Origin of the sequence: Lyngbya sp. PCC 8106 (assembly GCF_000169095.1) — a bacterium.
GTDB lineage: Bacteria > Cyanobacteriota > Cyanobacteriia > Cyanobacteriales > Microcoleaceae > Capilliphycus.
In genome coordinates, this window is the sequence record NZ_AAVU01000031.1 from 1 (window position 1) to 57,671 (window position 57,671).

General features: G+C 39.8%; 44 protein-coding genes, 1 tRNA gene and 2 pseudogenes. 29 read left to right on the forward strand and 18 right to left on the reverse strand.

What is annotated here, in order from left to right:
• The 5 genes and pseudogenes from L8106_RS33795 to cobW form a co-directional block, all read left to right on the forward strand.
• Positions 1 to 83 (forward strand): annotated as a pseudogene (locus L8106_RS33795) (YbaB/EbfC family nucleoid-associated protein); the annotation flags it as partial.
• 24 nt (positions 84 to 107) lie between these two features.
• A complete protein-coding gene (locus L8106_RS19130) occupies positions 108 to 596 on the forward strand; it encodes a low molecular weight protein-tyrosine-phosphatase (RefSeq protein WP_009786058.1) in 489 nt (162 codons plus the stop codon).
• Positions 597 to 709: 113 nt separating this feature from the next.
• Complete coding sequence (gene corA / locus L8106_RS19135; protein ID WP_009786059.1) at positions 710 to 1,924, forward strand: magnesium/cobalt transporter CorA; 1,215 nt, start codon at positions 710 to 712, stop codon at positions 1,922 to 1,924.
• Between the two features lie 186 nt (positions 1,925 to 2,110).
• A complete protein-coding gene (locus L8106_RS19140) occupies positions 2,111 to 3,841 on the forward strand; it encodes a DUF3352 domain-containing protein (protein WP_083798447.1) in 1,731 nt (576 codons plus the stop codon).
• A 134-nt stretch (positions 3,842 to 3,975) separates the two neighbouring features.
• Positions 3,976 to 5,010, forward strand: coding sequence for a cobalamin biosynthesis protein CobW (gene cobW / locus L8106_RS19145; protein ID WP_009786061.1), 1,035 nt, complete (start codon positions 3,976 to 3,978; stop codon positions 5,008 to 5,010).
• Between the two features lie 40 nt (positions 5,011 to 5,050).
• Here the strand turns inward: cobW and L8106_RS19150 are convergent, their stop codons facing one another.
• From L8106_RS19150 to L8106_RS19160, 3 genes are all read right to left on the reverse strand, one after another.
• Positions 5,051 to 5,359, reverse strand: a complete 309-nt coding sequence (locus tag L8106_RS19150; RefSeq protein ID WP_009786062.1) for a hypothetical protein — start codon at positions 5,357 to 5,359, stop codon at positions 5,051 to 5,053.
• A gap of 110 nt (positions 5,360 to 5,469) precedes the next feature.
• Positions 5,470 to 6,567: a DJ-1/PfpI/YhbO family deglycase/protease gene (locus L8106_RS19155; protein WP_009786063.1), complete on the reverse strand. Its 1,098-nt coding sequence runs from the start codon at positions 6,565 to 6,567 to the stop codon at positions 5,470 to 5,472.
• Positions 6,568 to 6,789: 222 nt separating this feature from the next.
• Positions 6,790 to 7,374 carry a general stress protein gene (locus tag L8106_RS19160; RefSeq protein ID WP_009786064.1) on the reverse strand — a complete coding sequence of 195 codons (585 nt, stop codon included), beginning with the start codon at positions 7,372 to 7,374 and terminating at the stop codon, positions 6,790 to 6,792.
• A 295-nt stretch (positions 7,375 to 7,669) separates the two neighbouring features.
• Between L8106_RS19160 and L8106_RS19165 the strand changes: the two genes are divergently transcribed.
• Positions 7,670 to 8,266 carry a DedA family protein gene (locus L8106_RS19165; RefSeq protein WP_009786065.1) on the forward strand — a complete coding sequence of 199 codons (597 nt, stop codon included), beginning with the start codon at positions 7,670 to 7,672 and terminating at the stop codon, positions 8,264 to 8,266.
• 90 nt (positions 8,267 to 8,356) lie between these two features.
• On the opposite strand, the gene L8106_RS19170 is transcribed toward L8106_RS19165, so the two are convergent.
• Positions 8,357 to 9,382, reverse strand: a complete 1,026-nt coding sequence (locus tag L8106_RS19170; protein WP_009786066.1) for a glycosyltransferase family 2 protein — start codon at positions 9,380 to 9,382, stop codon at positions 8,357 to 8,359.
• Between the two features lie 1,308 nt (positions 9,383 to 10,690).
• On the opposite strand from L8106_RS19170, the gene L8106_RS30820 reads away from it, so the two are divergent.
• The 4 genes from L8106_RS30820 to L8106_RS19190 all read left to right on the forward strand — a co-directional run bounded on the left by L8106_RS30820 (position 10,691) and on the right by L8106_RS19190 (position 15,076).
• Entirely contained in the window at positions 10,691 to 13,075 is a 2,385-nt protein-coding gene (locus L8106_RS30820; RefSeq protein ID WP_009786067.1) for a DUF1565 domain-containing protein, read from the forward strand.
• Between the two features lie 121 nt (positions 13,076 to 13,196).
• Positions 13,197 to 13,532 (forward strand): photosystem II reaction center protein Psb28, encoded by a 336-nt coding sequence (psb28, locus tag L8106_RS19180; RefSeq protein ID WP_039896737.1) that lies wholly within the window; start codon positions 13,197 to 13,199, stop codon positions 13,530 to 13,532.
• Positions 13,533 to 13,648: 116 nt separating this feature from the next.
• Positions 13,649 to 14,164, forward strand: a complete 516-nt coding sequence (locus tag L8106_RS19185) for a molybdenum cofactor biosynthesis protein B (protein ID WP_009786069.1) — start codon at positions 13,649 to 13,651, stop codon at positions 14,162 to 14,164.
• 126 nt (positions 14,165 to 14,290) lie between these two features.
• The gene (locus tag L8106_RS19190; protein WP_009786070.1) at positions 14,291 to 15,076 is read left to right on the forward strand and encodes a peroxiredoxin-like family protein; all 786 of its coding nucleotides are present in this window, start codon (positions 14,291 to 14,293) and stop codon (positions 15,074 to 15,076) included.
• 233 nt (positions 15,077 to 15,309) lie between these two features.
• Here L8106_RS19190 and L8106_RS19195 read toward each other — a convergent pair whose 3' ends face one another.
• Positions 15,310 to 15,705: an SH3 domain-containing protein gene (locus L8106_RS19195; protein ID WP_009786072.1), complete on the reverse strand. Its 396-nt coding sequence runs from the start codon at positions 15,703 to 15,705 to the stop codon at positions 15,310 to 15,312.
• Positions 15,706 to 16,167: 462 nt separating this feature from the next.
• Positions 16,168 to 16,374 (reverse strand): hypothetical protein, encoded by a 207-nt coding sequence (locus L8106_RS19200; protein WP_009786073.1) that lies wholly within the window; start codon positions 16,372 to 16,374, stop codon positions 16,168 to 16,170.
• Positions 16,375 to 16,400: 26 nt separating this feature from the next.
• Between L8106_RS19200 and L8106_RS32375 the strand changes: the two genes are divergently transcribed.
• From L8106_RS32375 to L8106_RS19210, 4 genes and pseudogenes are all read left to right on the forward strand, one after another.
• Entirely contained in the window at positions 16,401 to 16,607 is a 207-nt protein-coding gene (locus tag L8106_RS32375; RefSeq protein WP_156803747.1) for a hypothetical protein, read from the forward strand.
• Between the two features lie 274 nt (positions 16,608 to 16,881).
• Positions 16,882 to 22,608, forward strand: a complete 5,727-nt coding sequence (locus tag L8106_RS19205) for a serine/threonine protein kinase (RefSeq protein ID WP_009786074.1) — start codon at positions 16,882 to 16,884, stop codon at positions 22,606 to 22,608.
• Between the two features lie 32 nt (positions 22,609 to 22,640).
• A pseudogene (locus L8106_RS31655) lies at positions 22,641 to 22,751 on the forward strand (RNA polymerase subunit sigma); the annotation flags it as partial.
• Between the two features lie 194 nt (positions 22,752 to 22,945).
• The gene (locus L8106_RS19210) at positions 22,946 to 23,179 is read left to right on the forward strand and encodes a DUF6737 family protein (protein ID WP_009786076.1); all 234 of its coding nucleotides are present in this window, start codon (positions 22,946 to 22,948) and stop codon (positions 23,177 to 23,179) included.
• Here the strand turns inward: L8106_RS19210 and clpS are convergent.
• Entirely contained in the window at positions 23,176 to 23,469 is a 294-nt protein-coding gene (clpS, locus tag L8106_RS19215) for an ATP-dependent Clp protease adapter ClpS (RefSeq protein WP_009786077.1), read from the reverse strand. The two genes, L8106_RS19210 and clpS, sit on opposite strands and share 4 nt — an antisense overlap.
• A 363-nt stretch (positions 23,470 to 23,832) precedes the next feature.
• A tRNA-Arg gene (locus tag L8106_RS19220) sits at positions 23,833 to 23,906 on the reverse strand.
• A gap of 90 nt (positions 23,907 to 23,996) precedes the next feature.
• Here L8106_RS19220 and moaC point away from each other — a divergent pair.
• The 6 genes from moaC (at position 23,997) to L8106_RS19250 (ending at position 29,613) form a co-directional block, all read left to right on the forward strand.
• A complete protein-coding gene (gene moaC, locus L8106_RS19225; RefSeq protein ID WP_039896720.1) occupies positions 23,997 to 24,509 on the forward strand; it encodes a cyclic pyranopterin monophosphate synthase MoaC in 513 nt (170 codons plus the stop codon).
• Between the two features lie 132 nt (positions 24,510 to 24,641).
• A complete protein-coding gene (locus L8106_RS19230) occupies positions 24,642 to 24,902 on the forward strand; it encodes a 2TM domain-containing protein (protein ID WP_009786080.1) in 261 nt (86 codons plus the stop codon).
• An 84-nt stretch (positions 24,903 to 24,986) separates the two neighbouring features.
• Positions 24,987 to 25,286, forward strand: a complete 300-nt coding sequence (locus L8106_RS19235; protein WP_009786081.1) for a DUF3181 family protein — start codon at positions 24,987 to 24,989, stop codon at positions 25,284 to 25,286.
• An 83-nt stretch (positions 25,287 to 25,369) separates the two neighbouring features.
• Positions 25,370 to 26,023 carry a hypothetical protein gene (locus L8106_RS19240; protein ID WP_009786082.1) on the forward strand — a complete coding sequence of 218 codons (654 nt, stop codon included), beginning with the start codon at positions 25,370 to 25,372 and terminating at the stop codon, positions 26,021 to 26,023.
• A 75-nt stretch (positions 26,024 to 26,098) separates the two neighbouring features.
• Positions 26,099 to 26,956 carry an amino acid ABC transporter substrate-binding protein gene (locus L8106_RS19245; protein WP_009786083.1) on the forward strand — a complete coding sequence of 286 codons (858 nt, stop codon included), beginning with the start codon at positions 26,099 to 26,101 and terminating at the stop codon, positions 26,954 to 26,956.
• A 200-nt stretch (positions 26,957 to 27,156) separates the two neighbouring features.
• A complete protein-coding gene (locus L8106_RS19250; protein ID WP_369749076.1) occupies positions 27,157 to 29,613 on the forward strand; it encodes a CHAT domain-containing protein in 2,457 nt (818 codons plus the stop codon).
• A 21-nt stretch (positions 29,614 to 29,634) separates the two neighbouring features.
• Here L8106_RS19250 and L8106_RS19255 read toward each other — a convergent pair whose 3' ends face one another.
• Positions 29,635 to 29,997, reverse strand: coding sequence for a DUF2784 family protein (locus L8106_RS19255; RefSeq protein WP_039896722.1), 363 nt, complete (start codon positions 29,995 to 29,997; stop codon positions 29,635 to 29,637).
• Positions 29,998 to 30,207: 210 nt separating this feature from the next.
• Between L8106_RS19255 and L8106_RS19260 the strand changes: the two genes are divergently transcribed.
• Together L8106_RS19260 and L8106_RS32380 are read left to right on the forward strand one after the other, a co-directional pair.
• Entirely contained in the window at positions 30,208 to 31,380 is a 1,173-nt protein-coding gene (locus tag L8106_RS19260; RefSeq protein ID WP_009786086.1) for a hypothetical protein, read from the forward strand.
• 34 nt (positions 31,381 to 31,414) lie between these two features.
• Positions 31,415 to 32,428, forward strand: a complete 1,014-nt coding sequence (locus L8106_RS32380; RefSeq protein WP_009786087.1) for a hypothetical protein — start codon at positions 31,415 to 31,417, stop codon at positions 32,426 to 32,428.
• An 80-nt stretch (positions 32,429 to 32,508) separates the two neighbouring features.
• Here L8106_RS32380 and L8106_RS19270 read toward each other — a convergent pair whose 3' ends face one another.
• Positions 32,509 to 33,021 (reverse strand): hypothetical protein, encoded by a 513-nt coding sequence (locus tag L8106_RS19270; RefSeq protein WP_009786088.1) that lies wholly within the window; start codon positions 33,019 to 33,021, stop codon positions 32,509 to 32,511.
• Positions 33,022 to 33,125: 104 nt separating this feature from the next.
• Here L8106_RS19270 and L8106_RS19275 point away from each other — a divergent pair, with 104 nt between their 5' ends.
• Entirely contained in the window at positions 33,126 to 34,496 is a 1,371-nt protein-coding gene (locus L8106_RS19275; RefSeq protein ID WP_009786089.1) for a GH1 family beta-glucosidase, read from the forward strand.
• Here the strand turns inward: L8106_RS19275 and L8106_RS19280 are convergent.
• Positions 34,493 to 35,284, reverse strand: a complete 792-nt coding sequence (locus L8106_RS19280; protein ID WP_050779148.1) for a DUF362 domain-containing protein — start codon at positions 35,282 to 35,284, stop codon at positions 34,493 to 34,495. The two genes, L8106_RS19275 and L8106_RS19280, sit on opposite strands and share 4 nt — an antisense overlap.
• A gap of 313 nt (positions 35,285 to 35,597) precedes the next feature.
• On the opposite strand from L8106_RS19280, the gene L8106_RS34560 reads away from it, so the two are divergent.
• From L8106_RS34560 to L8106_RS19295, 3 genes are all read left to right on the forward strand, one after another.
• Positions 35,598 to 35,888: a DUF2949 domain-containing protein gene (locus L8106_RS34560; RefSeq protein WP_009786091.1), complete on the forward strand. Its 291-nt coding sequence runs from the start codon at positions 35,598 to 35,600 to the stop codon at positions 35,886 to 35,888.
• 357 nt (positions 35,889 to 36,245) lie between these two features.
• The gene (locus L8106_RS19290) at positions 36,246 to 39,920 is read left to right on the forward strand and encodes an NB-ARC domain-containing protein (RefSeq protein ID WP_009786092.1); all 3,675 of its coding nucleotides are present in this window, start codon (positions 36,246 to 36,248) and stop codon (positions 39,918 to 39,920) included.
• 448 nt (positions 39,921 to 40,368) lie between these two features.
• A complete protein-coding gene (locus tag L8106_RS19295; RefSeq protein WP_009786093.1) occupies positions 40,369 to 41,601 on the forward strand; it encodes a hypothetical protein in 1,233 nt (410 codons plus the stop codon).
• A gap of 346 nt (positions 41,602 to 41,947) precedes the next feature.
• On the opposite strand, the gene L8106_RS19300 is transcribed toward L8106_RS19295, so the two are convergent.
• From L8106_RS19300 to L8106_RS19315, 4 genes are all read right to left on the reverse strand, one after another.
• Entirely contained in the window at positions 41,948 to 43,543 is a 1,596-nt protein-coding gene (locus L8106_RS19300; protein ID WP_009786095.1) for an McrB family protein, read from the reverse strand.
• A gap of 78 nt (positions 43,544 to 43,621) precedes the next feature.
• Positions 43,622 to 43,945, reverse strand: coding sequence for a hypothetical protein (locus L8106_RS19305; RefSeq protein ID WP_232228529.1), 324 nt, complete (start codon positions 43,943 to 43,945; stop codon positions 43,622 to 43,624).
• A gap of 132 nt (positions 43,946 to 44,077) precedes the next feature.
• Positions 44,078 to 46,285, reverse strand: coding sequence for a GNAT family N-acetyltransferase (locus L8106_RS19310; protein ID WP_009786097.1), 2,208 nt, complete (start codon positions 46,283 to 46,285; stop codon positions 44,078 to 44,080).
• A 319-nt stretch (positions 46,286 to 46,604) separates the two neighbouring features.
• Positions 46,605 to 48,530: a GAF domain-containing hybrid sensor histidine kinase/response regulator gene (locus tag L8106_RS19315; RefSeq protein ID WP_009786098.1), complete on the reverse strand. Its 1,926-nt coding sequence runs from the start codon at positions 48,528 to 48,530 to the stop codon at positions 46,605 to 46,607.
• Between the two features lie 377 nt (positions 48,531 to 48,907).
• Between L8106_RS19315 and L8106_RS19320 the strand changes: the two genes are divergently transcribed.
• Positions 48,908 to 50,110 carry a hypothetical protein gene (locus L8106_RS19320; protein WP_009786099.1) on the forward strand — a complete coding sequence of 401 codons (1,203 nt, stop codon included), beginning with the start codon at positions 48,908 to 48,910 and terminating at the stop codon, positions 50,108 to 50,110.
• On the opposite strand, the gene sbcD is transcribed toward L8106_RS19320, so the two are convergent.
• On the reverse strand, positions 50,107 to 51,342 hold the full coding sequence (sbcD, locus tag L8106_RS19325) for an exonuclease subunit SbcD (RefSeq protein ID WP_009786100.1): 1,236 nt from the start codon (positions 51,340 to 51,342) through the stop codon (positions 50,107 to 50,109). The genes L8106_RS19320 and sbcD overlap by 4 nt on opposite strands.
• A gap of 306 nt (positions 51,343 to 51,648) precedes the next feature.
• Between sbcD and L8106_RS29815 the strand changes: the two genes are divergently transcribed.
• The gene (locus tag L8106_RS29815; protein ID WP_009786101.1) at positions 51,649 to 54,420 is read left to right on the forward strand and encodes an EAL domain-containing protein; all 2,772 of its coding nucleotides are present in this window, start codon (positions 51,649 to 51,651) and stop codon (positions 54,418 to 54,420) included.
• A gap of 15 nt (positions 54,421 to 54,435) precedes the next feature.
• On the opposite strand, the gene L8106_RS19335 is transcribed toward L8106_RS29815, so the two are convergent.
• Both L8106_RS19335 and L8106_RS19340 read right to left on the reverse strand, forming a co-directional pair.
• Positions 54,436 to 55,509 carry an extracellular solute-binding protein gene (locus L8106_RS19335; protein ID WP_009786102.1) on the reverse strand — a complete coding sequence of 358 codons (1,074 nt, stop codon included), beginning with the start codon at positions 55,507 to 55,509 and terminating at the stop codon, positions 54,436 to 54,438.
• A gap of 61 nt (positions 55,510 to 55,570) precedes the next feature.
• On the reverse strand, positions 55,571 to 56,110 hold the full coding sequence (locus L8106_RS19340; protein WP_009786103.1) for a phycobiliprotein lyase: 540 nt from the start codon (positions 56,108 to 56,110) through the stop codon (positions 55,571 to 55,573).
• Positions 56,111 to 56,999: 889 nt separating this feature from the next.
• Here L8106_RS19340 and L8106_RS19345 point away from each other — a divergent pair.
• The gene (locus L8106_RS19345; protein ID WP_009786104.1) at positions 57,000 to 57,380 is read left to right on the forward strand and encodes a hypothetical protein; all 381 of its coding nucleotides are present in this window, start codon (positions 57,000 to 57,002) and stop codon (positions 57,378 to 57,380) included.
• Positions 57,381 to 57,671 lie beyond the last annotated feature (291 nt).

Sequence of the window (57,671 nt, forward strand, 5' to 3'; positions counted from 1 at the left end):
AAGCCGCCTACGAAAATTCCACGGCAACCATGCGACAACGGATGGAAGAATTAACAGGGGGACTTAATTTGCCCGGAATGTAATTTCATCAAGGGTAGCTCAAATCAATGCCTTATCAGTTACTATTTGTCTGTCTAGGGAACATTTGCCGCTCTCCCTCGGCAGAAAATATTATGAATCACCAGATTGAACTTGCTCATCTGGGTCGTAGTATTCTCTGTGATTCAGCCGGGACTTCTAGTTATCACATCGGAAGTCCCCCCGATGCTCGTATGACAAAAGCGGCTTCATCACGAGGGATCTTGCTCAAAGGTCAAGCCCGTCAGTTTGGACGAGAGGACTTTGAGAACTTTGATTTAATTTTGGCGATGGATTACGATAACTATGAATCTATTGTTCGCCTTGATTCGGCTCGTCAATATCAAGACAAAGTGAAGCTGATGTGTGAGTTCTGTCGCCATCACAATGTTCAGGAAGTTCCCGATCCCTATTATGGTGGCCCGGAGGGGTTTAATCAGGTGATTGATATTCTACTCGATGCCTGTGAAGGCTTGCTTGAATACGTCCAGAAACAACCCCAATTTAAAGCGGTTTAGCCAAAGCTAACGAATTTTGGGGAATACTGTTTTCACTGAGTGAAAGCTGTTCTGTACGCTGTGAAAAGCCAAACTTCCGAAAATCTCAGATGAACCCGTGAGAACTCAATTCTATGTCACACAGTCTCACTCCTTCCCCAACAACGGGACATTCTCCAGAAGAGGAAGAAGACTCAAACTTCGACTATTTCTACGATGAACCCGGAACTTTACCTGGAACACTAGACCTTGAACCTGATGACCCGCCACCCGAAATCGTCTTAATCGACTATAATCTCGCCAAAACAACTCGGGTAAAACTCGCTCAACCCCAAGACTGTATTCCCTACTTGCAATCGGAAACGGTGAGTTGGCTCGATATTCAAGGACTGGGAAATACAGAAACGTGGCGACAAATGTCGCAAATTTTTCAATTTCATCCCTTGGCTTTAGAAGACGTGGTTAATATTCCCCAACGTCCGAAAGTCGTCTATTATGAAAATCCTGACCAAATTGTAATTGTCGCCTGGATGGTCTTACTCAAACCCGACTCAAAGACGCTGCATCGAGAGCAGGTGAGTTTGATTTTAGGAGACAATTACCTGATTACGGTTCAAGAAGAACCCCGATACGACTGTTTACAACCGGTACGTGATCGGATTCGCAATAATCACGGGAGCATCCGCAAGCATGGAGCCGATTATTTGGCTTATGCGATTTTAGATGCCATTATAGATGGCTTTTTTCCAGTCATTGAACATTACAGCGATCACCTCGAAGAACTCGAAGATGAAGTGCTGTTTAGACCAGGCCATCATACCCTGTGGAAAATCTATGAAGTTAAGCAAGAAATGTTGGTTTTGCGACGGGCTATTTGGTCGCAACGAGACGCTATTAATATCTTAGTTCGTGATCGTACACGCTTGATTAGCAAACGAGTTCAAGTGTATCTACGAGACTGCTATGATCACACCATTAATATTCGAGATATGCTCGAAACCAATCGTGAGCTTTCTTCCGATCTGATCAATATTTATATGTCCACAATGAGCAATAAAATGAATGAGATCATGAAAATTCTCACGGTCATTTCGACTATTTTTATTCCCCTCACGTTCATTGCTGGAGTCTATGGGATGAACTTCGATCCCGAATCCTCTCCCTGGAATATGCCGGAGTTAGATTGGTACTGGGGTTATCCCGTTTGTTTGGCTGTGATGCTCATTATCGGAGTCAGTCTATTTCTGTTCTTTAAGCGAAGGGGTTGGTTTGAAGACTTTTCTGACTTACAACAGAACCAAGAAGTTAAAGAAGGCCATAGGTGGGAGGCAGAAGGCCGAAGACGGTAATAGACCCCGATCAACGATTTCTTTCCCCAAGAAAAAATCCGTGCTACTCATAGAAGCATTAGCGAGGGTTAAGACTCTTAATCTTCAGATTAAACAAAGCTGCAATTGACATCTTGCCAAACTTCCCTTTGATATGTGATAGTTTGGGAGATTAAAGACCATTATCAAACGTCATCGTTGCTCTCCATGATGTACAAAAACAAATCATCCCTCTGGTTGACACTGGGAGCGGCTGCTCTTCTGATTGCAGGGGGAGTCGCGACCTACTACTTTGTACTTTCGAGAAAAGCCCTCGAAAACGTTCCGATTGGGGCGAATATCGTGCCGACTGATGCAATGATGGCGGTTTCGTTCTCTACCGAACCCAAACAATGGGAAAAACTACGCGAGTATGGCACCACTGAGTCCAAAGCCGCCCTCAACAAAACCATCCAAGACTGGCGCGATCGCTTATTTACCGATAGCGGTTTTAACTACCAAGAAGACATTCAACCGTGGATCGGAGATGAAGTTATGGTGGCTTGGCTGCCGCATCAAACCATTACTTCTGGAACGCTACCGAAACCAGATTCCCCCCCTTCCTCTCCCACAGAACCTGCAATGGTGATAGTTTTTCCGATTGCTAATCCCCAAAAAGCACAGGAAGTTCTGGCCCAACCTAAATTGTTGACAGAAGGCGAGATCAGTGAACGAACTTATCGCGGAATTGAAATTATTGAAACTCAAGGTTTACCGACTCAAAATTACTCAATCGCGGTTTTGGGTGAAAAGTTTTTGTTGGTGACGACAGATGCCAATGCTACAGATCGCACAATTGATACTTTTCGAGGCGAAGCATCGATTGCGAAAACCCCAGGTTATGCCAACGCAGTTGAAAAAGTTCAAACTTCCAGATCTTTTGCGGAAGTTTATCTCAATATTCCGGTGGCGGCTAGTGTGGCTTCTTTTACCTCCGCCCAACCCATTCCTCCCGAAAATCTAGAAAAATTACAGCAGCATCAAGGGTTTGTCAGTAGTGTTGTTTTAGAATCGGGTGGGATTAATTTCAAAGGAATTTCTTGGTATAAACCCAGTAGTCAGAAAACTCTCACCGTTGAAAATCAATCTCAGGAAATGCTGGAACGGATTCCTGATAATGCAATGATGGTCATGGTGGGGGGAAATTTACAGCGACTTTGGCAAGACTATAGCCAAGATGCTGCTTCTAATCCGATTGCTCCTTTTAATCCAGAAGCTCTAAGTTCTAGCTTAAAACAGGCGACACAAATGGATTTGGAAAAGGACTTTTTGAGTTGGATGGATGGAGAATTTTCTCTAGCATTGATTCCGGCAATTCCGAATAAACAAACCCCCCAAAAGTTTTCGGCGGGATTGGCATTGATGGTGGAAACGAGAGATCGCAAAGCCGCAGAAACAGCCTTAGAAAAGCTAGATGCGGCGATGAAGTCTAAAGATTTTCAGATACAACCCGCCCAACTCCAAGGTCAACCTGTTGTGAAGTGGACTTCTCCTTATGGGGGTTTCAGTGTAATTCGAGGTTGGTTAGAGGAAGATGTGTTATTTGCAACTTTGGGGGCGCCGATTGCCAATCAAATTTTACCGGAACCCGAGAATACGATTCCCTCAGATTCTTTATTTAGAGAAACAGTACCCACCGAATTAAGTCCGAATAATGGCAGTTTCTTTGTTGATGTCGAACAAGTTTTTGATCGCCGTAATCTGTCTTTACCTCAGCTTCCCCCGGCACAAGCGGTTTGGGTGAATGCGATACAATCGATTGGGGTAACTGCCGCAGTGGTTAGCGATCGCAGCACTCGTTATGATATTTTTGTCAACATCAAAGAGAATAGTCTACCAAGTGTCACCCCATCCCCAGAAGAAACTCCTGCTGCTGAAACTCAGGAAGGTTCACCCTAAATCATTGGCTTTGGAGTGAGTTTCCTGATTTTTACCAATCACTAACTCGATTGCTAGAACAGGGTTAACCTCTCAAATTAATTCATTCTTCGCAATGAAATCATCTCCCTAAACTTTAACTCAAAATACTCACGATGCACAAAATACCCGTTACTGTTGTTACTGGATTTCTCGGCGCCGGAAAAACAACTCTACTTCGTCATCTCCTCCAAAATAATCAAGGACGCCGAATTGCTGTTTTAGTGAATGAATTTGGAGAAGTGGGAATTGATGGAGAACTGTTACGGTCTTGTCAAGTTTGTGAAGAAGATGAATCCCCTGAAAATAATATTGTAGAACTCACCAATGGTTGTTTATGCTGCACCGTTCAAGAAGAATTTTATCCCACGATGCAAGAACTTCTTAAACGCCGCGATCGCATTGATTGTATACTGGTAGAAACCTCTGGATTAGCTTTACCTAAACCCTTAGTTCAAGCCTTTCGTTGGCCTGAAATTCGCAATAGTGCCACAGTTGATGGTGTTCTCACCGTTGTCGATGCTCAAGCTTTAGCAGCAGGAACTTTAGTGGGAGATTTAGAGGCTTTAGAAGCTCAACGTCAAGCTGATCCGAATTTAGAACATGAAACCCCAATTGAAGAATTGTTTGAAGATCAATTGGCTTGTGCAGATCTGGTTTTATTAACCAAAACTGACTTAATTGATCAAGCTTCGTTAATAAAAGTGCGAGAATGGTTAAGCCGAGAACTTCCCCCTGGAGTTAAGGTTGTTTCTTGTCAACAAGGAGATGTGGAAACGAATCTTTTGCTTGGGTTTAATGCAGCAGTAGAAGATCATTTAGAAAGTCGTCCGAGTCATCATGACCACGAAGAAGAACACGAACATGATGATGATATTAATTCGGTACAGCTTATTGTTGAGCAAGCCTTTGAACCGATTGCTTTAATTGAAAAATTAAAAGAATTAGTACAGCACCAAGAAATTTATCGAATTAAAGGCTTTGTTGATGTTCCAAATAAACCGATGCGAATGGTCTTACAAGGAGTGGGAAATCGCTTTGATTCGTTTTATGATCGGTTGTGGTTAAGTGATGAACCTCGTCAAACTCGCTTAGTTTTTATTGGGCGAGAACTGAACTCAACTCAAGTCGAACAGGCTATTTTGAATTGATTTTTGGGTTGAGAGTTTTAACAATAATAAAAAGTTCAGATCAGTTGGGTTGAGTTGATGGTTCGACCCAATTTATTTTAAATTTTCTGCTCGTCTGAATACCCGTATATTTGGGAGTTATGTGGTTTACAAACGGGGGTTTAATCACATTCTCAGAGTGATCATGGGACGTAGTAATGTTTAAGTAAGGAACAGCTAATGCGGTGAGACTGCTGCTATAGATTAAAAATAAAAATCCGAGTAAAATAAAAGCTGAAGGGAATAGAGAATGACGTTGAATACAGTGTAAAGTTAAGATACCGATAACAATCGTTTCTAATCCTACTGCAATCAAATCGACTAAATTCATTTTGATTTCTCCTGTATTAATAGGCAAATAGAAGAAAGCAGAAAGAATAGAAATTCAACCCCGATCATTTTCTAGATTTCCTCTCTACTTTCCTCTATTGCATTAGTTCTTTAGCTCATAACTGCCATCGTTGTAGGCATGGGAGCTTGAACATTGTTACCTAACCGAGTTCGATACAAAGTTGCGATTAATTCTTCATGCTTCCGAAGATTTTCTTCGATTTCTTCTAATACAAAAGCCGTTGCCGGGTCTGTAACTTGAACGCACAAATGAGAAGAATCAATAATACCTGTTTGGATGTCACCTAAAGCACGCCGCATCAGATCTTGATCACTGCTATTAGACTGCAACCAACCTTGCAATGTGGCAAAGGCTTCACTTCCCATTGCTTGCCAAGTGACTTGTTCCCCAAAGTCGCGCAGACGCGCTTCTAATAGTTCAATGTGACGTTGTTTGGTACCGATGGCTTCCCGCAATAAAATCACAAAGTCCGGGTCAGAAACTTGCTTGCTGTATTCTTGAAAAGCGGCGAGGGTATAACGTTCCCCGACGATCGCTGTATTGAGTACATTGACAATATCATTTTTGCTCGACCCTTTCCAGGCTTCACCCAACGTCCACCATTCAAAGGCTTGGTTTGTCGGATCGGGTAACGTTGTGCCTTCGATAGCCAAATTGAGATAGCTGAGTAGGGTGACTGTAAACATCGGTAAGTCACTCGGTTGTCGAGCGGTAATTAAGTTGCTATCGACAACCACAGGTTCATTGACGTAGGTTGCGCCTGCATTTTGGATGTCCTTGCGAATGGCTTTAAAACCTGTTGCTTGTCTACCCCGTAAGACATCCGCATCAATTAAGACTTGGGGGCCATGACAAACCGCAGCGATGGGTAAACCCTGCGCCATACCATCAATTACCAGTGTGACTGCATGAGGGTTACGACGAACTTTGTCGGGTGCAGCACCGCCAGGGATGAAAATCGCATCAAAGTCTTCTGAACGAACTTCTGCGGCGGTTGCGTCGGGTTTAGCGGAGGCTTTACCCCGCTTTCCTTCGTATTCGTCGTTCATGCGAGAACCGACAATGATGGTGTTTGCGCCTGCTTTTTGTAATGCGGTATAAGGAACTAGAAATTCCGAGTCCTCAAAACCACTTTCGAGTAAAATTGCAACTCGTTTTGAACTGGAACCATTTGATAGTGAAGTCATTTTAAGCTTTCCTAACTAACTGATACAACAATCGTTATGATCGTGAATAAACGAAAATAATTTGGATATACAATCTTTAGTTTAGGAAATTAAGCCGATCTAATTCCTCTACCCCGAGAGGGAATTGTTGAGATGAGAGGGGAAGATTAAAAACCCGGCTTCGTTCAGAAACCGAGTCTTTGGGTTAGTTTTTGGGGTCAAATTGGTGATTTTATCGCGCATCTAGAACGAGCGGTTATAAGTAGGATTGACTCGGCGATCGCCAACGGTTCCGGGTATACCAAACAGATGTAAATCTCTGACTTTGTAGTCGTTTAATAAAGCTTCAGCATTACGAATTTCCTGATCAGTCCCTTCCATTAAGACTAAATAATCACCGTGTTCATGGACACGAGAATTGTAATATTGGGCTTTATCTTCGGGTAAACCCCAACCAATTAAAGCACCCACTAAGCCACCACCGACAGCACCGATACCGCCACCAATCAGGGTATTTGCTAATATTAAACCCAATTCTGCAACGGGTCCAACTCCGGGAATTGCTAATACTCCTAAGCTTCCGACTAAACCAATTAATCCACCTGCGGTGGTTCCTGCGACAGCACCCGCACTGGCGCCACCTTTAACTTGATCACCTGTTGTCTGTTCCACATTCGCCTCTGCAATATTACCGTCATTTTCATGGCGAGTCACTACAGAAACTTTATCCATATTAAAACCAATATCTCTGAGGCGATGTAAAGCTGCTTCAGCATCTCGGCGATTAGAAAATAATCCAACTGCTCTCGTTGTTTCACCTGTATACATAATATTTCCTCTCTTATCTATAATCAGAGTAGCGGTTAGTAATCAAGTATTGATTCAATCTTTGGGTTGATTTACTCGATTTTTATTTCGATTGAAAGAGTCTAAAATTATATGCTGATATTTTTGTCTATCACAAGGAATAGCTTCTCTTTGATGTTTGAGATTTTGAGCGGATCAACAATCTCTATCAAAAGGAATAAAATTTTATCTCGAATGTTAGATGTATAGTTTCATCTTTTCATTTAATATATAATATTAGGCTAATTTATGATCACACTGTATCAAGCAAAAATTAATGTTAGACTGGATTACTCAAGGTATTGCAGATTGGGGGTATATGGGAATTGTACTCCTCATGTTATTAGAAAATATTTTACCTCCAATTCCCTCAGAAGTGATCATGCCCCTGGCTGGCTTTACGATAGCCGAAGGTAAACTTAGCTTTATTGGTGTAATTTTATCAGGTGTACTGGGTTCAATTTTAGGCGCATTACCCTGGTACTATTTAGGTAAGAATTGGGGAGAAAAGAAACTAAGAAAATGGATTGAGTTGCGAGGTCAGTGGTTAACTCTTTCTGTAGAAGATCTTGAACTTTCTCAAGAATGGTTTAATCGCTATGGAAATTGGGTTGTCCTTTTAGGTCGAGTCATTCCCGGAATTCGCACTTATATTTCCATCCCTGCTGGATTAGAAAATATGCCATTATTTTCTTTTTTAGTTTACTCAACTGTGGGAACAACGCTTTGGATTAGCTTTTTAACTATTATTGGTTATTGGCTTGGAGATAACTACACCTTAGTTAAGCAATTTCTGAGTCCAATTTCTACACTGGTTATTGTAATTTTATTAATTACCTTTGGCATCTGGTTTTATAGACGAAAAAAACGATAGATTTGCTATCAGAGAAGTGAAATAACACTGATAAAAAGAGAGCAAAGCCCAGAAATTAACTGAACTTTACCCTAGAAGTTAACTGTGATTTTATGCAGCGTTGTGATTGTTAGAAGCTTCTGTGAAATTGAGAGTAGCGTGAGCGGGTAAGGTTGGAGAAATCTGTTGGAAGCCATACTGACGCAGCAATTTTTTACGGTAGAGATCGCGATCACCTGTAACAATCTCTATTCCCCGTCGTACTCCCCATTCTGCTAAATTGGTCATACAAGCGATTCGCTCATTCAAGGGTAACGGTAGGTGTGTAATTGCATCAAGGTATTCTTTGAACTTGACGTAACCCACCAAACGAGTCGAAATTTTTACTTTGGGATCAAACCAAGCTAAACGACTGGCGTTATCTTTAAGTTTTCCCATGTAAGAAGCTTTGTGAACTCGATGAAGGAATAAGCGTTGTTTAACGTATCCCATATCACCAAGTAAAAGGATTTCCGCCATCAAGTTGCGATCAGAACCCACATAACTTCCATGAAGTTTTGTTTGAGTCAACAAGTCTGTACGCATGACTCCAAAAATATCTGTGAAGTGGTTCGCCCACAAAACACGCCAGAAACGTTCACTCGGACGAGAACTATTCAAGGGCAGATCGTTGTCGTGAGTTCCATAGATCTCACCCTGATCATTAATTTTATAGGATAAACAATGAGCCACTGCCAGCTTAGAATCACGATCTAGCAACTCAACACATTGACGTAGATAATCCGGATCTAGGATATCATCGTGAGCCGCCCATTTAAAGTAGGGAGCTAACCGAGGCTGAAACACAAAGTTAAAGTTAGGTGCAGCACCGATATTATCCTTTTGTCTGTGATAGATAATTCGTGAATCACAAGCTGCAAACTCGCGACAAATCTCCTCTGTCGCATCGGTAGAGGCGTTATCACTGATGATTAATAAAAAGTTTGTTAGGGTTTGAGCCAAAATCGATTCTATGGCGGGACGCAGGTAATTCTCACCGTTATAAACAGGTAAGCCAATTACTACTTTGGGATTGGTTTGTTCTGCAACTGAGTTATTTATTGTGGAATAGAGATCAAAGTTTGAGTTATTTTTCATAACTTCCCCCGTAAAATAAATGTCTACAAAAGTTTATACTTCCTAACTCAGAAGCACCCAGAAAAGTTTTTATTTATAAATACAGCCTTAAATTAGATGTATTTAGATAAGAATATAATATTGTATTGCTACTTTTGTCAAGGGATTTAATGTGAACTTTTGATTCAAAGTCAAAGCTTAATGAAAAGATTGAATTGTTTGACTTTTACAGACCATGATTTCAATCAAAATCTTGGTTTTCTTGACTTAAAGTTGTTAAGATTAGCACAATCAAGTTAAAAAAAACAAACGCTGTTTTTCCCTGATAACAGTGGATCTTCAGCTAATCAGCTATGTAGCTTTAGCTTATAATCTACGAGAAAAAGCCAAGAATAAACTGATTTATAGTTTACGATTTCAACTTAAGGTGTTCTGCTCTCAATATTTTATATTTTAAGCCTCTGAACGTAATTTTTTTTAATTCCTTAACATTTAAAAACAATAAGTTTGATTTGTTTTAAATCTGTTCTATTGCTGATCGAAGTTCAATCATTGAGTGAATCAATCATCAAAGTTTCTCCCATCTATTACAATCAAAACACATGAAACTATAAACAATATAAAGTGTAGTGTACATCCAACAGCTCAATAAAAACACCCCATTATATAAAGTTCAAAGCAATTTCTGTAAAGATTTTGTAAAATCTCCGGATCAAAGTGGTCAAACCGAGTCAGGAAGGGAATCTCTGTGTACGCGACCCACCTCAACACTCATGGTACACAACACAGCTTCCTAAACGAGACTGCTTAGTGTTTAATATTGCCACCCATACTGCTTTCGGCGAACTCATCTAAGTAGGTCGGCGGGAAATCTGATTAATATGTAACAAAACGTTAAGTCTGAAAGGAAGAGTAAAAGTTAAAAAGCTATGCTCGTATGAGGGATAATTCTTTGAGGCGGTTGGATGAGTGGGTTAATCTTTTCACGAGAAGAAGGGTTTCGCAGAAGAACTGTACCATTTACTCCTAAAGTTGCTAATATTTTTCCTTTTTTTTCCTAAGCCTATACTATACCTTTTCTGCTTTTGACTTCTTGAATGGCTTGTGCGACTTCCTGAGTAATAATTACACAGTTACAATTTAACATCTTACAGGATACTGAAGATTAAGTGGATCAAAAAACTAAATAACTATTGCCTTCTCAGGATTAGAAAGCCATTGAACGATTAAAAAAATTGCAGAGATTCCTGATTTTTCCAGAACAATGTTCAACCAAGGTGTAATTGAATCATAGAATGAGCGAGGAGGGTTAGGTAGCCACCGATAGCGATGACAACGATATATGTCAATCCAGCTTTAGGTAATGATCAGGGTGAAGGTAGTCAGTCAGTGCCTTTAAAAACCTTGACACAAGCATTATCTCAAGCACAGTCTGATACAACAGTACAACTTGAGGTTGGAACTTATAGCGCCGCCAGTGGAGAAATTTTTCCGTTAAAGATTCCCTCTGGAGTAATAGTTAAAGGTCAGGAGTCAGGGAAAGGCAGTGGTATTTTGATTGAGGGGAGTGGTCTTTTCCCGAGTGTGAGTGCAGGTCGTCAAAATGTTACTCTGTTGCTAGAGTCAGATGCTCAACTTCGAGGTGTCACCGTCAGCAATAGCGAGATTCGTGGAACCGGGATTTGGTTAGAGTCCGCAACAGTAACAATAGCCAATTGTACTCTCACTCATAACAAACGGGAAGGGATTTACGCTACAGGTTCAGGAAGTCCACAGATTCTCAATAATCTGTTCATCGACAATGAAGGCTATGGCTTGTCGATAGTCGGGACTGTCACCGGAAAAGTAGGGGGAAATATCTTTCAAAATACTGGATATGGCCTTTCCATCCAAGACCATGCTGCTCCTTCTGTTAGCGATAATGGCATTTTTGAAAATCGCTCTGGGATATTGATCTCAGGTGATGCCAAACCCATCTTACGCCGCAATAAAATTGAACGCAATAGTAGTGATGGCATTGTCATTACTCAAAATGCAGCCCCTGACTTGGGATCTTCTCAAGATCCGGGGAGAAATACCTTCACCGCTAATGGTGGATTTGATGTACAAAATACCAGCCAAGTTGCGATCGCTTCCTTTGGCAATCAGGTTAGCGGAAATCGCATTCAAGGTAATGTGAATGTTGTTGCTCAGAATTTTACTACAATTTCAGTTATGACTCTTTACGTTAATTCCATCACAGGAAATGATTCTAACTCGGGAACTCAATCGAGTCCATTTAAAACAATTACAAAAGCCCTCCAACAAGCCCAAGGGGGAACCGTTGTGCAAGTCGCACCGGGAACCTATAGCGCAGCCAATGGAGAAAGCTTTCCGATCTTTGTCTCATCTGGGGTGAAGCTATCTGGAAATGCAGCGAAAAAAGGTCAGGATACTCAAATTACCGGAAGTGGGCGGTTTACCAGTCCAAGTGCGGCGGGTCAGAATGTGACGGTGTGGATGGAAAATAATTCTACACTAGAAGGATTTAGTGTCACCAATGACCAAATTCGCGGTACAGGCGTTTGGATCGAATCAATTTCTTGTACGGTAAGTCAATGTACTTTTGCTAAATCTAAGCGAGAAGGGGTATTTATCACCGGAACGGCGACTCCTGAAATTTTAGACAGTGTGTTTCTGCAAAATGGCGGGAATGGAATTGCTTTAGCCGGAAATGCCAAAGGGGAAATTCGCGGTAATAAGCTTCAAGATACTGGATATGCGATCGCGGTGCAATCTCAAGCCGCGCCCTTAATTGTGGATAATGAGATTACCGGAAATCGCACCGGATTGGTTCTCTCGGGCAGTTCTAAACCCGTTTTACGGAAAAATCTAGTTGAAAAGAACCTCCAAGATGGGTTAACTGTGATTGCTGATGCCCTTCCCGATTTAGGCAATAGTCAAGATCCGGGTGAGAATATTTTCCGCGATAATGGTAAGTATGATGTGCAGAATGCGGGAAAGTTTAAACTGATATCAGTCGGAAACCAAATTAACCCGAATAACACAAAAGGAAATATTGATTATGACATTCCCGATCCGACACCGACTCCCACACCGACTCCCACACCGACTCCCACACCCACACCCACACCCACTCCCGGAGGCTTAAAAGATATTAGCGGACATTGGGCAAAAGCGTTTATTGAGGGGTTAGTTGATCGAGATATTATTAGCGGCTATCCTGATGGTACTTTCCGACCCGATAATAGTTTAAGTCGCGCTGAACACGCCGCATTATTAGCAAAAGCGTTTGAACTTACCCCCATTCGTTCCGGGACGAACTTTAAGGATATTGCCTCTGATTTCTGGGCGAAAGCGGTAATTGAGAAAGCTAACCGGGCGGGATTTTTAGCCGGGTTCCCCGATGGTACGTTTCGGGCTAGCCAAAATTTAACCCGCGCCCAAGCAATTGTATCGTTAGTGAATGGGTTGAAGCTGACCGGGGGAACCTCTAACTCTTTACTGGCTTACAGCGATCGCGCCCAAATTCCAAGTTTTGCGACGGATGCGGTGGCGACAGCAACAGAAAAACGGATGGTCGTTAATTATCCCCGTCGGGATTTATTGTCTCCTCAACGGGATATTACTCGCGGAGAAGTTGCAGCGATTTTCTATCAAACCTTGGTAGCAACAGGTCGCGCCCAGAGAATTGATTCTGCTTATATTGTCTAAGCTGAGGTGAAGTTCGAGAAATTCATCTTCAATTTTTGAGGGCATCTAGTTTTAGGTGCCCTTGGCGTTTTATGATGGAGGATGGAAATTTAACAATTGTTTAAAATCTGTTCGTAACATTATGGCTACAATCCAATTTGCAAAAGGAATTGATGAAGATGTAATTCCGAATGTTCGTTTAACTCGTTCTCGCGATAACACTCAAGGAACGGCGACTTTTTATTTTGATAATCCCAAAGCCCTCGCGAATGATTTTGCTGAGGAAATTACGGGAATGTACTTAATTGACGAGGAAGGAGAATTACTCACCCGTGAAGTGAAAGCAAAGTTTGTTAATGGTAAACCCGAAGCAATAGAAGCATTTTATTTAATGCAGTCGGAGGAGGAATGGAATCGGTTTATGCGGTTTATGAACCGTTACGCTGAAGCCAATGGCTTAGAATTTAGCAAATCTTGATGGTGTGGTGAGGGAAGTCGGGAAAGGTCTTTACGTCCCGTTTAACCTGACTTCTCATCAGAAAATCGGTATTTTTTCAATCATCTTTACCAGAAGTATAAACGAGAAAATCGACGATGACTTCATCCCATCCTCATGCTGATCATGGTGAGATTAAGATCAATTGTGTGGTGATTACGGTGAGTGATACTCGCACTCCGGAAACCGATAGTAGTGGTCAGTTAATTCAAGCTTTACTCCAACAAGCGGGATATCAGATTAGAGAATATTTGATTCTTCCCGATGAACCTGGAGAAATTCAGACCGAAGTTCGGGGGTTATGTCAACTTCCTCATCTCGATGTTTTGATTCTCAATGGGGGGACCGGAATTGCACCCCGCGATACAACTTACGATGCAATTGAAGGGATTTTAGAGAAAACGTTGCCGGGGTTTGGTGAAATTTTTCGCAGTTTGAGTTACGCTGAAGTCGGGTCACGGGCGATCGCTTCTCGGGCTGTGGCTGGAATTTGTCAGGGGACTTTGGTGTTTTCGCTTCCCGGTTCAACGAATGCAGTTAAGTTAGCAATGGAAAAGCTAATTTTACCTGAACTAACTCATCTGATCACTCAATTAAAACCCTATAAATTTTAAATTTTAACCCGCATTTTGACGGTTTAAGTTCAACACTTTTTTGATAACTTCACAAAACCCTAAACTCATTAATCCCCCTGTTAATGGAGTCAAGGGAAAATACAGGAATTAGTAGACAGGTAGCTGATGAATACATATACCCTCTTGAGTCAAACTGAACGCCAACGGGTGAGTGATGGAGTTGTAACCTCTATCTTGAGCGGTTGCGAATCTTCACCCTGGCAGTTAGTGCTAATCTTGCCACAATTGGGAGATTTCGATAGCTTGGAGTATGCTTGGTGGTTGCGACGAGATGCCGAACAGTTATCTAAGCAACAAATAGCAATTCGAGCCGTAGGAATTGGCGATCGCAGTTCGGGTCAGCGATTCTGTGATTATACTGGATTTCCGCCCGCTTGTTTGTTTGTCGATCCTACTGCCAAACTGCATCAAACACTCAACCTGTATTCAGGTCTATCTCTTAAACTACCGGGTTTATCGCCAGGTGTAAATGCTTGGCTGAACCTGATGCTGATGTGTGCCGGAATTGGTAGCCCCGGTACTTTGGCGGAAGTGTTTCGCGGATATCGGGGTGATGCCAAAGCACCTCAGTTAATTGACGATGAAGAAATTGTTCGCGCAACCCCCCTACCCCCCTTAAAAGGTTCATTCTTCCAATGGGCAGGTGGTCGTGGTTTTCAGCGTCCATTTGAGTTAGCAACTTTGCGACTGCGAAATATGACAGAAGTGCTAACAAACTGGAAAACCTATGTTCCTAATTCTACCTATCTGACTCAACGAGGAGCCACTTTCCTTTTCAATCAACAGGGAGAATTACTTTATGAGCATCGTGATCGCGCTATCCTTGGGTTCGCGGCTAATATGAGTAGTCCGCTCTCTTTCCTCTCGGGTTTTGTTACTCATAAAAAATAACTATACTGACCAACTTAACCAACCTTTTGTGATTTTGAATGAAGTTTCTGTTGAGGGCTTAACTCAAGCAAGTTTTGTCAGTAAATTAGCCCTGATAAACCCATCAACCGACGAAAATAGTTAACGCTATCGAATAACTCTTGCCACTTTCATATAAACAATGAAGCAAAAGCGATTGCATTTAGACTCATATGGAGATTGCCACCCGGAATAATGCACAGCCATGATTTCAGCTATTCACAATAATACTTAGGCATAAATTTTATGCCAAATATTAAGGAACGACTTCTATTAAACGCTTGAATAGATTCGAGACTATTTTCTTGGGAATTAGCTTTTACTTTTTGTGTATTACCTAAGTTGGCTAAAGTCTTAAAATGAGTTTCTTCCAATACAAATATATTTTTGGCAGGTATCCAACCTCTTAATTCAGGCTGATTATGTTGTATATAATACCAGTTTTTTGAGATATTTCCATCCACCTGATGAGATTTGACTATAAGAACTTTATCTCCCGATTTTGCCACACCAATAGAGGCTGCATCTCTGGAAGGTTGTTGACGAATCTCAACTGTTCCGTTGGGAAAAAAAGTTCTCAAAAAACCAGTCTGACCATTTCCACTACTCATTTTAAAATTCCTGCTCTTTTAGCTGACTTAGAGATTACAGTAATAATCTTAAAAAAGGCACTAACCCATGATTTAGTTTTTTACCTAGCCTAAAGTTCAGATCTAAACTGACTCTAGCTGAATACAAACCGGCTGATTAACAACAAGAAAAATCAAAATAATACTCGAAAAAATGTTTAAAAGATTAAAATTACACTCAATAATATTTTTGAAATAATTTTTATTTGCTGTGATTAAAAGCTATCCTTAAACCAGAGATATTGAATTTTTAGGCTCTCCATAAACTCAAGTAACAGAAGCCTCTCACTTTAAAACAGGAGACTATTTTTATCTTTAAAAACTGCTAGAGCAATGTGACTTAATTTGTAAAAAATTAACCAGTTTAAGCCCCCATGATTTGGGGTTTGGGGGCAATATCGTTTACAACGGGTTTATAATTGCTATAGTTTCGAGGGGAAGGTTTTAGTTAGACTCTAAAACTTCTCCACTAAAAACTGCAACTATATAATCAGATGTAACTTCATCCTCTGGCGGAAGTTTTGTTAAAGTGAAAATTCCAGATTCATAACTCAAAACTTCATATTGTACTCCGGTTGAAGCATTGGCAATGGTGTCACCAACTTGAGGAAAATGATTGAGTTGGTTGTGTTCTACTGTGATTTTACTCATTAGTTGTCTTCTTGTGAATCATTACATTGTACAATTTTCTGGCGATCGCAATTACTCCCGATAATCAATCTACAACTAATATTAATACTCTGACATTTAAGTCGGTTGACGTTGAAAATAGTCCTTATGGCAAGGCAATAGGCACTCATGCCACAGGGAATAAATATTTAAATATTGTATATTTTGTTACATACCTCTATTTTTTCACACCGACTTACTTATTCAACAGTTGAATGAAAAGCATAGCCTATAGGGTGTTGGGCTATCAGATCAGTAATTCTACTGAGAACGATCTAATTTTTGATGCTCATAAAATTTTCAAAGTTCCGTAATTACCCCGTAGCTATCCAAGTTTAAAACGCTTAATCTGGAGAGTAGAGTTTGAAATAAACTCATCCAGTTGCCACCACCAAAATTTCAATTAAAGCTTGATTAACGTGCATCATCTCAAATCCCCTAATTCTAATCTAAAAAGCAATTTTTAACAATTTTTAACCAGGTAAAATCATGGAAACTCTACCCAAACCTACTCTTAAATCTCGCCTGAATAGTCCCGATATTCATGTTAGACTAAATGCCTTGCAAGATTGCTTAAAATCTAACGAAAACTTGGATTTGTTTACACGACAGGCGTTAAAAGATCAATCCGAAAAAGTACAACAATCAACCTATTGGATTTTGCAGGGATGCAATTCGGATTTAACTAAAAACGGTAACTTCCCCGTTGCTACCGATACAATTACAAGTATTGTTATCAGTCCTGATCATAAATATATTGTTGGCGGAAGTTGGAAGATAGTTAGAGTTTGGGATGCGGAAACCGGAGAATTATTACGAAAATTTGAGGCGGATTCTCATTGGGTTTTGTCTGTTGCTATCGCTCCAGATAATAAAACTATAATTACGGGGGGTACAGATAGTCAAATTAAGATTTGGAGTCTGCAAACAGGAGAAAGTTTATTTACCTTGGAAGGACATTCGAGTTGGGTAACAACGCTCGCCGTTAGTCCTGATGGAAAAAAATTGGTCAGTGGAAGTTGCGATAAAACCCTGAAAATTTGGGATTTAAACACCAGAAAACAGCAACATACTCTAACCGATCATTCGGGGTGGATTTGTTCTGCTGTAATTAGTTCTGATGGCATTATAGCCAGTGGTAGCACCGATAACACGATTAAACTATGGAACTTAAATAGCGGTAAACTCTTACAAACTCTCAAGGAACATTCGGACTGGGTTCAAGCCTTAGCGATTAGTTCAGATGGTGAACGGCTATTTAGTGGAAGTCGAAATGGAGAAATAAAATTTTGGAAAAATGTTCCTTCCGATAAAAACAACAAAATAATCAACGCTTTTAAAGTATTAATTATAGCTATTTCACTTATATTGGTTAAGTTTACAGGTGGAATGAGTCTGGGTTTGATGTCTATTTTATTAAATCTTAATAATGATCAAGAAAATCCCAAAAAATATGACTTTGTTTTCAGTAATACTATTTTCAAAAAATCCACTACAATTCAAGACTTTAAGTTGACTCCAGATGGAAAGACTCTCGTGATTGTAGACAGTAATAGTACAATCCGGTTTCAAAATATAGAAAAGGAAAAATATTGGATTTTAAATTCTAGCTTGATTAATTGTATAGCAATTTCTTCCGATTATAAAAAGCTAATTTGCGGAAGCTGTGATTGGCTAAAAGTTTGGAATCTAGACACGAAGGAATCACCCTATACATTTAAAGGAAGTTCCAAACCTGAATTAAGCAAAGTTCAAATTGTAAGACCTACTAAACCTTTGGAAGTCGGAGAAGTTTATCAGTTTAAAGCTCAAGGATTTGACCAAGATGATCAAATATTCAAAATAAGTCAACCTGTAATTTGGCAAGTTACAGAGGGTAAAATTAATCCTCAAACGGGTGAATATAAAACAGGTCAAAAAACGTCTAAAGTTACCGTTACAGCAAAAGTTGGAGCTTTTCTAAAGGATTGTATTAGTATTGATGTTGTAGAACCGTTAAGGCTTGATAAATTAGTCATTAAACCGGGTTTTGTGTCTAAGCTGTACTTTCGGGAAAAACAAACGTTTACCGTCGCAGGATTCGATCAACATAATAAAGAATTTAAACTTGAAACTGTTTCTTGGAATGCAACGAGTGGAACCATCGAAAATGGTATCTATACAGCCGGAAATAATGAAGGGACTTTTCAAGTTACCGCCAAATCTGGAAGTATTAGCAGTAACGAGGTAACGGTTAAAGTTCTTGAACCTCCCAAGCTGACGACTTTAGAAATTTCCCCATCTTTTGTTGAATTAGAATTTGGTGAAACTCAGTCTTTTACAGCCAAAGGTTGTGATCAATATAAACAGACTATCAAAGTTGATCAGGTTTGCTGGACTTCAACAAGTGGAAAAATTGATGAGGATGGAACTTTTACCGCCAGTCAGACCGAAGAAAAAGTAAAAATTACCGCTACTGTTGGAGAAATAAAAGCTGAAGTTGAAGTTACAGTCGTTGAACCTGCCAAGTTAACATCTCTAGAAATCATTCCTTCTGATTTCACTTTAAAGCCGGGTGAAACTAAACAATTAAAAGTTCGTGGTTTTGACCAACATCAACGGGAAATTTCAACGAGAAATCCTATCATCTGGGAAGCAGAAGGTCTTGAAATTGACAACAACGGCTATCTAACAGTTAGTCAAAATACAAAAGGAAAATTTACAGTTCAAGCTATTTCACCCGAGTTGAATGTCAAAGGTTCTACTACTGTTGAAGTTCCGGTTGTTGTTAAAAAGTTAAAGATTAAACCGGAATATATTTCACTCAAACCCGACAAACCCTATCAATTTACGGCGACTGCATTCGATCAAACCGATGCAGAAATTGAAGCCTATGATATTTATTGGGATTGTAAATCTGGAGGAAAAATTGATTCTCAAGGTGTCTTTGTTGGAAGCTATAAATATCCTCAAGTTGAAGTCATTGCTTCTGTTAATTCTGTGAATGCTAGTGCAACCGTTGAATTAGAACCTGTTTTAAGAACAATCGAAGTTACTTCCCAAGAAATACAGCTACAACCTTATGAAAGCTATACTTTTAAAGCCAAAGGATTTGATCAGTATGGTCATTCTTTTAAAGTTGATAAAGTTCATTGGTATGCTTCAGAAGGTCAAATTTACGAGGATGGAACTTTTGTAGCAGATAATCGAGATGCTGATGTTACGATTACTGCAACTGCTAATAACATTTCAGGTAAAGCATTTGTTAAAGTTTTTGAACCTGCGCGTCTTGATTCTATCGAGATTGATCTATCTGAAATAATATGGAACCTTGATTCATCTTTAATAATATTGTACCCCGGTCAAACTTTCCAATTTACAGTTAAAGGTTTTGACCAAAGGGGGAATGAATTTCCTGTTAAGTCTGTTTATTGGAAAGCGGTAGGAGGAAAAATTGACCAACAAGGTTGTTTAACTGTTGATGAAAACGCTAAAGGTTCTTTTGAAGTTACCGCATCTATTCCCAGCCATAATCTCAAAGCCTCTGCTCAATTTATTGTTCCTCCTGTCTTAGAATATTTATTTATTTCGCCAGAAAACATATCTGTTGAACCGAATCAGCCCGTGAATTTTGATGTTATTGCATACGATCAGACAGGCGAACTCTATGCTTTGGATGATTTGAAATGGGAGTGTAGTCCAGGAGGTCAAATCAGTTCTAATGGAGTTTTTCAAGGAGGATATGAAGAACGTTATGTAACTGTTACTGCGAGTGTGGGAGAAGTTTATAAAACTGCTTCTGTTCGGTTTATTTCAAAGACTTTTAGAGGGTCTGATGATACCCAATCAATTTCAAGCAAAAGTCAGCCTAGAGTTACTAATGCGAATCAAGATTTGCCTATTGAACCGCACATAGAAGAATCTTCATCGGATGGTAATGAAGTATTTGATCAAGATTCTAATGACTCGAATGACCCCCCATTGGACTTAGATAATCAAGATTTTAATGACTCGAATGAATTCCCATTGGACTCAGAGAATCAAGATTTTAATGACTCGAATGAATTCCCATTGGACTCAGAGAATCAAGATTATGATGACTTGAATGAACTCCCATTGGACTTAGAGAATCAAGATTTGCCTATTAATCCGCACACAGAAGAATCTTTATCGGATGGTAATCAAGTATCTAATCAAGATTATGATGACTCGAATGAACTCCCATTGGACTTAGAGAATCAAGATTTGCCTATTAATCCGCACACAGAAGAATCTTTATCGGATGGTAATCAAGTATCTAATCAAGATTATGATGACTCGAATGAACTCCCATTGGACTTAGAGAATCAAGATTTGCCTATTAATCCGCACACAGAAGAATCTTTATCGGATGGTAATCAAGTATCTAATCGAGATGCTGATGTTACGATTACTGCAACGGTTAATAACATTTCAGGTAAAGCATTTGTTAAAGTTTTTGAACCTGCGCGTCTTAATTCTATCGAGATTGATCTATCTGAAACAATATGGAACCTTGATTCATCTTTAATAATATTGTACCCCGGTCAAACTTTCCAATTTACAGTAAAAGGTTTTGACCAAAGGGGTAATGAATTTTCTGTTGAGTCTGTTTATTGGGAAGCGGTAGGAGGAAAAATTGACCAACAAGGTTGTTTAACTGTTGATGAAAACGCTAAAGGTTCTTTTGAAGTTACCGCATCTATTCCCAGCCATAATCTCAAAGCCTCTGCTCAATTTATTGTTCCTCCTGTCTTAAAACATTTCTTTATTTCACCAGAAAATATATCTATTGAACCGAATCAGCCCGTGAATTTTGATGTTATTGCATACGATCAGACAGGCGAACTCTATGCTTTGGATGATTTGAAATGGGAGTGTAGTCCAGGAGGTAAAATCAGTTCTAATAGAGTTTTTAAAGGAGAATATCAAGAACGTTATGTAACTGTTACTGCGAGTGTGGGAGAAGTTTATAAAACTGCTGATGTTACATTACTTCCGGTTTTAAGAGAAATTAAGATTAATCCGAGTTCAATTATTCAATTAGAACCTTGTGAAGAGCAGCAATTTACTGTAATTGGCATAGATCAGTTTAATTGTGAAATTAACTCCGAATTAGTGATCTGGGAAGCAACGGGGGGAACAATTAATCAACAGGGATATTACACTGCGGGTTATGATTCAAAGGGATTGTACAAAGTCAAAGCTAAGGCTTATAAAAACGATCTCAGAATAAAACTCTTTATTTTCGGAAGCTATCTGGAAACTTTTGTAAAAATTATCCGGGAGTTAGAACGGGTTTACTCTCTGGGAATAAAGCTATTTGGTAGTACAGAAGAAAATTCGGAATTTGATGGAGAATGTGAGACTGTAGAAGAATTTGATATTTCAGAGGTTGCTCTAGATTCTGATGTATCTATTCTTGACTTAAATCTACAATCTTGGATACTGAAACAAAAGATAAAATTTATCTTGCAAATTCTAGATTGGATTGCCAAAGGATGTATTTCAATATCAGCAATATCTGATTCTGTAGACGTTGAAATTATTCCCGTCCTTACAACACTAGAACTATCTTCAAACAAACCAGAACTTCAACCCGGTGAACAGTGTACTTTAACGCTTAAGGGGGACGATCAAGTTGGAGATTCAATTAAAGTAAATGATGTTAAATGGCAGTCCAAAGGAGGTCAAATTACCGCGAAAAAAGATAATCAATTATTGAATTTCATGATTTCTAAAAAGTCTAACGATTTGATTGCTGAATTTGATTTTATTGCTGGCGATGTAGAGGGGGAATTCTCAGTTCAAGCTAGAGTTGGAGAAGATAGTGATTCAATCTCGATAAAAATTAAAGATACAAATTATCAGTTTACTTCACCGAATGATCAGCCACAAAATCCCGAAAATAATAGTTCAAGCAATTCAAATCATCAGTCACAAAATTCCGCCAATAATAGTTCAAGCAATCCAAATCATCAGTCACAATATCATGCAAATTTTGATAAAGATTCCGATCCCATACAATTATTATTGCATCGATTAACAACGGAATGTAAGCCGCACAAAATCAATAGATATGAATTGGTGAGAGTTGTTTCTAGAAAAGTAAAAAGAATAATGTATGGGTCTGATCATAAAATTACTGTAAAACAAGCCACTGTTTTGGCGATAGAAGAAATTCTAGAAGAAGCTAAAAAGAAAATCGGCGCCGCCTAGTAAGTTTAAAGAAACATAGGATGTTCAGCGATCGTGAACGGGTTCGTCAAATTGAAGCCAAAGCCTTACAAAAACTCCGTCAACCCAAGCGTTCCAACCGAGTTCGTCATTACTTAGAATATTTCACAGGACGGGGTGACTAGGAAGCTAAAATGTAGATTGAGTAGTATTTAATCGATTTTGAGGGTAAGTCTGATAGAATTGTGGAAGCATTTTTCACGCATTAGCGGTATGGTCGATAATTGAGACTGTGATTTTTCTAGCACAGATTACTCTCATTACCAAGTTACAAGGCTTTTAGCAGGGTTGTTACCCCAACAGATTCAATACTTTTTTTATGACTTCAGAAAATCCTAAACCCCTAAATCCCTGGAATTATAAACCTTGGTGGTGTCAACCTTGGTCAATCTTGTTAACAGGAATTTCTTTAATTGCAGGAAGTTGGCTAGTCTTTCAAACCCTTTGGTTAACTGCTATTATTGCGATTCCGATTTTAGTTTGGATGGGATACTTTCTATTACTCTGGCCAAAATTAATGGTGGAAAGCGGTATCCTAGACTCCAAACGTTAAGCCTTTTCTAAGGGGGCCATCGTTAATCCCTCTCGGCTTAATTGAGTATGATAAAGTTCAGCCTGTTCTAGAGGGCCAACCCATACCGTTGCTTGACCTTCAAAGTGAACTTGATTCGTAAGTTTCCAGGCTAGATCACTATTCATTCCTGGAATATACTTCATCAGACAACTAGAAACGTGTTCAAAGGTGTTGAAGTCGTCGTTCAGAACAATTACCTTATAGTTGGGATAAGGTTGCTGGGTAACTTGACTGGAACGACTGGGCGCAACAGTAGGAGAAGAAGTCATGGGTCAGTTACCAGAACAAGGGTTTAACAACTCTACAATCAAAACTTTAATCCAAACTCAACCGAATAGCTCGGATATACTATTGGCAAATTTAGCCATTAATCTAAAGATATAACACAAATCTACAACTTGACAAGGGGTTAATCTCCATAACACAAGTCAAGAAATAAGTCAAGGGTTCTTTTCTGAATTTTTTGAGCTACAGGACTAGCCGGACTCGAACCGTGCTTATAGTCTGTAACTCTTATAACTCGTTGATCACGTTTACTCAATCTCCACACAAGTAGAGAAGTAAGTAAATAGCAAGTAATTCAACTTGAACTATCTACTTGAAATCACGTTAGTATAAGGTTTTAAGAAGAACGGGCTAGGAGGGATTCGAACCCCCGACACCGTGGTCCGTAGCCACGTGCTCTAGTCCACTGAGCTACAAGCCCTGACAACTCTAAGGTTTAAGATCGCATTTGACAGGTCAAATTGATCTTTAACTTATCGCCTGAGTCATCATAATAACACATTTTTGCAGAATGACAAACAATTTCCCCAAAAACCCACAATCCTTAACCCACCTCAACGATAGAGGAGAAGTGAATATGGTTGATGTCTCGGCTAAAGCCTCTACTCGTCGAGAAGCGGTGGCGGCAGGTCAAGTGCGGATGTCTCGCTTAACGTTTGAAACACTGGTCGCGGGCAACGCACCCAAAGGAGATGTGATCACAACCGCCAAACTCGCGGGAATTATGGCCGCTAAACAAACCGCTCAGTTAATTCCCTTGTGTCATCCCTTACCTTTAAGTAAAATCGATGTTCAACTCACCCCAGATCCCAAACTTCCCGGTTATCAAATTCGCGTTCAAGTCGTCACCGCTTCAGAAACCGGAGTCGAAATGGAAGCGCTAACTGCGGTGTCTGTCACAGCGTTAACCCTCTATGACATGGCAAAAGCCCTAGAAAAATCAATCCAAATAGAATGTATTCGCCTGGTGAGTAAAACGGGGGGAAAATCGGGAGACTATTACAGTCTGTCAGAAGAAAAATAGCAAAATAGTTCTCAGCTAACATTTGCTGTGAATTTTTTGTGACTAAATGTATTAAATAAATGTTCAGGCAAAACAGATCTCGCTTAAAATAGATATAGAGACATAGTAAAGAATTGCTTAGGAGCGAAAGAAATGCCTCCCCGTTGGCCTCGACAACCCGACCGTAAAGATCCCGCTTATCGACGCTTAGATGACCGCATGAACTTTGCTGTTCATGTCGCATTTTTTGCACTGTGCAATTCCGGTTTATGGTTTTTTCAGAACATTCAAGCGGCAAAATGGCCCTGGGCTATCTGGGTAACAGGGGCTTGGCTGCTTCTTCTGGGGATGCACGGAATTTACATTTTTGCGATCGCAGACTATACTTCTGTTCGACAAAATCAACCCAATTAAGAGATACATTGTCTAGAATAAGAGGGAATGGCTGGAGCGAAAGCTCTGAAGCTAGTTGTGTCAGTAACAATCAAAATTTAAGTTATGCCGACTACACAAGAAATCGAAAAACTAGCTGCTGAAATTGGCGAAAATATTTATATTGACGTTGCTCAATGGCATCTTTTGTTATCAGATGCTCATCTGCATACATCAGTTGCCGAACAGCTTTATCCTTTACTCAAAGATAGAAATTTAGAAGCAGATCAAATTAACACAGTTTTGCAAGGAATTTATGTTCCTTTAGGGGGTGGAAAAATGACAGCATCACTTGCGGATTTGATCCCGACATCAGTGCAAAGCGATCTACTCAAAATCTTAGAAGAATATCAGCGTCAGATGTAAGTTTTGAATTTGATATTTACCCACATTATTAGCCTCAACAGCACAAATAAATGGAAAACTACAGACAAGCTAGGAAAAATCCTATGAAACGAAACGTAGGAATTGTCAGTGTTATTGTAACTGCGAGTCTCCTCAGTATTATTGCACCCACAACGGCTCAATATCGTCCAGATCGTCCTACCTTTTTCAGTGATGGAGATCAGGAACTTGAGCAAGAAATTAACCGCATCGATCACCCCTCAAAACAAAATTCAGAACCCGTTCTTTCCTTTGAACAAGCTCAAAAACCGAGCGAAGAAATTACCCAACTTCCCGGAAATATCATCGTAGCAATGCCCGGAGCCTTTCGAGGAGAACGCCGGGAAACTTTGGATACATCAGGCGGTCAACTAGAATTTACGGTACTAGCAACTCGTCAAAGTGATTCCAAGTTTACGGTTGCTTATTCGATCCCTTTAAACTCGACTCGTTTAGGTGAACCTCAAGCCTTATTTAACCAAATTAGAGACAGTTATATTAAAGGTAGACCTGTAGAATTAGTCGGAGAACGTAATATTGCGCTACAACGTTATCCGGGTCGAGAAATTAATTTATCCAGCTTCCGGGAAAATCACCAGTTTAGAGTTTACCTCGTCGGTCAACGAGTTTATGTTTTGGGAGTGAGTAAAGCCAAAGACGGAGGCTCGACACAAGATATTAGCCAATTTTTTAACTCCTTTCAACTTCGCACTCAGTAAAGGTCAACATCAAGGATTAAAATTAAGGTAAGCTAGACTCGGTTAAAATCTAGCTGTGTTTGAATCTAAAACCCAATGATAAGAAAACTGGCTCAAATTGTACTGAGTTTAGCTTTATCTATTTTTTTTCCTTTACCCAGTTTTGGGGCGACCGTATTAGAAGAGATCAAAACCACAGGCATTCTCAAAGCCGGAGTCAGGCAGGATGCTGCCCCATTCGGCTATCGTTCCGCTACAGGAGAATGGGAAGGATACTGTATCGCATTAATCGAGTTACTCGCCACCCGCTTACAAGAACAACTCAATTTAAGCCAAGCGATTAAGATAGAATATATAAAGTCCACGCTGGAAAATCGCGAACAGATCGTCAGAGATAAAACTGTTCATCTCGAATGTGGCCCCAATACCGTCACTCGTACACCCCAATCCGGGATCGTTTACTCAGATCGATTTTTAATTACAGGTGTGTACCTGTTAGTACGACCGGATAATAAAGGCTATATTAATCCGTCAGGTGCGTTAGAAAATATTTCCATCGGTGTGCTTCCGGCTTCCCTCACCCAAAGGTTTATTACCAGTCGATATTCCCTCGCTCAACCCATTGAGTATCCGGGAATTTCTGGGCGAGAAGCCGCAGTTAAAGACGTTCTCAGTGGCCAAATTAATGCTTTCGCCAGTGACGGACTTTTATTAGTCGGAGAAGTTTTGAGACAGCCAGAAGTCAGCAAAGCAGATTACGCACTCGTTCCCTCTGAACCCCTAACCTGTGAATTTTATGGGATGATTCTGCCCGCAGGAGATATTGCTTGGCTCAATACCATCAATTCTCTGATTTTAGTTCAGGAAAGTGTAGAGATCCTCACGAAATTGTACGGCGATGATTCGGCCTATGTTCAAACGACAGAAGCTGCTATCAAAAAGTGTATGCCCTAAACAATCACCCGTGACTTCCTCCTGAATTAACCACCCCGAAGGTGTAGAGGCAATTTAGGGAATAAATTAGATAAATTCGCTAATCTTGATATGGGAGCCAATCAGAGTCTTCTGCCTTTCATCAAAACGGTCAACTCAACGGCGTGGCATCGAAATCTGGCTTCCCCTCCCTCAGCTTAACAACAAATAGCGGATTGGACATGATGACTCAGGAGTTCCATATCTCTGTTACCCCCGTTGGGAATAATGAATACTTGGTGCGAACTGAAGAAGTCGCCTCAGGTGTTCCTTTAGCAGAAGAACAGGTTAGCTGGCCAGTAGAGAGCTGGCTGGGCTACACTCGTCAATTAATGCAAGACCCCTTACTTGGGGTTCTCCAGGGACAAACCCTAACTCGATATCGCACCCGAGGAGTGAGTACCGCCTCCAACTCTGCGTTATCCCCAGAATCAAGCATAATGAGTTTGGTCGAACTCGGACGCCAACTCTACAACGGCTTATTTCAAGGAACAATGCGCGAAAGTTGGACTTGCGCCCAAGCCATTGCTCAAAATCGACGTGAGTTTTTACACTTGCGTTTAGGAGTGAAGGGAAAGCACTTAGCCAGTTTACCCTGGGAAGTCTTATATGCCGGAGATCGCCCCCTGGGAACTGGCCCTGATGTCGGATTTTCACGGTATCAACCGGGTGTTGTTTCTCCAAACTATTCCCATATCCTCGCTTCTAATCAACCTCTCAAAATCTTAGTTGCGATTTCCGCTCCCAACGATCAAGAAAGCCTCCAACTCAAACGAGAAGTTCTGCATCTGCAAGAAGAACTGCAACGCGATACTCAACGTAGTTCTGAGCGTAGCCGACCTCGCCCGGAAGTTCAACTGACTATTCTCGAACAACCCGACGGTCATCAACTCACCCAAGCCCTCGAACAAGGTCAATATCAAGTCTTCCACTACGCCGGACACAGTAACTTAGGCGTCTCAGGTGGTGAACTGTACCTCGTCAGCAGTCGGACTGGATTAACTGAAACCCTCAGTGGTGATGATTTAGCCGGATTACTCGTCAATAATGGCGTACAAATGGCGGTGTTAAACTCCTGTCGAGGAGCCTATGCTCACGGTTCCCATTCTGACGAAGACACCGCCCAACTCAACCTCGCCGAAAGCCTGGTCAGACGGGGAATTCCCGGTGTGTTAGCGATGGCTGAACGCATTCCCGATGAAGTCGCACTGACACTGACTCGCTTACTTTACCGCAATCTTAATCAAGGTCATCCGATTGATATTAGTTTGAGTCGGGCGCGACAGGGATTAGTTTCAGCCTATGGGTCACACCAACTCTATTGGGGTTTGCCGATTTTATATCTCCATCGCAAGTTTGATGGCTATTTGACGGCCGATTCTGCTGAACCTCAGACTGTTAAGGCGATATCTCCGTCTCTGTTTGCCCCGATTTCGACTCATAATTGGGGAGAGTCTAGTCTTCCTGTTGTTGAAAAAGAACCAGAAAAAAAGCCGACTGAAAGCCTTGAATTTGCCTTTTCTAAAGCAGAAATCGATCCGTTTCTCAAAGATATTGAGTCTGTCGATGATTTAGCCGAAGAAGATGAAGATCTCGAATTTATTGGTGATGCTTTACGTCAACTCAAAAGTTCTCAATCTTCTTTTTCACCGGGTCGCGAAAACAGCAATCAGAAGTTCGTTGAGAAACAAGACCCAATTTCTGAAGCGAAAATCACTCGGTCTAATCGTTCTCCACTGCCTCAATCCAAAACAAATCCAACCGTTCAGGTTCTGCCTGCAAAGCTGCTTAATCTCAGCACGATTAAGTCTTGGCTACCCTTGGCGCTGCTGTTTATTCCGATGAGTTTAGGATTATTTTACAATAGTATTCTTCAGTTCGGAAAATATGAGGCAGAAATTAGCTTATCTAAACCGACAAAACCTAACACGATTCGCCCCAACTTACCCTCTGAACAACCCCTTGATTTGAGTGCAGCCAAGACCGATTATGTATTGGGAATTGCAGTCGAACAGTTTTATCAAGAAAATCTTTTAGCCGGAGTGGAAGCCACAACAGAATTACTCAATCGCGGTGCAATTACCGAAGCCAAAGCTGCTTTAGCTGCTGTTTCTGTTCGAGATGGCGACAAGCCTGAAATTAACTTTCTTTGGGGTCGGTTAATGTGGCAAGCAATTAATCAAGGTAGTGCAGATTATATGATGGATGATGTGCGACGCTATTGGGAAAGGGCTGTGCAACAACGTCCTGATTATTTAGAGTACCGCAATGCTTTAGGATTTGCTTATTATTCTGAAGGAAAACTTGATCAAGCGTATCAAACTTGGTTGCAAGTTTTAGACTTAGAAGAACCCACATTTAACGAACAAGCTGTTCAACAACAATTAGCTCAACTCAATGATGCCAATAGACCCCAAATTTTAACAGCTTATGCAGGGTTAGGGTTAGTTTTGATGAAATCTACAGCTGAGTTACCGCCCCCAGAACAAGCAATTCGTTTGACTAAAGCCATGAAATTCTGTAATAAAGTTTTGAGCGAAGCCCCTGAAGAATTTAAACCTCATTTATTAAGTCAAAATTGGCTCTGGACAAATACAATTATTCGAGATTGGCGGCTGTTGATGCGACAACAAAACTAATCCTCAATTCTAATGATTCAGTTAAACGGAGAATAAAAATAAATCGATTGCAGACAGTAACCAAGAGATTATGATAATTCCATAAACCCATTTTTTTAAGGTTTGATCAGAAGGTAAAGAATTAAAACACTTTCTCCATAAACTTTTAATAAATTGACCTTGCTGCTGTTGTTTTTCTGAGGTTTCGCCCCGCAGCTTATTTTCAATATTCGTTAATAAACACGTTCCTTGATTAAATTGCCATTGTAGAATCATGGCGGGAACGAAGATGAGATGAATTACTCTCCAAAGTTGACCGGGAATTATCCATCCAAACAATACAAAAAATAAGATCAAAAAATGAAGGCATTTCGTTAAAAAGATTAATATAATTTTCCAATTCATCAGAAAAGATATTAACGTTACGCTAACGCAGTAGAACATTTAAAGTTATGCTACTTACTATAGCAAGATTTGACAAGGAAATCAGTGTTTATACGGAGAACGTTTCAATTTTCCTTTTAAAAACTTTTGAAAGTTCAGTAATTCTCCCGTAGATATTTGAGTTTTTTCAATCTAATCTTAAGATTAGAATTCGTTCCCCTCTGTCTGATTATGAAAGATCAAATTAATGCAATTCTCAATGGCCTTCTTCCTAGCCTGACTCAAAACATTTCTACGGCGGCTCAAACTGTGCAAGACGGGGTTTCCACTCTGCTTACCCCTGGTGCTGGTTTAATCAATAAAGGAAATAGTCAAATTAGCCAAAATCCCCAAGCGTTTGGATTTGCCTTTGAACATTTACAAGCAATTGGTTTTAATATTAATGCTGCACTTCAAAATTCCGAAGCTCGGGCTTATCAAATTCCGGCTGATGGAACCACTAAATATAGCCCCGATATTTATATTGATAAAGTTGGAGAAGTAATTGCTCAAATTCAAGCCAAAGCAGGAACCGAAAAATATGTAGAAAAGCAAGCAAACTCGGGTCATTATCAAGGTAAAATTCTTACCAATTTAGAAAATGAAGGGGTGAGTAACACGACAATTGTTATCGAGGTTGATGGAATTAAAAGTTTTCCCGTCAGTCAAGATTTTGCTGTTTGGGTGGCTGAAAATCCCTATCTCGCGGCTGAAGTCATGCAAACGGCTGCATGGGTTGGAGAAATAGGTTGTGCAGGTGTTGAAGGGGCGGCAATTAATGCAGCAATTAATATTTTACTGCAATCAATTAAAACTTTAGGGGCTTATTGTCGGGGAGAACAAGAACTCGCCGCTTCAGAACTTGATAAAATATTGTCCGTTACCATTGAGGGTTTAAAAAGTGGTTTAATGCGGGGAGTTGCGATTAAATTATTACAAAAACTAATGAAAGGAAATCCATTTGCAGCATTGGGATTTACAATCAGTGCAGAGGTTTTTCCGGTTTTAATTGATGTTTTACAGGATAAAATTACTCTAGAAGGTGCGATTAATAAAGTCGGTTTACGTGTCTTGACATCGGGTTTAATTACAACTGTTGTTCTTCTTTTCCCTCCGGTTGGCACGGCATTATTGAGTGTATCTATTTTGCAAGCAATTTGGCAGGAAATAGACCCCGAATGGCAGAAATTTATCATAACAACTGCTCAAACGACTGTTAACGCAACTTACAAAGGAGTGGAAGCCGGAGTTCAACATATTCGTCAAAATCCTTGGGATTTGTTAGGAAGTTCGGCGGCATCTTCGGCAACATCTTCGGCAGAAATGCAAGCTTTACAAGATGAGCTAGATATGATTTTAGAATAACAAAAATTAAAGTTTAATTAGAAAAAGGAAAGCAATGAATAACTTTCAACTCGGACAAATTGTAAAACAAAATAGGGGTGCGATCGCACACTATGCAATTGTCATCGCAGAAAATCGAACTGTGGGTTGGGTGAACAATTCAACTTTAGAAGTGAAACCCATTGAAGGAGAAGGCTGGAGTTTAGTCAAAGTTAAAGGAGAAGTATTTAATTTTGACACCATCAAACATAACATTAAATCCTTCAAAATAGCGATACAAGAAGGAAATATTCGCTCCTATCATCCGACAGAATTTAACTGTGAACATTGGGCGACTTTGATGGTGACGGGGAAGGCTTATTCTACTCAGTCGGGAACGGTTAAATTTGCTACTCCGACTATCGTTGGAGGAGTCATGATCGGAGTGGGAACCTCAGCAGGAACAGTGGTTACAGTTGCTTCAACCTTGGGTGTTGCTGCGTCTACTGGTACAGCAATTGGCTCTTTAAGTGGTGCTGCGGCGACAAATGCGGCTTTAGCCTGGTTAGGCGGAGGAACGTTAGCATCTGGTGGGGGTGGAATAGCGGCGGGAACTGCTATTGTGTCTGCGGTGTCTACGGGGGGAGCCGTTATTGCGATCGCAGGTGTGGGGATTATTGGAAAACAGGTTTGGGACAATCTCAGCGCTCAACAACGTCAAGCTATTGTGGAAAAAATAGATAGTTCTACACCCGATCAAGTTAAAGTTGCCTATGGGGTAACAATGGAAAAAGCCACCGAAATGTTTAATATCACGTCTGGCTGGTTGGGAGAAAACACTTCTCAAATGGCTCAAGCGGTTGATGCAGCAACTCCAGAACCCCTGAAAATAGCTTTTAATCAGATCATTTCAGCTAGTCAAAATACCAGTCAAGTCGTTGAACAACAGGTTAATTCGGGGATAAAAGCGGCTCAAAAGTGGGGAGAAAATCTGAAATCGGAAGCCAGCAAAAACTGGGAAAATACGGCAAATACTATAAGTTCACACCTTCCTGGATGGTTCAAAACAAATAGCGATCGCAATGGCTAATGATATAATTATGGTCAGAATAGAAGTTGATCGTGAATATTATGCAGTCTTATTCCTCGATTCTACAAACAGTCAAAAGACTACAGATCGTCAATATTACTAAAAATTTCTGTGTCTAAGTCCATTACAGATACAGTTTGTTTAAACTCAGATTCCGCTATGGGTTGCACAAAAGTATTATTCGCTCTGACAAAACAATTTGCAGGTGTACCATCACTCTTATTCTTAATAAAAATCCAGGGTTCTAAATTTTCATCAAATGTAACCACAAATCCTGCATAAGTGCGTTGGGCTTGAAAAATATCATCTTTTTCTAAGGTGTTTACAACAGGCCAACTGGCAATTTCAGGATATCCCGAATTGTCTAGACTCCAAACTTCCCTAATCGAAAATTGACCCATCCGACAGTTTAAACCTTCCGGATCGGGATCGACAACCTGCCAATACAAATGATTCAAATTGCCGCTATAATCTCCCATATCATTGGGTTGAGGTAAAGAATTCGCCGCTAAAACCGGAGAACTTGCTAAACCTAAAATTAGTCCCAAAACTAATCCAATTAAACCTCTGATTAGTGATACTCTCTTAAACATAATCAACCTCACCGAATTATAAAATTAAACGAGTTTATTTTCTGCTTCTGTATTGTACCTTAGAAACAGAACAAACTTGAGAAAAATTCTACCAGAGGTCAACCATGAGTGATCAATTTCCAGAAAACTTTATCTGGGGCGCGGCGACTGCATCCTATCAAATTGAAGGTGCAGCCCTAACAGATGGACGTTTACCGAGTGTTTGGGATACCTTTAGCGCGACACCGGGACGAGTTTTAAATGGAGATACCGGAGAAGTCGCTTGCGATCATTATCATCGCTATGAAACTGATATTCAACTCATGGCAAAATTGGGGGTTAAACATTATCGCTTTAGTATTGCTTGGCCCCGAATTATTCCCACTGGACGAGGACAGATCAATCAAGCGGGAATAGACTTTTATAAACGCCTCGTAGACTGCTTACTCCAACACGGAATTACCCCTCATGCGACTTTATTTCACTGGGATAGTCCTCAAGCTTTAGAAGACTTATATGGGTCTTGGCAGAGTCGAGAAATTGCCCAAGATTTTGCAGATTATGTTAGTATTGTTGTGAGTCGGTTAGGTGATCGCATTACTCACTGGATTACAATTAATGAAATCCCCTGTTTTACCCATCTTAGTTATGCTGTAAATAGCGATCCACCTCACGCGCCCGGAACTCGTGTAAATCGCCTCAAAGACATTTGGCAAACTTCTCATCATGCCTTACTCGCCCACGGTTTAGGGGTGCAAGCTATTCGCGCGGCTTCTCCTGTTACGTGTTCGGTGGCGTTGGTGGATAATTGGGCGGTAACAGTTCCGATAATTGAAACGCCTGAACAGATTTTAGCGGCGAAAAAAGCCTTTCATCTTTGCGGACAAAATGGTGGAATTCTATTTCCAGCGTTAACGGGAAATTATAGTCCAATTTTGTTAGAAATTTTAGGTGAAAATGCACCGGATATTCAACCGGGAGATTTAGAAATTATTCATCAACCGTTAGATTTTTTGGGATTTAATGTTTATTCAGCGACTTATGTTCGGGCGGCAGATAACAAACTGGGGTTTGAATTTTTAGGCTTACCCAAAGGTTATCCTCGGATGAATATGCCTTGGTTAAATATTGTCCCGGAATCGATTTACTGGGGAATTCGCCACATTAGCGAAACGTTAAACCAGCCCAATTTACCGATATTAATTACAGAAAATGGATGCGCCGCCCAAGATGAATTAAACCAACAAGGAGAAGTGATTGATAGCGATCGCATTTTCTATTTACGTCAACATTTTAATTCCGCTTCTCGGGCGATTTCGGAAGGATATCCTTTACAGGGCTATTTTGTTTGGAGTTTGATGGATAATTTTGAGTGGGCGTGGGGTTATGATCGCAGGTTTGGTATAGTTTATATTGATTATCCCACCCAACGCCGCATTCCAAAAATGAGCTTTAATTGGTATGCTGAATGTATTCGTCAAAATCGAGTTGTTTAACTTTTTATTTGACTTTGCCTGAGTTGATTAATACAGTGGATATAGTTAGGAATCGGTTCCTCTGCGATTCGACAAGCCTCAGCATCAACGCTAATTAAATCGTCACCCCAAAAGACTTTTCCGCAATAAATTGATTTTCCTTTATCGGGTTTCCAGTCAGGGCTAATAAATTTGCGATCGCCATCAACAACCGCCCCATCAAATAAGTGTCCAATACAAAAATAAACATCCTGTAAAACTAATGGTACCGAGGGACGATGCAACTGTCCCCGTGAGTTGGGACTTCTGGCTTTATATTTACTGCGAGGAAACAACCCATAAAGGTTTTTAAGCGAAGCTGAAATTAACGGTTTTCCTTTGAGGTGAGTGCGTTTGAGGGCGCCTATACTGATGCGACAGTCTACTTCTTGAAGAATCGCTGGGGCGTACATCGAGGGGAAGCGTACAGGTTGAGGGGAAAGGTTCGGGTACTCGATCAATGGGAGTTGATCTGCATCTAAGAGTTGAATTCCATCTGTAAACAAATCAGACAAACCATTACGATCAATAATCTCATGCAGCGATACGGGTGAACAAACTCCTTCAACCACTAATATTTCTGCTGTGGGGTTGAACTCCCTCAGTGTGTTTAACACTCGACCTAAAACCCCTCCACTAATGGTTACAGGTGGGCCGACGGGATACCCTAAATTGGGCTTAACCAAAATCCGTTTTGCGTCTATGGCGGTTTGGGGAGGTTGATAAACAAAACTCTCAGTCGTCTCCACGTGGACAGTATGATCTCTCATTGGATAGATTTACAATAGCTTTATAAATAATTAAAAGATTATAAAGATTGAATAAAGCCTGTTTGATAGGATGTTATTCAGTGATTATACGCAACTTATCGTTAATTCAGTATTATAGTTAAAGTAAATAAAGCTAGTCAAAGAGATTTACTACTTAAGTGTGATGGAGATCACCAAAAAAAGCGAGTAGAATCACAAGCAGAAGATGTTTTTAGTCACGGTAGAGTCGGGAAGCATCAATAATACTTAAGATCGTAAAATTCCGATTCGGTTATGTACATCTTCTCTGCTAGAGATTTAAGGGGAAATAAAAATGCTATCTACCAAACAAGCTCAATTAGTTCAGTTTTTACGCTTTGAATTGTCGATCCCTGCCGCTTCTATCGCGATGGCTTTGCGTCATCCCGAACAAGATTACGGGCAACTACCGATGATTTTGTGGCAATATGGCTTAATTAGCTTAGAACAGTTAGATCGGGTTTTTGACTGGTTAGAACGTTTTGGAACTTCTGTAGAAAGTAAACCCAAATTTAATAGTGCAGATCCAGATAACGGATTAGTCAATGAATCAGTCGATTTGTCTTCAGCCTCTTTCGTTGCTTGACGTTAAATAGAATGAATGTGAAAAAATGCTAAATCTCAGCGGTCATGAGGTCAAAGTTAGAAATTTAACATGAAATCAAAAGCTTTAAATAATCTTCTTTTTATCTAAAAAGAAAGCCTACAAAATAATCAAAATTAATCATTAATAATGAGTTTAGATGAGGCTTACTTTTATATTGGAAATCAAGAATAATATTAAATAATCAGTTTAAATTTGTCTAAACTCCTCCAATCCCTCTAAAATAGAATCAATCCTTCGTGATTCAGCCCAAATCTCCGTCTAATCAGGTTGCTCGCTTAAAAAGAAGGATAATTTCAGATTAAACTGAAAGATGGGGCTGAACGCATTACTGATGTTATGAACTTTGAAGAGGCACTCACGATAACAGATACTGTCGTTTTTGAAAAGACGGGTAAACACCTGAGTGATGCTCAACGGGCTGTCGTTCAGGGAACTTGGTATCGTCAAAAATATCACGAAATTGCCTTATCCTATCGCTGTACTCCCGAATATCTCAAGCAAGATGTTGGCCCCAAACTATGGCGTCTACTCTCTGATGTATTTAGAGAAAAAGTCAGTAAAACCAATTTTCGGACTGTTCTGGAACGACAGATCAACCTTGTTGAACCGATTTTCCATACTTCCTTCGCTTCTCACCCTCCATCGCTGAATCTTGATCCTCAGAAATCATCTCTACAGGTGGACTGGGGAGAAGCCACCAATGTTTCATTTTTTTATGGTCGTTCCCAAGAACTATTCCAACTCGAACAATGGATAGTGACTCAGAGATTTCGGGTTGTCGCTATTTTAGGAATGGGTGGAATCGGGAAAACCTCTTTATCAGTACAACTCACTCAAAAAATCAAGTCTGACTTTGAATATGTGATTTGGCGAAGTCTTCGGAATGCTCCTCCATTATCCGAAATTTTAACTGAAATTATTCAATTTTTATCCGATAAACAATATATTAATTTATCCTCTGATGTTCATCGCCAAATTTCGCAACTGATTGACTTAATGCGACAATCTCGCTGCTTAATTATTTTAGATAATGCCGAGTCAATCTTACAAGAAGGAGATCGAGTTGGACGCTATTGTGAAGGCTATGAAAGTTATGGTGAACTGATTAAACGCTTAGGAGAAACCCGTCATCAAAGTTGTTTACTCTTAACCAGTCGAGAAAAGCCTCGTGAAATCGCTGCATTAGAAGGAAAATCTCTCGATGTTCACTCCATCCAATTAATGGGATTAGCAACCGAAGACTGTCAAGCTTTAATTCAAGCTAAAGGAGTTTCAGCCTCAACCCAACAATGGGATCAGTTAATTCAACGCTACGCCGGAAATCCTCTGGCGATTAAAATTGTCACCACTACAATTGATGATCTTTTTGGGGGAGAAGTTGCCGAATTTCTCGAACAAATTCAACAAGGAACGGCTATCTTTGGAGATATTCAAGATTTACTTGAACAACAACTCGGACGTTTATCAGAGTTAGAACTTGAAATCATGTATTGGCTGGCGATTAATCGAGAACCTATTTCTCTAAGCGAACTCCGAAAAGATATACTCTCGGTTGTTTCTCCGACAGAAGCCATTGAATCGTTAGAATCTCTCAAGCGGCGATCTCTGATTGAAAAAAGTTCTCGTGGGTTTACCCAACAACCTGTAGTCATGGAATACATAATTGAACAGTTTATTGAACACATTTTTCGAGAAATTCAATCAGAAAATATAGATATTTTAAATCGATATGCTTTGATCAAATCTCAAGCTAAAGATTACATTCGAGAAAGCCAAACTCGTGTGATCCTCAACCCCATTATTCAACGCATTTTAGAACGTTATTCCCTATTTAAAGAACTGCAAGAAAAATTTCATCGCTTATTAATAAAACTTAGAAATGAAGTTCAAGAAAAATCTGGATATGCGGGCGGAAATTTGATTAATCTCTGTCATCAATTACACTTAGATTTAGTCAACTATGACTTTTCAAATTTAGCGATTTGGCAAGCTTATCTGCAAGATGCCAACTTACAAAATGTTGACTTTTCAGGTGCCGATTTATCTCGTTCTATCTTTGCGGAAACGTTAGGAAATACCCTCACCGTTGCTTTGGGGCCACAGAATACTTTAGCCACTGGAGATGCGGATGGAAAAATTTTGCTTTGGAATAGTGAACAGGGTCAAAAATTGCTCGTCTTTCAAGGAAAAACAAAAGGGGTTAAATCGATTGTTTTTAGTCCAGAAGGGAACTTAATCGCCAGTGGAAGTGATGATCAAACGGTGAGAATTTGGAAAGTGAGTACAGGTGAATGTCTAGATCGTTGGAGTGGGCATCAAGAAACCATTAAATGTGTGAATTTTAGTTCTGATGGTCAGATGCTTGCCAGTGGAAGTGATGACCGAACCGTCAGGGTTTGGGATGTGAATTCAGGGGGCTGTTTACAAGTGCTGACTGGACATCGTGAAGGAATTAGAACTGTAATTTTTAGTCCCGATAATAGCATAGTGGCGAGTAGTAGCGATGATCAAACTGTGAGATTATGGTCAATTCAGACGGGTGAATGTTTACGAACTTTTACCGGAAACTCAACTTGGAATTGGACGGTTGCTTTCATCAAAGAAGGGACTGAAAATTCCCAACTTAAAAATGGAAATTGTCAGAATTTAACTCTAGTTAACTCCGAGTTTGACCTTTCCAAAATTTCCTGGATCGCGAGTAGTTGCGATGAAAATACGGTGCGTTTGTGGGATATTGAATCTGGTCAATGTTTCCAAAGTTTAGAAGGTCATCTTGATTCGGTTTGGGCCGTTGCATTTAGTCGAGATGGTCAACTTTTAGCCAGTAGTAGTGATGATCAAACCGTGAAAGTTTGGCAGACGAAAACCGGGAGTTGTTTAAAAACCTTGAAAGGATTTGAAAGTCAAGTGTGTTCTGTTGCATTTAGTCAAGATGATCAAATTCTCGCCACCGGAAGTCAAGAACAGATGGTTCAACTCTGGGATATCGCCACAGGTCAACGGTTAAGAACCCTGCGAGGACATAAACATCAAGTGTGGTCATTTGTTCTGAGTCCCGATGGGAAAACCCTCGCCACAGGGAGTGATGATCACCGAGTTCGATTGTGGGATATTCACGCAGGTCGATGTATCAAGCGGTTTAGCGGACATTCTGACTGGGTGTGGTCTGTTTGCTTTAGTCCGAATGGTCGGATGCTAGCGAGTGGAAGTTATGACAGTACCGTGAAGTTGTGGGATACCGATACTGGAGAAGCTTTAAAAACACTACATGGTCATAGCGATCGCATTGAGACGGTGGTTTTTAGTGGCGATGGGAAACTGTTAGCCAGTGCGAGTGATGATCAAACGGTGCGAGTTTGGGATGTCCAAACGGGGGAATGTCTACACACTTTAACTGGACATAGCCGTTGGGTGGGAGTTGTGGCTTTTAGTCCCGATGGGCAAATTTTAGCCAGTGGAAGTCATGATCACAGCCTCAAATTGTGGGACATCCAGACGGGGAAATGTCTCCAGACTTTAGAAGGACACTTTCAGAGAATTGATCTGTTGGCTTTTAGTCCTGATGGCCAAAGTTTAGCCAGTGGAAGCCATGATTGCACAGTCAAGGTGTGGGATGTCTGCACGGGAAAATGCCAAAACAGTCGGTTAGTTGAAAGTGAACATCTTCAAGCGTTGATGTTTTGGGATGAGGGACAACTTTGGGTCGGTGGGAGTAATGAGGGTGAAGTGCGATTGTGGGATGTCAAGACTGGAGAATGTGTTAGGATGTTTGCAGATCAGGATAGTCCGGTTTGGTCGATTGATCTCAATTCTCAAACCCAGACTTTAGCGAGTGGTAGCTATGATCAAGCCATTCGGATTTGGGATATCAAAACAGGCGAATGTTTGCAAGTTCTCAGGACAGACAAGCCTTATCACGGCATGAATATTACCGGAGTGACCGGAATTACCACGGCTCAAAAATCAACCCTGAAAGCCTTAGGCGCAATCAATCTTAACAGTAGCGATTAGTTCAACTCAAAATATTGCTTTTGCTGCTTTACTCTAAATTGTCCCATCTTTCCAACTCCCTTTACCAAATCTTTACAATTAGAGGGAGTATTTTGATGAAAGCTTTACGATGAATGATTGAGTTTTCTATTAAACTATACTCGTATAGATAAATATATACTTCATTCACATCTGCCGCTTGGATTGAGCCTAAATAAATCTGGATCTCCTTTTGCATACTCCCCCAGAAAATGACAAATTGACTGAGGTGAGGGATAAAAAATGATTTCAGTTAACGCTTATTTCATCATCAACTTGGGACGCATCGTTAAATAAACGGTTAGATTAACCGAAAACTATAGTCGTGAAGAATCAAAATTTGCAATCTTCATTTTTAAATTCTGGGTACACTTTTTAATATTTGTTAAGTCAACTAAAATTTTTTTCTATGAGTGTGAGAGGGCTAACTGTGATTAACTCTATCGGGTTCAACTCCTATAAGTCTTTGGATGAGCATAAACTTTATACTCATCTACAAAATTGCGCCAAAACGGAGTCACCTCAACAGTTGATTCAGCGTTTTCGCCATTTATTTTTAGGTGAAGTCGAATATCAAGATCCAGAGGTTTGGGCGATATTAAGTCAGATTGTTGACGGGGATTTTTCTCAGCAAGAATTTTTCCATATTCTTAACCGTTGTTGCTATATTTTGATTAACTGTTGGTTGAAACGTCGTAAGTCGCAATGGGCAATTTATGAATTAGTACAACTCTTTGAAGTTTTACCGACTGGACTCCCCCCTTGTTGGACTGCTAAACGTCTGCGATCGCTCGTTAAACACTTTATTCAATCGGAACAATATCACGCTTTACGTCGTCTCGCTAAAGCCTTTAAAGATTGTAAAAATACTGAGTCTAGTGAAACGAAAAGCTTAGATTCACTGATTATTCGATATCCCTATTTATACGAACATTTTTTTCTCACCGACGACAGCAGTGACGACCAGCGCCAAGAAATTCGCATGATGCGAAATCGCAATCAATTACGGTTTGAACATGATTTACATCAGTATGTTACCAACCGTACCCACAGCCAAGAACAAGGACTCATTCTATTACCGACAAAAAACCCCACTCTACTCTCAGACAAAAAATATTACTCTGCTGTTAATCACTTTACCAGTAAAGTCGATGGTCATCATACCTATCCTGAGTTGGCGAAACAGTTCGTTCAACAAAGTCGAAGAACTCGTTCCTACCGAACTTTTAAAGAAGAACTCTACGAATATCTCAGCACGTCTATTGATCCTAAATATGGTAAAAATCGTTTTAATAAACGTTTATATCAAGTCTTACAAGACACTTTAAATCACAACGACAGCCAAAAAGTCAATGATTCTTTACTCGCGGGAACGTGTCGTAAATTATTTAACTTTATGGTGGTTGAGAGTTTACAACAACCCAATCACTTTGTCTTTGTCGATTTACTCAATAATTTGGGAGCAACCTCAGTCACCGGGACTTTACTCAAGTTAGTTTTAATTTGTCGTAAAGTCAAAAGAGATTTAGAAAAGCGTTTTTCATTTTTATTCAATCATTATGCGACCTTTTCTAAAGATAAAGTTTTTTGGTTAGTCGAAGCTCTTGAAAATGTTAATATTGCTTTTTGTTTGAACTTTGGATCTAAAAAAATTTTGTTTTAAAGCAAGTAGAAATACGAAGACAGAGCGGGGTATTTACGGTTGATACCTATCTTTTTCAGCGGTTGAGTGTTCCCAACTCCAGAGATTTTCTGTAATGACAAAGCAGTCATTATGGATTATATGTCTGACCTCAAGATAAAGGTCGCATGGCTTCTATTCCCCATTTTATTCTTGAAAGCTAATCCCTAGCAAATCCGCTAAAAATCTATCACCCGCTTGCTCCAAATTTCCCACTAAAGAAAAGGTTAAACTGCGAATTCTAACCCGACCCATTCCGAAATTTCCTCTCGCGCCAACAGCAAGGAACCATATTCAACCAATTCAATAATTTGGGGAGATGTTGCACTCATAGTCCCACCTGTTGCTTGACTTGCTCCCAACGAAATTGATTAACTGTACTGGCTTGGTCAAAGAAATACTCCTCCAAATACGGCTCGATTTCCAGCTTCCAAATACTCTCGATTTCTTGGGTTATATCGGGCTGCAAAAAAAAGCTAATCCCGATTTCATAATGAGAATTTCCAATCTGCTGATTGACTTGTTTTAACGTTTTAATTAATCCCTCAACTGAAAAGTCAATTCCCCGATGATAACGCCGCAAAACTTCGTAATTTGGGGATAGAGAAATGAAAGCAAAGCGACGCCGGAGGGCATGGTCTACCAAGGCAATAGAGCGGTCTGCTGTATTCATTGTACCGATAATTCGTACATTCTCTGAAATGCCGAATTGTTCACCCGAAGTTAAATAAATTTCTTCATTGCGGTATTCTAATAAATACATCAATTCTCCAAAAATACGGGCTACATTTCCCCGGTTTATTTCATCAATAATTAAAACACAAATATCCTCACAATTCCGAGCCTGTTGACAAAAATTAAGAAATCTTCCATTCACGAGCGGATAATCTAATTGTTCCCCGTTTTTTTGAGGGCGGATACCTTGTACAAAGTCTTCGTAAGCATAAGCAGGATGAAACTGAACAACATCTATAAAACCGTTCCCACCACTAACTAAATATTTGGCTAATTTCTTAGCAATATAAGTTTTACCCGTGCCGGGTGGCCCCGAGAAAATTATCTGTTGTTTGCGTTCTAGTGCTTGCAACCAAAACGTTAACGTTTCTGCTTCTATTCCCGTATCTTCGGCGCATTGAGTTAAAGTATATTCCGGTTGTAAATTCATTGGTTCAATCTCAAAATCGGTTTCAATTTGTTCATTTTCTGGGGATAATTCTCGTTCGGAAAAATCATATTTTTTCACGCCAACTAACCAATGAGAAAACATATCAAACAAGTCATCATTTCTCAGGGCAGGTCTACCGGGTTGATGGAGTTCTGGAGTCAATTCTTTAATCAATTGGTGTCCAGCGAGATTTAGGGCTGGATAATCCGTTAATTTTGTGCTGTAAGATGTATTGGCGAAATAATTGATAACTTGCCGCGATTTATTATTAATTAATAGAAAATCATCCGGGCGAAGTGCGTTCAGAATAGGGGTAAGCATTCCCGTCTGGAAACCTTTTGAATAAGGATTTTCAGAAAAGGCTTGACAAGCTGCCGATAATTGAGTTGGATATTGATAGCAGTAACGAATAAAATTTAAAATCGGTGATGATACTTTTTGCCAGTCTTCTGGCTTTGTCCACTTCGCTCCCTCAAACCATTCTTTGAGATCTTTTTTGATAGCTGGTGCGTGATGTATCCAGGCGCCTCTTTGAAGATTATTCGCACTTTTTGAGTAAGGAAGTAGTTGTAGCAAAACGGCTTCTGTGAGGTCTTCAACTGACTGAGACTCGGAAGATATCGCCTCAAAATTCCTTTTTCCTTGCTGACGCTGTTCGTTGTAGGCGGTTGTATGACGTATCCCCGCAGGTGTGTTGGGATAAGAGTTGATAAATTCCTGGAACAATCTAACAAATTTGGCTTTCTTTTCTGCTAACATGAATCATTAATATTTTTCGACAACATTGAGCAATGCAATCAGTTGATTTTAGCCTGATTTTTGAGAGAGTATTCGGGTTTAATTTTTTCCTAAAGCTTTAATAATTTCATATTCACTCTTATTTAAGTAACGATAACTTTGGGGCGGGCGCAAGTAAGACAATTTTTTGGATAAACGCTCTAATTTTACAGGCTTTTCAAACGGCTTGATTTTCTTGATTAGGATACCAACAACGATAGATGCTCCTTGATAATAACTATCAAATTCTTGGCGACTAATACCAAGATTGTCTTTGTATTCATCCCAAAATTTTTTGAGTTCTTGACGGGATGCTTTAATTTCAATAATTCTCTCGACATCAAAGGAGCCTACAAAAACTTTTTTAGGAGATGAAACATACACAACAACGATGTCTCCCTCCTTGAGTCTCGTCCGAACTCTACGCAACTCAATTGTTTTTGTTTGTGTCTCGAATATTTGTTTGGCATATTCGGGTTTAATTGACAGTAGAAGTATAGTTGGTAACATAGCAATTCAACTTCTGTTTGAAGAATGAATTCCTAAATTATACACTTTAACAAAGCATTCTTTTGAAATTTTTTCTGGACATTGAAAAGTTAATTTTTTATTGAAAAATTCCTTAACTTTCTCCGAGGGTACGGAATTTTCAAATAACTCTATATCACTAAAGCGAATCGCCATTATCTGACCGGACTTGTTTAGTTTAACCCCCTCAATATCGCTCAAATTGTAAACTCCTAAGCGTTGGAAACGTTGATAAAGTTCTTTGGGCTTTCCAAGGCTAACCTCATCCACATAAGCGCAAGCACGAACAGATTTTACTCCGTAGAATCCTTTCCCTTTACCCTCTTTTTGGGTTCCGCTTACATACCAGAGAATTCGACAGGGTGCTTGTAATCCTCTTGAATTGTTTGCGGAGCGATAGTAGACGGCTTCACAGTTAAATGCTAATTCAGTTTTGGCTCCTAATAAAGTTTGATTTGCCAAATTTTTATCAAATAAATTGAACGCCCATCGGGGTTGAATGGGAATGATAAATGTTGGAATTTTAGCATCGAGAATTTTGGCGGGAAAAAGCAGGCGTTCAAAGTCTACCGATGCTTGCACGTCTGTTATAATATTTTCGGCTTTTAGACTCTCTGCAAATTGCAGACAAACTTGATAATCTTCTCCGAAAGTAGAGCCTAGAGTGATGAGATGCTGTGACAACTCCGATGCAGTTTCAACGCTTGCCAAGTTAATTTTTAACCACCCGTTTTTTACCTGTCGAAAGGAAGAATTTTCTTGAATTGCCGTCATTACGGTTTCTGTTAAATATGAATCGGTAATTCGGGTAAATTGTCGTTGTTCACGAGCCGAACCTAATATAGATTGAAAAATTAAGTGACGTGCAAGTATTCCCGATAGCGGATGATTTCCAACTCGCAACATCGGAATTTCTAGTTCATGTTGTTTTTGTTTGTCATACACAACCAAAGCTAGGAGTTCACCTTTTCCTTGTTGAACAAGCCAACACTCAAATTTATCAGATTCCGCTAGAAATCGTCTTAGCTGCTGTTGAAATTCTATCTGGGTTTCTCCCAGTTCTTCGCACAGAAAATATTGACTTAAAACATTTTCTGTTCCCTTTTGAACGGGTATTTTTTCTAAGCCTGTAGTCCCCGCTAAACGAACGGGCTGATAGTCCAGTTTTCTCCGAAATTCATCTAAGTGAGTAATTAAAACATTGGGGCGAATGATGGAAACTCGGAATTGTTCATAAATTTCGCTACTCAGTTCTAAGAGTTGGGGATGTAAAGTTACAAAAACTTGAGATTTTGAAGTAATGGCTCTGGCAAGATTTCGCCGCTCAAACTCATTGACTTCTGACGCTTTTTGTAAAATAACATTCACAGAATCCACCGTACAATCCAATTCTTTATTACTGGATAAATAGGTAAAGTTTTCTTGGGCAAACCGACGCCGTTTTTTCTTTTCTTTCTGATTTTTAAGTAAAATTATTGTATTAAATATTTCATCGGTAATACATAATTCTAATTCGGTTTGTAGCCAATCCGCACATAAAGACTTTGATTCTTCAAAATCGGTTTCTTGCTCGGCATAAATCTCGGTGAATATTTGCGTATCAATCACAACACAGAGCCGGGATTCAAGTTTTTGATTAGGAGCGTTTGATAATAGGTCTGTATGACCGTGATCGAACCACCAATAGGTTAGCAGTTTCCCCTGTTTATTTCTTCCCTTTTTCTGATATTTGGGAACAAAATTTAGTCTTTGCCACAGTTTTTCTAAATTAAAATCTTCGCGACAATGTAACCCAATACCACTCGATTCTTTAGTTTTTTCTTTGAGGTAATCAACCAACTGTCTGGCTACTCCTTTTCCCCGTTGTGATGAATCAACGCACAAATGAACTAAGGTATGGCGATTGTGTCTTTTGGAGTATCGATATAATATATACCCAATACACTCCGCTTGCGGATCGATTGCGACAAATATATCCCCCTTTTGTGCCTTCTCAACAAAAGCATTGCGATAAAACAATCCCAAAGTCTTTTTGTTAGCATCTCCCAGTCTGATAACATCCTGTAAATAGGGAGATTTTTCATCAATTACTTCAATTTTAATTTCCACAGTTTCTTGGCTTTGACTTGAATATTCCTGTATCCGGCTTGAGGGTAAAGCATTACTTCTCAAATTCGGAACGGCAGATATTGACATTATAAGTTAATGAATACTCTCACCCTGTTGCGCTGTTGTTGCGCTTCAGCACCAAAGTAAAGTAAAGAAGGGCTAAAGCCCTACAACTTTAATCAATTTATTTGAAGATTATATTTTGATAATTTATGCTAATTATTATAATAAATCATACTAAGAAAAACTATTCAACCTCTCAATTATTGACTGTAGAACAATTTTCCTCTAAAATTATCACTCAACAAGTCTCATAAAAAACTCCCCAACAGAAAGCTGTACAAGGAATGATTTAACGCCTAAAGTCAACACAGTTAGATATCAACAATTTGCTGTTTTAAACTCTTTAACCTCTTGAATTCTCTAGGTTCCAACTCATAATTTTCTTGAGTAACTGATTGAGTTGAATGGGTTTAGTAATAAAGTCATCAGCTTCAGTTTTAAAAACACTTTCAGAGGGAGTAAATTCGGAATCGGTCGTAATCGCTAAAATCTTGATCTGTTGCGTGGCTTTTGTATTTTTTAGGTGATGAATGATTTCGTAGCCATCTTGACCGGGTAAGTTCATATCGACAATAACTGCTATGGGTTGTAGTAATTGAATTTGTCCTAACGCAGTTAATCCTTCTACTAGCCAAACCACCTGATAACCTACAGCAGTGAGAATTTCACAGATGAGTGTGGCGATTTCTTCATCATTTTCAATTAATATAAATCGACCTAGAGGATTATTTTTGGATGTCGTGGGTAGAGAGGTTTTGAAGGCAGAATCTTTGACTTGTTGCTGAGAATTTGGAGAGGGAGTGGGTTGAATGGGAATATGAACAGTGAATGTTGAACCGACATTTTCAGTTGAGGTTAATTTAATGACTCCGCCATGAAGTTCAACCAACTGTTTAGTCAAAGCTAACCCTAAACCTGTTCCACTATATTGACGACGATAAGATGAATCAAGTTGTTGAAACTTTTCAAATAATAAAGGTTGTTGTTCTTCAGAAATTCCAATTCCTGTATCTTGGATTTGAAAAATTGCTGTGTTTTTATTCACCCCAACTCGTAGGGTAACTTGTCCACTTTCTGGAGTAAATTTAATTGCATTACTCAAAAGATTGAACAAAACTTTTTCAACTCGACGTTGATCAGCAATAAACAAATCTTCATCGGGTTTCACCTGAATATCACTGATGAGCAAAACATTATGTTCTTGCGCTCTTTCTCGAAAAGAATATAAAGTTTTTTGAGCCAGTTTGGTTAAGGAAAACTCACTAATTTGTAAAATAGTTTTTCCAGCTTCTACCTCTGAAAGCTCTAGAATATCATTAATTAACTCTAATAAATGTTCTCCGCTATCGTGAATTTTATGAAGATATTCTTGTTGTTTTTCTCTCGAAATTTGTTTAATACCTGCACCGTTTGAATAAAGTCTTAATAGCGTTGCAGAGATGCCAATCACACAGGTGAGTGGAGTTCGCAATTCGTGGCTCATTGTTGCTAAAAATTCACTTTTCGCCCGGTTCGCAGATTGAGCCGCCAACAGCGCATCGTGAAGGGCTTGAGTACGTTCTGTGACTCGTCGCTCTAAAGTGTACTTTTGCTGTTGTAATTGAGTGTGGAGTTGGGCTTGATAAATGGCGATCGATAAATGTTCTGTTATCTTAGCAATAAATTTCGTCTCACTATCCGTCCAAGACCGGAGTTGGGAACATTGATGAGCAATTAATAATCCCCATAATTGATCCTGTACAACTATCGAAAAAACGATCTTTGATCGAACTTGAATCTGATGCAAAAACTCTAAAAAACAAGGGGAATCAACATAAGCTTGATCAACATCTTGAATCATTAATAAAGCTTGACTGTTTTGAGTTTGAGCTTGAGCTTTTGGTGTGTCAAAAAAACAGCTATCTGTTTCGTTTAAATGAAGGACAGATAAAATATTTTCTGATGAACGAGCTTCATAGGTGACGCATCCTTTGTAACCCTTTTCACTCGGTTTAGATCGGCTAGAATCTTTCGGGAGTGGAGGGGTCAGTCGTGTATCGCGGTTTTGCTCCTCTAGATCCAATCTAGGCTTTAGGCTACATTCCCGAGAAGGAATAGACCATTGAAAATCAAACTGATAGATCAACAACCGATCAACCTGCAAAAATTGTTGCAATTGTTCCACTGTTGTTGACAAAATAATCGAGAGTTCCAGACTCTGGCGAATCTGGCTGGTGACTTGATTTAAGAGCCTCTCTTGTTCGAGTTGTTGATCTAGAGCTTTATCCACAGATTTGTATCAAAATCAACAGCAAAGCGAGTTTAAAGATGATTGCTATTTGAGTTCGATTGTCAAGACAGCACTCCATCATTTTAACAGATTAACAGACTGATTATTCTTTCATCAAATCTAAGTATTATGTTAACTTTAAATACATGAGATCCAAATCGAGACAGAAAGGATGTTAAGAAAACTAAGGGAAGAAAGATACAGTGACGCTCCTTTGTCCTGCTTCAACCAATCAGGATGTTAACGGTTGATCTGAGTGGATACCTAGCTTTGTAGTGATGTTCTTTTTTTGACTTGACAGAATAGGATTTTCACAATCATTATGTATGATATCGGAAAATGGTTCAGCCTACAATCCCTAAAATAAGTTTAGTTGAATGAGCAACTTACCTCGAATCACCTTTAATTCTACTCTTGAAGACCTTGTTTCCTATGCCTTTCAGATTGACTCTAATACCCCCGGACGAGTTGTTGCCCAAGAATTTCATAAAAAGCCAGAATTACCTGGGGTGATTATTGTCGATCATGATCAGGTCACTGGAATGATTTCTCGGGCTAACTTTCGGGAACAAATGAATCATCTAAATCGCAAAACTTTATACTTGAGTCAACCGATTCAATTACTCGTAGATGTCATCCGAATTCCCCCACTGATCCTCTCCAAATACTGCACAATTTTGGTTGCTGCTAACCAAGCATTGACTCGACCTCAACAACTCATCTATGAACCCCTAGTGATTGAATTGGAGCCTGGACAGGTTCGACTTGTAGATATTCAAAACTTACTGATTGCTCAAAATCAACTTTTAAACTTTTCTTATGAGAAAATACAACAGCAAAACTTGAAATTAAATCAATGTGGTCAAAAGTTTGAGGAAGAAAAAAGCAAAGTCAAACAATATCAAGTCTCACTTCAGGAAAAAAATAGCTTAATTCATCAACAGTATGATCAAGATTATAGCAAGCAAAAAGCAAAGTTAACCCAGTATACTCAATCGATTCTTCAACTCAATCAGCATTTTGTTCAAGTCAGTGAACGGATTTTAGCCGAAACTCACCAAGCCTTTCATTCTATCTTTTTAAGTGCCAACTTAACCTATCGGAATACTGAACATTTGTTGGAAATTAGTCAAGCAATCTCTCGGGAGCTGGAGGCGATTAATTCAACCTCTCAAATGCTCGGAGAAATCATTCAAAAAGTTCGTCATCTCGCAGTACAAGCTGCTGTTGTTACCTATCAATATGATTCTCCAAAACCGCAAGGACTCAGTAAAATTGGCTTTGAAATTAATCGCCTCGTGAGTGAAACCTCAAAAGTCAGTGACCAAACGAATAGTATTGCGAGTCAACTGAAATTTCATTTACAAGAACTGAGAGAATCTGCACTAGAAGATGCGCGTATTTCCTGCTCAATCCTCTCTCATATTGAACAAGCCGAAAATGTCATCGTCGAGTTAGAACAGTTTGTTAATTCATCCTTGAAACAGCAAGAAAATGCTCAATATTATTCAACCGATGCTCAATATATTATTCACACGATAGAGCGGGTATTAAAATATTCAGAAGACAAAAAAAATTAAACCTCTGATTCGGCTATTGTACCACTTAATAACTCTTGAGCCGCACTCATCAAGTCCTGCTCAATTTCTTTGAGATCTTCACGACTTCCTAAATAAGTTCTTAAAGCTTCAAGCGGATCAAGACTATGACGATCAAGTTCAGGAATACGAGGACGAGCCAGTTGACTCACCAATTCTGCTTGAATACTATAAGTATGAGCGGTACTCAACGCTTCATGTAAACGAGAGTTTTCAATCAAATCAATCTGTTCTGAACGCAGTTGATAAATTAAACGCACAACTTGATCATTAATCTTTTTTTTGTCAATCGCTTTTAGGAGCTTTTCTTGGGGGTCTTCCACCGCAGAAACATCAACTTTAATCGTACAAAAAGAACGCACAGGTAAAGCACAAAACTCCCATTGAACTCGACCTTTTTCTAACTCCAACAAAACAAACCCCTTATCTTCTTTCTCCTCACTAAAATCAACCCGTTCGATACTTCCCGGATAAATAATCGGTGGATCATTAGATTGATTCAAATTTTGATGCTTGTGAACATGACCCAACGCCACATAATCAAAACAAGGACGAATCAGTAACGATAAAGGAACATTAAACCCTTTTCCTACCGCCAAAAAACGTTCAGCCCCCAAACTCGCCTTATCAACCATTAAATGAGCCAATAACACCGTCGGAATTTGAGGATCTAAACGTCGAATTTCTCCTTCCATCGCAACTTTTAGTCGAGCAATTAATAAATCATTCACCTCACTTAATGTTAACCCTTCTGTTTCAGGACGAGTCAACAAAGTCGAACGAGTTAACCAAGGAAGTGTAATCACCTGAACATCCCCATTTTGCGTGTGAATTTTATGAGTTTCAAAGCGATCACCAACCACAAACCCGGGTACACCTAAAGTTCGATAAATTCCTAAACTCGCTCCCCCCTGTCCTTGAGAATATTGATCATGGTTTCCCACAAGCAAAACCGTTGGAATTTGAGCATCCACTAAACGTCGAAATTCTTTCGCAAAAGCCTGTTTAACAAACGGGGGGGGAGTCGCATCAGGAAACGCATCTCCCCCAAACAAGACCAAATCAACAGGCTCTGCGATCGCTCGATCAATACACCGTCCCAAAGTCGTCACAAAGTCTTCTAAACGAGTATTTAAACCCGTTTCTGGGTTAGTCCGTCCATGGGAGAACCCGCTACCCATATGAATATCAGACAGATGGAGAATTTTAATCATAAAAAAAACAAATGTAACAGCGTGAACTCAAAATCTGGAAAACAATGATCCTAAATGTGTAGTGTTTTGTTACGATTTGAATGAATCGACTGCTCAATTTACCGATCAATTGACTTTTTAGGTAAAGCCGTCAATAGAGGAAATGTTTTGGAGGTCAACTTTCTTCAAAGAATATCTGATCAGTCAGTAACCGAACAATCAGGAAATCTCAACTTTCGGGTTCATAGAATCATTTTTTGACTCGTAATGCTATCCATGTCTTTTTTAGAGCTTTGTTTTAGCCAAGCTGCATCATCAGGTCACACAATGGAATCAAAATCCCTCACAACTACACAGCAAGCAGTTCTCGATTTAGCGGCTCAATTGCGCCGTGAAATTGCAGCTCGGATCTCAGCATACCTCAAAACCTATCTCAATACACCTCACCAAGTTAATCAGATCAATGCCAATATAATGCAATGGGATCAGATCGATCCTGAAAATCTCGACAGTCTACAACAATATTTTTGGCAACAAATCAAAATTTTTGATACTGTTAGCGGGATGAACTGGGCTGATACCACCGGGAATTATATCGGAATTACTCTACTGAGTGATCGCACACCAACTCTAGAACTGAAAAATGAAAAAACAGGTGCAAATAAACACATCTATGCTCTCGATTCTGAGGGAAATAACACCTTTGAACAAATGGGTTTATGTCCGAACTATGATCCCCGTTCTCGTCCTTGGTATCTCACCGCTCAACAAGCCCATTGTGCAGCTTGGAGTTCAATTTATCAATATTCTAGCCCGATTCAAGTTCAACTGGGTTTAACGGCTGTTCTCCCCTTGTATAATGCAAACAATGATTTTCTTGGGGTTTTAGGATGTGATTTGTCTCTGTCTCATATTAGCCAATTTTTGAAAACACTTAATATCGATCATGGAGGGATTCGCTTTATTATTGAACCTTCTGGAATATTAGTCGCCAGTTCGACGCTGACTCAGCCTTTTAATATTGATTTAGATCAAGCTGTCATCGGCTTTAACGCTCTCCAAAGTAGCGATCGCTTCATTCGAGCAATCATGGCTCATGTCTATAGTCAATTTAATGATCTTACCCAGATTAAAGGTGACTATCAACTCGAATTTATTTGGGAGAATCAAATTCAGTTAATCGATATTTTTCCTTTTGAGGATGGTCGGGGTTTAAACTGGTTGATTGTTTTCGTCACACCCGAATCAGAATTTGTACAAAGTATTCCGTCTAACGATCATCATGGCGATCGCAATGCTCACAACACTCTCAAACGTATTAATCAACAACTCGAACAACGAATTCAACAACGAACCAGTAGTTTAAAACAACTCGATCAAGCCCTCAAAATTAGTGAAGATCGTTGGAAATTAGCCCTACAAGGAAGCAACGATGGAATTTGGGATTGGAATGTACAAACCAATGAAATTTTCTTCTCGCCTCGCGCCAAAGAAATGTTAGGCTATGAAGAAGACAATGAAACAACAAACCATCTCGCCGAATGGGAAAAACAGATTCATCCCCATGATCGAAAACGGGTGCTGAAAGCGATTTGGGATCATTTAGATCAACAGACCGAATATTATAGTACCGAATACCGAATTCGCTGTAAAGACGGTCAATATAAATGGGTTTTACATCGAGGTCAAGCCCTGTGGAATGAAATTGGTGATCCGATTCGGATGGTCGGTTCTCAAACTGATCTTAGTGAACAAAAACAAGTTGAAACTCAACTCTTTTATTATGCTTATCACGACTCTCTAACTTGTTTACCCAATCGAGCTTTTTTTATGGATCGATTGCATTTAGCCCTCGAACAAGTTCGTCAGTATTCTGAGCATCTATTTGCGATTTTATTTATTGATCTTGATCGCTTCAAATTGGTGAATGATGGTTTAGGACATTTAGCCGGAGATGAATTACTTATTCGAGTTGGACATAAACTCCAACAATGTATTAGTGTTCACGACACCTTGGCTCGTTTAGGCGGCGATGAATTTGCCATTTTATTAGACCCCATTCAAGGGATTTCTGATAGTATTATTGTGGCTGAACGGATTCTTGCCATTTTACAACAACCTTTTATTCTCGAAGATCAAACGGTTTCGATTACGGCGAGTATTGGCATTACATTCAGCCACTATTATACAGCCAATCATTCCTACAAACATAGTACAGATATTCTTCGAGATGCGGATATCGCCATGTATCATGCTAAACATCATAGCACTTCAAAATATGCAATTTTTGACAGCAAAATGCAGATGGATACGCTGATACGATTACGTTTAGAAAATGATTTGCGAGCGGCTATCGAATCTTCCCAATTAAAGGTTTACTATCAACCTATTGTTTGTTTGAAAACAGGCAAAATTAAGAGTTTTGAAGCTTTAGTGCGTTTACCTGATCCCAAAAAAGGGTTGATTTCTCCCGGTGAATTTATTCCGATTGCTGAAGAAACTGGATTAATTATTCCGCTCGGAGAATGGGTTTTACGAGCCGCTTGTCAACAACTCCGACAGTGGCAAATTCAAGGTTGGATTGATGTGAATGTCTCTGTGAGTGTGAATGTCGCTGGACAACAGTTTTCTCAAAAGAAAATTGTCAACTTAGTCCAACAAATTTTGCAAGAAACGGAATTATCTCCGGCGAATTTACGACTAGAAGTAACTGAAAGTGCGATTGCTGAACATTTAGAATGGGTAGCCCGACGTCTAAGTCAACTCCGACAAATGGGAGTGCAAATTTTAATTGATGATTTCGGAACAGGTTACTCTTCTTTGGATCGCTTACAACGGTTTCCGATTGATACTCTCAAAATTGATCGCTCTTTTGTGGCTAAAATGACTTCCCAAAGTTCTAATTCTAAATTTGTCGAGGCGATTGCTAATTTTGCTCACAGTTTAGGGTTTAGTGTCGTTGCTGAAGGGATTGAAACGGTTGAACAACAACAACTTATTCAGTACATTGGTTGTGAATACGGACAAGGAAACCTCTTTTCTCCGGCGGTTGATGTGGCGACAATGACTGCTTTGATTCAACGAAATCCAACTTTCTAACGGAGTAAATTATATTCAACTTCCGACTGCTTCTGTCCGAATTTTTCTCCACAACGCTTGATATTGTTTTAAAGTAGATTCGGGTAAGGGAAGTAAAAATTCACTTTGCTCTAGAATTTCTGCTTTGGGAAACAGAAGCGGATTATTTTGTAGGGTTTCCGGTAACTCGCTGGGCTGTAATTGATTAACAATAGGAGATGTTGTACCCGTTAAGATTGACATTTGGGTAGCAATTTCCGGTTTCCAACAAAAATCAATCCATTGTTGGGCTAAGGGAAGATTAGAGATCGGCTTTTCAGAGGTTGGCTGTACCCAGACATCAGCCCATAACGCCGTTCCCGAAGTTGGAATAACCACTCCGATATTATGCTGACGGCAAAATTTTTCCGAAAAATCTGTAGACCAACCCACCGCTAGCCAAGTATCTCCGGTAATCAAGGGTTTGAGGTAGGTATTGGAGTCATAAAGCTTGATATTGCGATGGAGTTGACGAAATTCGTCTTCTAAATCGACAACTAGATCAAGATCGGTAATATTGTAAGATGAACCCAGTTTTTTTAATATTAAACCAATCGTTTCCCGAGGATTATTAAGCACAGAAATCTGATTGCGGATATCTTCTCGCCACAAATCACCCCAATCTTGAGGAGTCCATCCTAAAGTTTCAAACTGCTCTCGACGATAGGCGATCGCTGTCGTTCCCCAACGGTAGGGCGCAGCCCAGACTTGACCTTGGGGATCTAACATCCCTTGACTGTTGCGAGTCACTAAAGCTTGCCATTGGGGAGGAAGTTGGTTCCAGCGTTGCCAAACTTGGGGATCGAGAGGTTGGACTAATTGCTGTTGAATTGCTTGAGTGAGCCAATAATCCCCAATCATAATCAAATCAGATGAGGAGCGATTTTCAGGTCTGGATTTTTTCTCCTGTGGTTGCAGCAACTGGTACAAGTCTTTGAGTTGCGCCTGAGGAACAAAATCGATCACCGGACGATCTGCTGAGAGTTCCTGACGAAACTTGTTCACCATTTGAACAGGAACCGAGCCTTTTAAGAGTTCGATTTTTAATGCCGTCGCCTGACGACATCCCATGGTGAGACTTCCTAATGCGATCGCACTTGTTCCCAGGAGAAAATTCCGTCGCTTCACAGTGTTATTGAATTCGTTTTTCTAGATACTGACCAATCATTTGCTGTTCGCCCGCGCGGGTGATAATCGACTGACGGGTGCGGTACTTCGTACCGATATGCTTGATTTCTTCCTCGAATACAGAACTATTGTACTCGGTTCGCAAGCATAATGTGTCTGGATTGGGGAGATAATATTTGGCGTTGATCGGATCTTTGGTTGCAAAACCGCGATCGCGATACAGAATGTCTCCTAATACTCCAAAGATTGTTGATCCTTTTGAGTTGGGGCGATTGCTTGCGGACTGGGTACTTTCCCATTCTACATAGGAACCACAGACTAAAATATTGCGATCGCTGAGATGATGCAGTTGGGCGAGTTTAATCAGTTCCGGGCTACCTTGCTCTAAAAATTTTACCGTCAAACGGCTCACCCATTCTTGGGTTTTTCCATCGGGTAGGGTGTAATACCGTCGTTCAGAATTCCACATCCCTTCGGATTGGCGCAGGTATTGTTCGATTTGAGATGTAGTCTCTAGTTGAATTTGTTGGCTCGGTGATTTCATTTAGAGAAGTCCTCCACTCGGTTCTACTGAGGCACAAAACTCTATGTTTAGTCCCCTGGTTTTCATTTTGTTACAATTCTTAATATACACACAAAAACATCAATCTGGCAATCTCAACGGTGATTGATTTTTGACTACAAGAGTCATCTATTCGTTTCCGGATTAGAAAGAGATTTGCTGATATTGATTCATCACTGAGGATATAAGACTCAAAAATAAGAGTGCAGTTGCCCTTGATACAAAACCTTGATTTACCACCTAGATTTGACGAATTTGAATTCTGTTTTTATGAGAAAGATTAGATTTTTGTTTCAATTTGTCACAAAAATTAATTTATACAACTGACAAATTAATCCCAAAAAGGCTAGAGATCAGAAGATTTTTCTGACGGTTAAATTTAAGTCTATCTTAGATTTCATTTTGTTCAAAACTGATAATCAATCAGCATTTTGATTATTCCAGAATGGGTGACTCTGATCATCAACCCAGAATGAAATCAATTTTTTTCAGAAATATAACACTCACCAATCTTGATAATTTTTTTCCATTGAGTCGTAATACATTCTCAGAAATTTTTTCTGAAGACACTTAAAAAGTTGATCCAAAGAACTGAACTTAAAACTCTCAAAAATGGAGAAGTTGGTGACTGTACATAGCCAGACAAGACTTGTCGATTTTTTTCTAGCCAGAAATGAAACAGCTTAATACGACCACATCAATCTGAACTCAGATTTGACCGTTGGTCAGAGTCAAAACCACAAAATTAAAATTTCTTTCATAAAAATTTTAGAGTAATCGTTAAATAAATTAGAAATAATTTCCCAGTAGAGCAATTTTATGTCTAGGATAAAAGAGAGAACTCAGAAATCTAGAGAGCAAAGGAATATTTATGGACAACCTCAATCAACAAGTTGGGGCTTTGAATCACAAAGTTGATCGACTTTACGAAATCTTGATACAAGTTAATGATCGACTGAGTGACTTGATCGAATCCCAACCCCCAGGACAAACAAACAATTTCAACCCGAATCCAGACCCTTCTCCTAGTCAGTCATTGACTCGACAACACCTTTTATTGGAATCGGGATTAGAACATAAAGATGTTTTAAGCGATGATGATTATGTCAGCAGCACAGTGATGATTCATCGAGAACAACCGAGTATCACCGCTGATATTCAAATTCAGAGACTCACCGCCCAACTCACAGCCGCTTACAATCGTATTGCTGCTTTAGAAGAACGGTTACTCTCCCAAAGAACCCCTCATTAGATTCTCAGGAGATAGAGTGATAGGGTGATAGGGAGATGGGAAACCCGCCCCTATTGGTCACTATAGCGCGTAGCGCTAGGGAACAGGGAACGCCGGATCAGGGAACAGGGAACAGCGCTTGCCTTGCGGCTCGGCGGTTTCCGGCGAGACTTAGTTTGCAATCTTAGGGAACAGGGAACAGCGGTGCGACTAGGCGCGAGGTTTCCTTGCAATCACGAACGCGCACCAAGAGAGGGAACAGTAGACTGTGAAGGGGTTTTAGGATTTAGAAATGACAATCATGTATTCGCG

Bases quoted from the DNA above. Each gene is read 5' to 3' on its own strand.
- L8106_RS32380 (WP_009786087.1), top strand. From the start codon at position 31,415: ATGAATAACTTTCAACTCGGACAAATTGTAAAACAAAATAGGGGTGCG.
- L8106_RS19140 (WP_083798447.1), top strand. From the start codon at position 2,111: ATGATGTACAAAAACAAATCATCCCTCTGGTTGACACTGGGAGCGGCT.
- L8106_RS19345 (WP_009786104.1), top strand. From the start codon at position 57,000: ATGGACAACCTCAATCAACAAGTTGGGGCTTTGAATCACAAAGTTGAT.
- L8106_RS19235 (WP_009786081.1), top strand. From the start codon at position 24,987: ATGCCGACTACACAAGAAATCGAAAAACTAGCTGCTGAAATTGGCGAA.
- L8106_RS19205 (WP_009786074.1), top strand. From the start codon at position 16,882: ATGGAAACTCTACCCAAACCTACTCTTAAATCTCGCCTGAATAGTCCC.
- L8106_RS19340 (WP_009786103.1), bottom strand. From the start codon at position 56,110: ATGAAATCACCGAGCCAACAAATTCAACTAGAGACTACATCTCAAATC.
- corA (WP_009786059.1), top strand. From the start codon at position 710: ATGTCACACAGTCTCACTCCTTCCCCAACAACGGGACATTCTCCAGAA.
- L8106_RS30820 (WP_009786067.1), top strand. From the start codon at position 10,691: ATGACAACGATATATGTCAATCCAGCTTTAGGTAATGATCAGGGTGAA.
- L8106_RS19210 (WP_009786076.1), top strand. From the start codon at position 22,946: ATGACTTCAGAAAATCCTAAACCCCTAAATCCCTGGAATTATAAACCT.
- L8106_RS19230 (WP_009786080.1), top strand. From the start codon at position 24,642: ATGCCTCCCCGTTGGCCTCGACAACCCGACCGTAAAGATCCCGCTTAT.
- L8106_RS19245 (WP_009786083.1), top strand. From the start codon at position 26,099: ATGATAAGAAAACTGGCTCAAATTGTACTGAGTTTAGCTTTATCTATT.
- L8106_RS34560 (WP_009786091.1), top strand. From the start codon at position 35,598: ATGCTATCTACCAAACAAGCTCAATTAGTTCAGTTTTTACGCTTTGAA.
- L8106_RS19190 (WP_009786070.1), top strand. From the start codon at position 14,291: ATGAATACATATACCCTCTTGAGTCAAACTGAACGCCAACGGGTGAGT.
- L8106_RS19310 (WP_009786097.1), bottom strand. From the start codon at position 46,285: ATGTCAATATCTGCCGTTCCGAATTTGAGAAGTAATGCTTTACCCTCA.
- L8106_RS19250 (WP_369749076.1), top strand. From the start codon at position 27,157: ATGATGACTCAGGAGTTCCATATCTCTGTTACCCCCGTTGGGAATAAT.
- L8106_RS19150 (WP_009786062.1), bottom strand. From the start codon at position 5,359: ATGAATTTAGTCGATTTGATTGCAGTAGGATTAGAAACGATTGTTATC.
- L8106_RS19290 (WP_009786092.1), top strand. From the start codon at position 36,246: ATGAACTTTGAAGAGGCACTCACGATAACAGATACTGTCGTTTTTGAA.
- L8106_RS19275 (WP_009786089.1), top strand. From the start codon at position 33,126: ATGAGTGATCAATTTCCAGAAAACTTTATCTGGGGCGCGGCGACTGCA.
- L8106_RS19280 (WP_050779148.1), bottom strand. From the start codon at position 35,284: ATGAGAGATCATACTGTCCACGTGGAGACGACTGAGAGTTTTGTTTAT.
- L8106_RS19160 (WP_009786064.1), bottom strand. From the start codon at position 7,374: ATGTATACAGGTGAAACAACGAGAGCAGTTGGATTATTTTCTAATCGC.
- L8106_RS29815 (WP_009786101.1), top strand. From the start codon at position 51,649: ATGGAATCAAAATCCCTCACAACTACACAGCAAGCAGTTCTCGATTTA.
- L8106_RS19270 (WP_009786088.1), bottom strand. From the start codon at position 33,021: ATGTTTAAGAGAGTATCACTAATCAGAGGTTTAATTGGATTAGTTTTG.
- psb28 (WP_039896737.1), top strand. From the start codon at position 13,197: ATGGCTACAATCCAATTTGCAAAAGGAATTGATGAAGATGTAATTCCG.
- L8106_RS19300 (WP_009786095.1), bottom strand. From the start codon at position 43,543: ATGTTAGCAGAAAAGAAAGCCAAATTTGTTAGATTGTTCCAGGAATTT.
- L8106_RS19240 (WP_009786082.1), top strand. From the start codon at position 25,370: ATGAAACGAAACGTAGGAATTGTCAGTGTTATTGTAACTGCGAGTCTC.
- L8106_RS19255 (WP_039896722.1), bottom strand. From the start codon at position 29,997: ATGAATTGGAAAATTATATTAATCTTTTTAACGAAATGCCTTCATTTT.
- cobW (WP_009786061.1), top strand. From the start codon at position 3,976: ATGCACAAAATACCCGTTACTGTTGTTACTGGATTTCTCGGCGCCGGA.
- sbcD (WP_009786100.1), bottom strand. From the start codon at position 51,342: ATGATTAAAATTCTCCATCTGTCTGATATTCATATGGGTAGCGGGTTC.
- L8106_RS19170 (WP_009786066.1), bottom strand. From the start codon at position 9,382: ATGAAAAATAACTCAAACTTTGATCTCTATTCCACAATAAATAACTCA.
- L8106_RS19185 (WP_009786069.1), top strand. From the start codon at position 13,649: ATGACTTCATCCCATCCTCATGCTGATCATGGTGAGATTAAGATCAAT.
- L8106_RS19335 (WP_009786102.1), bottom strand. From the start codon at position 55,509: ATGGGATGTCGTCAGGCGACGGCATTAAAAATCGAACTCTTAAAAGGC.
- L8106_RS19165 (WP_009786065.1), top strand. From the start codon at position 7,670: ATGTTAGACTGGATTACTCAAGGTATTGCAGATTGGGGGTATATGGGA.
- L8106_RS19195 (WP_009786072.1), bottom strand. From the start codon at position 15,705: ATGAGTAGTGGAAATGGTCAGACTGGTTTTTTGAGAACTTTTTTTCCC.
- moaC (WP_039896720.1), top strand. From the start codon at position 23,997: ATGACAAACAATTTCCCCAAAAACCCACAATCCTTAACCCACCTCAAC.
- L8106_RS19260 (WP_009786086.1), top strand. From the start codon at position 30,208: ATGAAAGATCAAATTAATGCAATTCTCAATGGCCTTCTTCCTAGCCTG.
- L8106_RS19155 (WP_009786063.1), bottom strand. From the start codon at position 6,567: ATGACTTCACTATCAAATGGTTCCAGTTCAAAACGAGTTGCAATTTTA.
- clpS (WP_009786077.1), bottom strand. From the start codon at position 23,469: ATGACTTCTTCTCCTACTGTTGCGCCCAGTCGTTCCAGTCAAGTTACC.
- L8106_RS19200 (WP_009786073.1), bottom strand. From the start codon at position 16,374: ATGAGTAAAATCACAGTAGAACACAACCAACTCAATCATTTTCCTCAA.
- L8106_RS19130 (WP_009786058.1), top strand. From the start codon at position 108: ATGCCTTATCAGTTACTATTTGTCTGTCTAGGGAACATTTGCCGCTCT.
- L8106_RS19320 (WP_009786099.1), top strand. From the start codon at position 48,908: ATGAGCAACTTACCTCGAATCACCTTTAATTCTACTCTTGAAGACCTT.